This is a genomic window from Aquamicrobium ahrensii (genome assembly GCF_040545755.1).
Lineage (GTDB): Bacteria > Pseudomonadota > Alphaproteobacteria > Rhizobiales > Rhizobiaceae > Mesorhizobium > Mesorhizobium ahrensii.
This window is the reverse complement of record NZ_JBEPMN010000014.1, coordinates 1-56,780: the sequence shown is the minus strand read 5'-3', so window position 1 is coordinate 56,780 and position 56,780 is coordinate 1. Positions and strand designations below refer to the sequence as shown.

54 protein-coding genes and 1 tRNA gene (1 of these 55 running past the window's edge) are annotated in these 56,780 nt (G+C 63.3%); 20 read left to right on the top strand and 35 right to left on the bottom strand.

Translation table 11 applies throughout. From position 1 onward, the window contains the following. The 4 genes from ABID44_RS15250 to xylF all read right to left on the bottom strand — a co-directional run. Positions 1–1,273, bottom strand: partial view of a CHASE domain-containing protein gene (locus tag ABID44_RS15250; RefSeq protein WP_354152573.1) — the 5' portion only. It extends 341 nt beyond the left edge of the window; only the first 1,273 of its 1,614 coding nucleotides appear in the window; the start codon lies at positions 1,271–1,273; its stop codon lies off the left edge, out of view. Positions 1,274–1,358: 85 nt separating this feature from the next. Then, complete coding sequence (locus tag ABID44_RS15245; protein ID WP_354152572.1) at positions 1,359–2,159, bottom strand: ATP-binding cassette domain-containing protein; 801 nt, start codon at positions 2,157–2,159, stop codon at positions 1,359–1,361. Positions 2,160–2,170: 11 nt separating this feature from the next. After that, complete coding sequence (locus ABID44_RS15240) at positions 2,171–3,487, bottom strand: sugar ABC transporter permease (RefSeq protein ID WP_354152571.1); 1,317 nt, start codon at positions 3,485–3,487, stop codon at positions 2,171–2,173. Positions 3,488–3,714: 227 nt separating this feature from the next. After that, entirely contained in the window at positions 3,715–4,755 is a 1,041-nt protein-coding gene (gene xylF / locus ABID44_RS15235) for a D-xylose ABC transporter substrate-binding protein (RefSeq protein ID WP_354152570.1), read from the bottom strand. A 233-nt stretch (positions 4,756–4,988) separates the two neighbouring features. On the opposite strand from xylF, the gene ABID44_RS15230 reads away from it, so the two are divergent. Then, a complete protein-coding gene (locus ABID44_RS15230) occupies positions 4,989–6,242 on the top strand; it encodes an ROK family protein (protein ID WP_354152569.1) in 1,254 nt (417 codons plus the stop codon). Here the strand turns inward: ABID44_RS15230 and phoB are convergent. From phoB to ABID44_RS15195, 7 genes are all read right to left on the bottom strand, one after another. Further along, on the bottom strand, positions 6,221–6,910 hold the full coding sequence (gene phoB, locus ABID44_RS15225) for a phosphate regulon transcriptional regulator PhoB (RefSeq protein WP_354152568.1): 690 nt from the start codon (positions 6,908–6,910) through the stop codon (positions 6,221–6,223). The two genes, ABID44_RS15230 and phoB, sit on opposite strands and share 22 nt — an antisense overlap. Before the next feature lie 21 nt (positions 6,911–6,931). Next, complete coding sequence (gene phoU / locus ABID44_RS15220; protein ID WP_354152567.1) at positions 6,932–7,639, bottom strand: phosphate signaling complex protein PhoU; 708 nt, start codon at positions 7,637–7,639, stop codon at positions 6,932–6,934. Between the two features lie 38 nt (positions 7,640–7,677). Next, positions 7,678–8,502: a phosphate ABC transporter ATP-binding protein PstB gene (pstB, locus tag ABID44_RS15215; RefSeq protein ID WP_354152566.1), complete on the bottom strand. Its 825-nt coding sequence runs from the start codon at positions 8,500–8,502 to the stop codon at positions 7,678–7,680. 17 nt (positions 8,503–8,519) lie between these two features. Continuing rightward, positions 8,520–9,851 carry a phosphate ABC transporter permease PstA gene (gene pstA, locus ABID44_RS15210; protein ID WP_354152565.1) on the bottom strand — a complete coding sequence of 444 codons (1,332 nt, stop codon included), beginning with the start codon at positions 9,849–9,851 and terminating at the stop codon, positions 8,520–8,522. Next, complete coding sequence (gene pstC, locus ABID44_RS15205) at positions 9,848–11,317, bottom strand: phosphate ABC transporter permease subunit PstC (RefSeq protein ID WP_354152564.1); 1,470 nt, start codon at positions 11,315–11,317, stop codon at positions 9,848–9,850. Before pstC ends, pstA begins: the two co-directional genes overlap by 4 nt. A 93-nt stretch (positions 11,318–11,410) precedes the next feature. Next, a complete protein-coding gene (locus ABID44_RS15200) occupies positions 11,411–12,448 on the bottom strand; it encodes a PstS family phosphate ABC transporter substrate-binding protein (RefSeq protein ID WP_354152563.1) in 1,038 nt (345 codons plus the stop codon). Between the two features lie 248 nt (positions 12,449–12,696). Then, complete coding sequence (locus ABID44_RS15195) at positions 12,697–16,065, bottom strand: response regulator (RefSeq protein ID WP_354152562.1); 3,369 nt, start codon at positions 16,063–16,065, stop codon at positions 12,697–12,699. 167 nt (positions 16,066–16,232) lie between these two features. On the opposite strand from ABID44_RS15195, the gene ABID44_RS15190 reads away from it, so the two are divergent. Further along, entirely contained in the window at positions 16,233–16,580 is a 348-nt protein-coding gene (locus ABID44_RS15190; protein WP_354152561.1) for a hypothetical protein, read from the top strand. A gap of 100 nt (positions 16,581–16,680) precedes the next feature. Here the strand turns inward: ABID44_RS15190 and ABID44_RS15185 are convergent, their stop codons facing one another. The 8 genes from ABID44_RS15185 to ABID44_RS15150 all read right to left on the bottom strand — a co-directional run bounded on the left by ABID44_RS15185 (position 16,681) and on the right by ABID44_RS15150 (position 22,397). Next, positions 16,681–17,286 carry a hypothetical protein gene (locus ABID44_RS15185; protein ID WP_354152560.1) on the bottom strand — a complete coding sequence of 202 codons (606 nt, stop codon included), beginning with the start codon at positions 17,284–17,286 and terminating at the stop codon, positions 16,681–16,683. Positions 17,287–17,516: 230 nt separating this feature from the next. Beyond that, positions 17,517–17,918: a DoxX family protein gene (locus ABID44_RS15180; RefSeq protein WP_354152559.1), complete on the bottom strand. Its 402-nt coding sequence runs from the start codon at positions 17,916–17,918 to the stop codon at positions 17,517–17,519. Positions 17,919–17,995: 77 nt separating this feature from the next. Then, positions 17,996–18,484 carry a hypothetical protein gene (locus tag ABID44_RS15175; RefSeq protein ID WP_354152558.1) on the bottom strand — a complete coding sequence of 163 codons (489 nt, stop codon included), beginning with the start codon at positions 18,482–18,484 and terminating at the stop codon, positions 17,996–17,998. A 249-nt stretch (positions 18,485–18,733) separates the two neighbouring features. Further along, entirely contained in the window at positions 18,734–19,549 is an 816-nt protein-coding gene (locus ABID44_RS15170; RefSeq protein WP_354152557.1) for an amino acid ABC transporter ATP-binding protein, read from the bottom strand. Continuing rightward, positions 19,546–20,226: an amino acid ABC transporter permease gene (locus ABID44_RS15165; protein WP_354152556.1), complete on the bottom strand. Its 681-nt coding sequence runs from the start codon at positions 20,224–20,226 to the stop codon at positions 19,546–19,548. The genes ABID44_RS15170 and ABID44_RS15165 overlap by 4 nt, the downstream gene beginning before the upstream one ends. Beyond that, the gene (locus tag ABID44_RS15160; RefSeq protein WP_354152555.1) at positions 20,223–20,882 is read right to left on the bottom strand and encodes an amino acid ABC transporter permease; all 660 of its coding nucleotides are present in this window, start codon (positions 20,880–20,882) and stop codon (positions 20,223–20,225) included. The genes ABID44_RS15165 and ABID44_RS15160 overlap by 4 nt, the downstream gene beginning before the upstream one ends. Positions 20,883–20,903: 21 nt before the next feature. Then, complete coding sequence (locus ABID44_RS15155) at positions 20,904–21,722, bottom strand: transporter substrate-binding domain-containing protein (protein ID WP_354152554.1); 819 nt, start codon at positions 21,720–21,722, stop codon at positions 20,904–20,906. Between the two features lie 57 nt (positions 21,723–21,779). Beyond that, positions 21,780–22,397 (bottom strand): helix-turn-helix transcriptional regulator, encoded by a 618-nt coding sequence (locus ABID44_RS15150; RefSeq protein ID WP_354152553.1) that lies wholly within the window; start codon positions 22,395–22,397, stop codon positions 21,780–21,782. Positions 22,398–22,531: 134 nt separating this feature from the next. Between ABID44_RS15150 and ABID44_RS15145 the strand changes: the two genes are divergently transcribed. The 3 genes from ABID44_RS15145 (at position 22,532) to ABID44_RS15135 (ending at position 25,675) form a co-directional block, all read left to right on the top strand. Next, a complete protein-coding gene (locus tag ABID44_RS15145; protein WP_354152552.1) occupies positions 22,532–23,650 on the top strand; it encodes a DUF2817 domain-containing protein in 1,119 nt (372 codons plus the stop codon). A gap of 19 nt (positions 23,651–23,669) precedes the next feature. Further along, positions 23,670–24,656: an ornithine cyclodeaminase family protein gene (locus ABID44_RS15140; protein WP_354152551.1), complete on the top strand. Its 987-nt coding sequence runs from the start codon at positions 23,670–23,672 to the stop codon at positions 24,654–24,656. 80 nt (positions 24,657–24,736) lie between these two features. Further along, a complete protein-coding gene (locus ABID44_RS15135; RefSeq protein ID WP_354152550.1) occupies positions 24,737–25,675 on the top strand; it encodes a threonine ammonia-lyase in 939 nt (312 codons plus the stop codon). Positions 25,676–25,859: 184 nt separating this feature from the next. Here the strand turns inward: ABID44_RS15135 and ABID44_RS15130 are convergent, their stop codons facing one another. Further along, positions 25,860–26,282: a VOC family protein gene (locus ABID44_RS15130; protein ID WP_354152549.1), complete on the bottom strand. Its 423-nt coding sequence runs from the start codon at positions 26,280–26,282 to the stop codon at positions 25,860–25,862. Positions 26,283–26,594: 312 nt separating this feature from the next. Here ABID44_RS15130 and ABID44_RS15125 point away from each other — a divergent pair, with 312 nt between their 5' ends. Together ABID44_RS15125 and ABID44_RS15120 are read left to right on the top strand one after the other, a co-directional pair. Further along, entirely contained in the window at positions 26,595–27,521 is a 927-nt protein-coding gene (locus tag ABID44_RS15125) for a manganese catalase family protein (RefSeq protein WP_354152548.1), read from the top strand. Positions 27,522–27,624: 103 nt separating this feature from the next. Beyond that, positions 27,625–28,074 carry a hypothetical protein gene (locus ABID44_RS15120; protein ID WP_354152547.1) on the top strand — a complete coding sequence of 150 codons (450 nt, stop codon included), beginning with the start codon at positions 27,625–27,627 and terminating at the stop codon, positions 28,072–28,074. 445 nt (positions 28,075–28,519) lie between these two features. On the opposite strand, the gene ABID44_RS15115 is transcribed toward ABID44_RS15120, so the two are convergent. Beyond that, positions 28,520–28,594, bottom strand: a tRNA-Thr gene (locus ABID44_RS15115). 132 nt (positions 28,595–28,726) lie between these two features. Here ABID44_RS15115 and ABID44_RS15110 point away from each other — a divergent pair. From ABID44_RS15110 to ABID44_RS15085, 6 genes are all read left to right on the top strand, one after another. Further along, complete coding sequence (locus tag ABID44_RS15110; protein ID WP_354152546.1) at positions 28,727–28,903, top strand: hypothetical protein; 177 nt, start codon at positions 28,727–28,729, stop codon at positions 28,901–28,903. A 163-nt stretch (positions 28,904–29,066) separates the two neighbouring features. Next, the gene (gene murA, locus ABID44_RS15105) at positions 29,067–30,356 is read left to right on the top strand and encodes a UDP-N-acetylglucosamine 1-carboxyvinyltransferase (RefSeq protein WP_354152545.1); all 1,290 of its coding nucleotides are present in this window, start codon (positions 29,067–29,069) and stop codon (positions 30,354–30,356) included. Between the two features lie 91 nt (positions 30,357–30,447). After that, positions 30,448–30,882, top strand: coding sequence for a DUF2948 family protein (locus tag ABID44_RS15100; RefSeq protein ID WP_354152544.1), 435 nt, complete (start codon positions 30,448–30,450; stop codon positions 30,880–30,882). 6 nt (positions 30,883–30,888) lie between these two features. Continuing rightward, a complete protein-coding gene (gene hisD / locus ABID44_RS15095) occupies positions 30,889–32,181 on the top strand; it encodes a histidinol dehydrogenase (RefSeq protein WP_354152543.1) in 1,293 nt (430 codons plus the stop codon). 4 nt (positions 32,182–32,185) lie between these two features. Next, positions 32,186–32,671, top strand: a complete 486-nt coding sequence (locus ABID44_RS15090; RefSeq protein ID WP_354152542.1) for a UPF0262 family protein — start codon at positions 32,186–32,188, stop codon at positions 32,669–32,671. A 40-nt stretch (positions 32,672–32,711) separates the two neighbouring features. Continuing rightward, positions 32,712–33,119, top strand: coding sequence for an arsenate-mycothiol transferase ArsC (locus ABID44_RS15085; RefSeq protein WP_354152541.1), 408 nt, complete (start codon positions 32,712–32,714; stop codon positions 33,117–33,119). Between the two features lie 54 nt (positions 33,120–33,173). On the opposite strand, the gene ABID44_RS15080 is transcribed toward ABID44_RS15085, so the two are convergent. Next, the gene (locus ABID44_RS15080; protein WP_354152540.1) at positions 33,174–34,469 is read right to left on the bottom strand and encodes an NCS2 family permease; all 1,296 of its coding nucleotides are present in this window, start codon (positions 34,467–34,469) and stop codon (positions 33,174–33,176) included. A gap of 429 nt (positions 34,470–34,898) precedes the next feature. Between ABID44_RS15080 and infA the strand changes: the two genes are divergently transcribed. The 3 genes from infA to yacG are packed head-to-tail and all read left to right on the top strand — an operon-like array spanning position 34,899 to position 35,986. Further along, a complete protein-coding gene (gene infA, locus ABID44_RS15075) occupies positions 34,899–35,117 on the top strand; it encodes a translation initiation factor IF-1 (RefSeq protein WP_011579535.1) in 219 nt (72 codons plus the stop codon). Positions 35,118–35,138: 21 nt separating this feature from the next. Continuing rightward, positions 35,139–35,774: a Maf-like protein gene (locus ABID44_RS15070; RefSeq protein ID WP_354152539.1), complete on the top strand. Its 636-nt coding sequence runs from the start codon at positions 35,139–35,141 to the stop codon at positions 35,772–35,774. Next, entirely contained in the window at positions 35,771–35,986 is a 216-nt protein-coding gene (gene yacG / locus ABID44_RS15065; RefSeq protein ID WP_354152538.1) for a DNA gyrase inhibitor YacG, read from the top strand. Before ABID44_RS15070 ends, yacG begins: the two co-directional genes overlap by 4 nt. A gap of 3 nt (positions 35,987–35,989) precedes the next feature. Here the strand turns inward: yacG and ABID44_RS15060 are convergent, their stop codons facing one another. Further along, positions 35,990–38,002 (bottom strand): hydantoinase/oxoprolinase N-terminal domain-containing protein, encoded by a 2,013-nt coding sequence (locus tag ABID44_RS15060; protein WP_354152537.1) that lies wholly within the window; start codon positions 38,000–38,002, stop codon positions 35,990–35,992. A 300-nt stretch (positions 38,003–38,302) separates the two neighbouring features. On the opposite strand from ABID44_RS15060, the gene ABID44_RS15055 reads away from it, so the two are divergent. Both ABID44_RS15055 and ABID44_RS15050 read left to right on the top strand, forming a co-directional pair. Beyond that, a complete protein-coding gene (locus ABID44_RS15055) occupies positions 38,303–39,724 on the top strand; it encodes a glutamine synthetase family protein (protein ID WP_354152536.1) in 1,422 nt (473 codons plus the stop codon). A 65-nt stretch (positions 39,725–39,789) separates the two neighbouring features. Beyond that, the gene (locus ABID44_RS15050; RefSeq protein ID WP_354152535.1) at positions 39,790–41,076 is read left to right on the top strand and encodes an NAD(P)/FAD-dependent oxidoreductase; all 1,287 of its coding nucleotides are present in this window, start codon (positions 39,790–39,792) and stop codon (positions 41,074–41,076) included. A 259-nt stretch (positions 41,077–41,335) separates the two neighbouring features. Here the strand turns inward: ABID44_RS15050 and ABID44_RS15045 are convergent, their stop codons facing one another. The 9 genes from ABID44_RS15045 to ABID44_RS15005 all read right to left on the bottom strand — a co-directional run bounded on the left by ABID44_RS15045 (position 41,336) and on the right by ABID44_RS15005 (position 50,228). After that, on the bottom strand, positions 41,336–41,743 hold the full coding sequence (locus tag ABID44_RS15045) for a F0F1 ATP synthase subunit epsilon (protein ID WP_354152534.1): 408 nt from the start codon (positions 41,741–41,743) through the stop codon (positions 41,336–41,338). A 5-nt stretch (positions 41,744–41,748) separates the two neighbouring features. Continuing rightward, a complete protein-coding gene (locus ABID44_RS15040) occupies positions 41,749–41,943 on the bottom strand; it encodes a glutathione S-transferase (RefSeq protein ID WP_354152533.1) in 195 nt (64 codons plus the stop codon). Between the two features lie 3 nt (positions 41,944–41,946). Continuing rightward, a complete protein-coding gene (gene atpD, locus ABID44_RS15035) occupies positions 41,947–43,548 on the bottom strand; it encodes a F0F1 ATP synthase subunit beta (protein ID WP_354152532.1) in 1,602 nt (533 codons plus the stop codon). A gap of 71 nt (positions 43,549–43,619) precedes the next feature. Then, positions 43,620–44,498, bottom strand: coding sequence for a F0F1 ATP synthase subunit gamma (locus ABID44_RS15030; protein WP_354152531.1), 879 nt, complete (start codon positions 44,496–44,498; stop codon positions 43,620–43,622). A gap of 31 nt (positions 44,499–44,529) precedes the next feature. Next, positions 44,530–46,059, bottom strand: a complete 1,530-nt coding sequence (gene atpA, locus ABID44_RS15025) for a F0F1 ATP synthase subunit alpha (protein WP_354152530.1) — start codon at positions 46,057–46,059, stop codon at positions 44,530–44,532. Further along, positions 46,059–46,619: a F0F1 ATP synthase subunit delta gene (locus ABID44_RS15020; RefSeq protein ID WP_354152529.1), complete on the bottom strand. Its 561-nt coding sequence runs from the start codon at positions 46,617–46,619 to the stop codon at positions 46,059–46,061. The genes atpA and ABID44_RS15020 overlap by 1 nt, the downstream gene beginning before the upstream one ends. 234 nt (positions 46,620–46,853) lie before the next feature. Beyond that, positions 46,854–47,249: an AGROH133_08824 family phage infection protein gene (locus ABID44_RS15015; RefSeq protein ID WP_354152528.1), complete on the bottom strand. Its 396-nt coding sequence runs from the start codon at positions 47,247–47,249 to the stop codon at positions 46,854–46,856. A gap of 68 nt (positions 47,250–47,317) precedes the next feature. After that, positions 47,318–48,019, bottom strand: a complete 702-nt coding sequence (locus ABID44_RS15010) for an aspartate/glutamate racemase family protein (RefSeq protein ID WP_354152527.1) — start codon at positions 48,017–48,019, stop codon at positions 47,318–47,320. A gap of 25 nt (positions 48,020–48,044) precedes the next feature. After that, a complete protein-coding gene (locus ABID44_RS15005; protein WP_354152526.1) occupies positions 48,045–50,228 on the bottom strand; it encodes a primosomal protein N' in 2,184 nt (727 codons plus the stop codon). Positions 50,229–50,318: 90 nt separating this feature from the next. Between ABID44_RS15005 and fsa the strand changes: the two genes are divergently transcribed. After that, positions 50,319–50,972, top strand: a complete 654-nt coding sequence (gene fsa / locus ABID44_RS15000) for a fructose-6-phosphate aldolase (RefSeq protein ID WP_354152525.1) — start codon at positions 50,319–50,321, stop codon at positions 50,970–50,972. Between the two features lie 112 nt (positions 50,973–51,084). Here fsa and lptE read toward each other — a convergent pair whose 3' ends face one another. Both lptE and leuS read right to left on the bottom strand, forming a co-directional pair. Continuing rightward, positions 51,085–51,666 carry an LPS assembly lipoprotein LptE gene (gene lptE, locus ABID44_RS14995; protein ID WP_354152524.1) on the bottom strand — a complete coding sequence of 194 codons (582 nt, stop codon included), beginning with the start codon at positions 51,664–51,666 and terminating at the stop codon, positions 51,085–51,087. After that, the gene (gene leuS, locus ABID44_RS14990) at positions 51,653–54,280 is read right to left on the bottom strand and encodes a leucine--tRNA ligase (RefSeq protein ID WP_354152523.1); all 2,628 of its coding nucleotides are present in this window, start codon (positions 54,278–54,280) and stop codon (positions 51,653–51,655) included. Before leuS ends, lptE begins: the two co-directional genes overlap by 14 nt. A gap of 154 nt (positions 54,281–54,434) precedes the next feature. Here leuS and ABID44_RS14985 point away from each other — a divergent pair, with 154 nt between their 5' ends. Further along, positions 54,435–55,097, top strand: a complete 663-nt coding sequence (locus tag ABID44_RS14985; RefSeq protein WP_354152522.1) for a YggS family pyridoxal phosphate-dependent enzyme — start codon at positions 54,435–54,437, stop codon at positions 55,095–55,097. A 92-nt stretch (positions 55,098–55,189) separates the two neighbouring features. On the opposite strand, the gene ABID44_RS14980 is transcribed toward ABID44_RS14985, so the two are convergent. Next, the gene (locus ABID44_RS14980) at positions 55,190–56,296 is read right to left on the bottom strand and encodes a branched-chain amino acid ABC transporter substrate-binding protein (protein WP_354152521.1); all 1,107 of its coding nucleotides are present in this window, start codon (positions 56,294–56,296) and stop codon (positions 55,190–55,192) included. Positions 56,297–56,780: the final 484 nt, after the last annotated feature.

The window sequence follows — 56,780 nt, the reverse complement described above, 5'->3', positions numbered from 1 at the left end:
CCGGCAGATCGTTGCCGAACACCTGTCCAAGCTCGATGCGCAGCAACTCGCTCAGATCAGCCTTCTGCCAGCGCGAACGTGTCAGCATGTCCTGTGAAGCGGCCATCGCCTGAAGGCGGGCGGAGAAGGACTCAGAGAACTCCCTCACATCCGTCGAGCGCGAAGCCGTCTGTCTGGCGATCGCCAGAATGCGGGTGATGAGGTTCTTGATGCGATGCTTCATTTCCTGAAGCATCAGGTCCTTTTCCAGAAGGCTCTTTTCGGCGGTTTCGTGCAGCTGTTCGGCGGCGTCGTAGGCACGCTCCTTGTAGCGGGCCACCAGCGCGATGGCGACGGCCGACAACAGACCGAACAGGCCCAGCATGACGGGGATGACCCGTGACGACGGCGGCGAAAATGCGGTTGTCGGCTGGAACCGCAAAATCCACTGGCGGCCGGCGACGTTCGTACGGCGCGTGTCCACGATACGTCCAATTCCCGTTACGGCAGGCGTGGCGGAACTGAATATGAGATTCCGTTCATCGATTGAACTGTCATAGATATCCACATGAACGGGAAGCAGCGGCATGCGACGCAGCGCCGACTGGAACAGCTCGTTGGCGCGGAAGGCGGCATAAAGAAAGCCCTGTGTGACGGGCGTGCTGACTTCGACCGTTCCGGGGGCCGCGTCGAGCTTCAGCCGTGCGAAGACGATGAAACCCGGATAGGGATCGACCCCGCTGTTGTCGCCGAGCATGATCGGGGCCGTGGCATGGTGTGCATCGTCCCGCATGGCCGCTTCGATCGCCTCGCGCCGCAGCGGGTCGGTGAACATGTCGAAACCTATGTACCTGTCGCTTGAAGGCTTGAGCGGCTCGAAAAGAAGGACGGGAGCGCGCCATTTCTGTTCCGACTGCGGGTAGACCTGACGTTCCAGCCCCTGCTCCTGCCGGATGGCGCGCTCTGCAAGCGCCTCGTCACCGGCCCGCACGAGTTGGAGAACGCCGATGCCGCGCAGGCCGGGGAAGTCCACGCCCACGTCAAGCGCCGACATGAAGGCCTGAAAGTCCGGCCGGGTGACATGATTGCCGTGAGCGTCGAAGAATGCCTGAGTGGCCCTCAGCAGCGTAAGATGCAGGTCAAGCCGCGTTTCGATGCGCGAAATGGCGTCATCCACAGTCGCCTCGAATTTGATCCGCGTCGCTTCCTGCGTGGCGAAATAGGCGAAACCCGCCATCACCATGCTGATGAGCGCAACGGCCAGAAATGTCAGAAGCGGAAAAAGTTTCTTCAACTGGCTACGCGATCCCCGGGCAGAAACTGCATTTCTAGCAAGTCCGCGCGCCTTGACAAGCATGGTGCGCAGATACTCCGCGCATTCAGGCTGCGATCTTGAGCGCTCCCGGCCCCGGAATCGCCCCCGGCGGACATTTTCCGAGAATGATCATGCCCAGCACCTCGTCCTGGGTGACGTCCTGCGTGCTGGCTGTTCCCACCACCTGCCCGTTCTTCATCACGCAGACCCGGTCGGCGAGATCGAACACGTCGTGGATATCGTGGCTGATGAGAAAAATGCCGATGCCATCCGCCTTGAGCTGGCGCACAAGCTCGCCGACCTGCGCCGTCTCCTGCGGGCCAAGAGCCGCGGTCGGCTCGTCCATGATGAGGATGCGGGCATTGAAGTGGATGGCGCGGGCGATCGCCACCGACTGGCGCTGGCCGCCTGAAAGCTTGATGACCGGCTCCTTGAAGCGCTGGAATCGCGGGTTGAGGCGCCCCATCACCTTGCGCGCCTCCGCCTCCATCGCCACGTCGTCCAGGGTTCCCCAGCGCGTCATCAATTCGCGCCCGAGGAAAAGGTTGGCGGCGGCGTCGACATTATCGGCGAGGGCCAGCGTCTGATAGATCGTCTCGATGCCGTATTTCTTGGCGTCGCGCGGGTTGTTGATCACCGCTTCCTCGCCATTGACGAAAATCTGGCCGGCGTCGCGCTTGTAGGCTCCCGACAGGATCTTGATCAGCGTCGACTTGCCGGCGCCATTATGGCCGAGCAGCGCCACCACCTCGCCCGCATGGAGGTCGACGGAAGCGTCGTCGACCGCGCGGATGCCACCGAAGGCTATGGAGATGTTGCGCATGTCGATGAGCGGCGCGGCGCTGCTGTCTGCGGCTTCCGCCATGATCGTTCCTCCTACACCCGCTTGCGATAGACGGTGTCGAGCCACACCGCGATGACAAGAACCGCGCCGACGACGATGTTCTGTAACGGCGAGTCGACGCCGAGCAGCACCATGCCCGATTGCAGCGACTGCATCAGCAGCGCGCCGAGCATGGCCCCGATGATCGTGCCCGAACCACCCGCCAGAGACGTGCCGCCGATGACGGCGGCGGCGATCACCAGCAACTCGTCCAGCGTCCCCAGCGCATTGGTCGCCGCATTGAGACGGGCCGAAGATATCGACGCGCTGATCGCCACCAGCCCGCCCATGATCATGAACACTTTCATGGTCACCCAGCGGGTGTTGATGCCGGCGAGGTTCGCCGCTTCCGGGTTTCCGCCGATGGCGAAGACATAGCGCCCGAAGCGGGTGCGGTTGGCCACGAAGGTCATGACGATACCTGTCGCGACCGCCATCAGGACGGGGATGGCGATACCATGGGCGATGAAGAGGCCGCCTTCCGGAACCTCGATCCCGCGCGCCTGCGCATAGCGGCGCACGATGCCGATCGGCCAGGGATAGGAGTTCGCCACCCAGACGGCGCCGAGGATCGCCGCGCAGGCGACGCCGCCGAGAAGCAGCTCCGCCCAGACCGGACGGAGCGGAAAGCGGAAGCGCTTGCGCTGCCGGCGTCCATTGATCATCAGGAAGGTCACGCCGATGCAGCCGGCCAGGGCGACAGCCCAGCTCCAGCCCGCGCCGATGGAGCCCATCGGCCCGCCGCCCATGAGCTGGAAAGTGGCGTCAAGCGGCGCGACCGTCTGGCCGCTGGTCACCCACCAGGCGGCCCCGCGCCAGATCAGCAGCCCGCCAAGCGTGACGATGAAGGCCGGGACTTCGAGATAGGCGATGATGAACCCCTGCAAGGCGCCGATGAGCAACCCGGTGAGAATGCCGCATGCCAGCGCGATCACCCATATCCATGGATCTCCAAGAGGAAAACCGAACATGCGGATGAGGATCTGCGCCTGCAGCACACCCATGACCATGCCGACGACGCCCTCCATGGAGCCCACCGACAGGTCGATATTGCGCAGCACGATGACCAGCACCATGCCCGTCGCCATGATCGCCACGGACGAGGTCTGGACCGACAGGTTCCACAGATTGCGCGGCGTCAGGAACAGCCCGCCGGAAAGGAAATGAAGCACGATCCAGATCAGCACCAGAGCTCCCAGCATGCCAAGCATGCGGGTATCCAGTTCGGTCGCCTTGAGGAAGCGCCCCAGGGGGCCAAGTTCGGCTTCCCGCGCCCGGTCGGCCATCGTCGCTGAGGTCGCATCACTCATGGTTTCCTCCCGCCGGCCGGAGCTGGCCGCCAAATGCGCCACGCCGATATGCTAGAGCAATTCCAGCAAAAGTGCACAGCGGTTTTGCAATCCGGGCCACACGGCGGCCTGGCTTCTGTTACCAATTGCAAGTTTGGGGAATGTCGCGCCGGGCGCGCCATGGCGGACCGCCGCATCGGCCGGAAGCGCCGGAATCCCGGCGCTTCCGAATGCGATGCCGATGCAGCCTAGTCGCAAGCGGCGACGCTGCCTGCCGCAACGCCGGTGCAAACCGCGTCCTTGGTGATCCACCCGGCGTCGATGACCACGTTCAGATTGTCCTTTGTGATGGCGATGGGCGTCAGGAACACCGACTTGACCGTATTGCCGCCCGGCGTGGTGAAGTCCTGCACATTGGCGATGTCGGTCATCGCCTTGCCGTCAGCGAACTGCGCGGCGATCTCGGCCGCGTTCTTGCCGAGCTCGCGCGCGTCCTTCCATACCGACACGGTCTGGGTGCCGAGCGCGATGCGGTTCAGTGCGGCATGGTCGCCGTCCTGACCCGAGACCGGCACCGAGCCGGCAAGCCCCTGCGCCTGCAAGGCGGCGATCGCGCCGCCGGCGGTGCCGTCATTGGAAGCCACCACCGCATCGACATTGTTGTCGTTGGCGGTCAGGAACTGCTCCATGTTCTTCTGGGCGTTGGCCGGCAGCCAGCCGTCCGTATAGGCCTCGCCGACATTCTTGATCGCGCCGGAATCGATGGCTTCCTTCAGCACTTCCATCTGGCCGGAGAACAGGAAGTCGGCGTTCGGGTCCGCACCGGAGCCCTTGATGAAGACATAATTGCCTTCCGGCTTCAGCTTGAACACCTCGCGCGCCTGCATGCGGCCCACTTCCTTGTTGTCGAAGGTGAGGTAGAAGACGTCGCTGTTCTCGATCAGGCGATCATATCCGACCACCGGAATGCCTTCGTCCAGCGCCTTCTGCACCGCCGGTCCGATGGCCGAGGCGTCCTGCGCCAGAATGATCAGCGCATTGGCGCCCTGACTGATCAGGCTTTCGACATCGGTAAGCTGCTTGGAGGCGGACGACTGGGCGTCGGCCGAAATGTATTTGTCACCTGCGGCTTCGATGGCGGCCTTCATCGCCGCCTCATCTGTTTTCCAGCGCTCTTCCTGAAAGTTGGACCAGGAGACGCCGATGATCTTGTCCTTGGCCTGCGCCGAAGCGGAAAGCGCCAGTGACAGGGCGGCGCCTGCCAGAATGGCGGTCGTGAACTTCCTCATGATTTCCTCCCTGCGCCCTGACGGACGCCAATGAACTGACCCGTTAGGCCGGCTGGAGACTTTTTTCGAGCCTCGAAAAAAGTGTGGCGTAATGCCCCGCCCGAGTCAACGGATTTCGCGTGCCCCCACCTATTTATTTCGAATTTCGAAATAAATAATGACAGCGATTGAAGCTTCTGACACACTTTGCTGGCTGCTATGCACGCATCGCAGCACGGGAGATTGAGGAAGCCATGACCGTTGGAATGCGGCACGACGATCTGCGCCGGCGCAACCGCGCCATGGTGATCGCCGCCACACGGCGAGGCGGCCAGGCTTCGCGCACGGAAATCGCCGCCATCACCGGTCTCAGCCACTCCACCATATCGGCCATTTCGTCAGACCTGATCGCAGAACGCATATTGACGCAAACCCGGCAGGACGCGCCGGCGCTCAAGCGCGGCAGGCCACAGGTCGGGCTTGCGCTCAACCCACAAGCGGCCTGCGTGGTCACGCTGATGCTGTCGCTCAACAGCCTGTCCGCCGTCAGCCTCGACTATGCGGGCAATGTGCTGGATGAAGAGCATCGCCGTCTCGACACGCGCGCCCTGCCCCGCGACAAGCTGATCGACGAATGCCTGACCATGCTTGGCCGGCGGTTGCGTCATCCGGCACGACAGGCAAGGCCGGTTCTGCGCGTCGTTCTGGCTACGCAGGGCATCACGGACGCCGAAGCGCGCTCGATGCTGTGGTCTCCGATCACCCCGCACACCGACATTGCGTTCGCAGACCTGCTCGAAGCGGAATTCTCCATTCCGGTCACGGTGGAGAACGACTGCAACATGATGGCCGAAGCGCTGCGCTGGCGCGATCCCGAGCGCTATCGCGACGATTTCATCGCCATCCTGCTTTCCCACGGCATCGGCATGGGGCTGGTGCTGAAAGGATCGATGTTCACCGGCACCCATTCTTCCGGTGTCGAGTTCGGACACATGGTGCATCGCCCCGATGGCGCGCTCTGCCGCTGCGGCCGGCGCGGCTGCATCGAGGCCTATGCCGGCAGCTACGCCATCTGGCGCAACGCCGCCGGCCACGACGGGAACGAGGAGCCGCGCGGCGATATAGACGAGGCGGAAATGCAGGCGCTGGCCGAAGCTGCCCGCAGCCATGACGGCCCCGAACGGAGAGCGTTTCGCATCGCCGGCGAAGCGCTGGGCTTCGGCCTCGGCAGCCTGTTCGCGCTGATCGACCCGGCCCCCGTGGCCATGGTGGGCCTCAACGCCGCCGCCTTCGACCTGATCGAACCAGCGCTGCGCGAGGCGATAGCCAGAACCGCGGGCGGGCACCATTCGGGATCGATCACCTTCGACACCGAGCCGGACCAGATCGCGCTGCTGCGCGAAGGGTGCGCCATGCGGGCGCTGACCTTCGTCGATCACCGGATCTTCGCCGGCGGCCGTCCTTCACAGGACGACCCCGCCGCGCTTCACTCTTCCCTGATCGCGTAGCCCGAACCGCGCACGGTGCGGATCACATCGGGCATGCGGCCAGTGTTGACCGCCTTGCGCAGCCGCCCGACATGCACGTCCACCGTGCGTTCGTCGATATAGATTGTCTCGCCCCAGACATTGTCCAGCAACTGCCCGCGCGAAAAGACGCGGCCGGGGTGCTGCATCATGAATTCGAGCAGGCGGAACTCGGTCGGGCCGAGCTTGATCTCGCTCTTCTTGCGGTAGACGCGATGCTGCTCGCGGTCGAGCACGATGTCACCGACCTTCAGCACCGAGGACAGGACCTCGGGCTTGGCGCGACGCAGCAGCGCCTTCACCCGCGCCACCAGTTCAGGCATGGAGAACGGCTTGACCAGATAGTCGTCGGAGCCCGTGGAAAGACCCCGCACCCGGTCGCTTTCCTCGCCGCGCGCGGTCAGCATGATGATCGGCAGACGCTCGGTCTGCTCGCGCATCCGCAGCCGCCGGCACAGTTCGATGCCCGAAACCGCCGGCACCATCCAGTCGAGCACCAGAAGATCGGGCACGTTTTCCTGCAAGCGCAACTCGGCTTCGTCGCCGCGCGTGACGATCTCGACCTGATAACCTTCTGCTTCGAGATTGTAGCGCAGGAGCACGCCCAGCGGCTCCTCGTCCTCGACCACCATGATGCGGGGTGCGATCATGTCCTGCTCCTGAAAATGCGCTCAGACCGCGGGCGCCGGCGCGCCGGTTTCGTCCTGTTTCGGACGATGAACGGGCAATTGCTCGCCGGTCAGCACATAATAGGCATTTTCCGCGATATTGGTCACGTGGTCGCCGATCCGCTCCAGGTTCTTGGCGCAGAACAGCAGGTGCGTGCAGGCGGTGATATTGCGCGCATCCTCCATCATGTAGGTCAGCAATTCGCGAAACACAGAGGTGTAGCGCACGTCGATCAATTCGTCCTCGTCGCGCAGGCGCACAAGTCCCTCCGGATTGCGCGTGCCATACTCTTCAATGACGCCCTGCACCTGCTCCAGGACCAGCTCGGCCATGTCCTCGATCGACCGGGCGAGTTCGCGCGGCATGACCGACTTGCCGACGGCGTCGACGCGCTTGGCGATGTTCTTGGCGAGGTCGCCGATCCGCTCCAGATCTCCCGCCATGCGGATGGCGCCGACGATGGCGCGCAGATCCTGCGCCATGGGCTGGCGCTTGCCGATCAGGATGATGGCGCGATCGTCCAGCCGGCGCTGGAGGCTGTCCATGACAGCATCTTCGGAAATGACACGCTGCGCCAGCGCGCTGTCGGGGACGATCAGGCTCTGCGTGGCCTCGTCCACCATCGACCGCGCCAGACTGACCATGTCCCGCACCAGCCCCTCGATCTCTTGCAGATCGTCGTCAAAGGCGGTCACCGTATGGGCACCCATTATCCGTTCCTCGTCTGTTGGAATGGCAGCGGAACCACTCAGCCGAAGCGGCCGGTGATGTAGTCCTGCGTGCGCTTGTCGTCGGGGTTGGTGAACATCTTCTCCGTCGGCCCCTCCTCGACAAGATTGCCGAGATGGAACATGGCCGTGCGCTGGGAGACGCGCGCCGCCTGCTGCATGGAGTGGGTGACGATGACGATGGTGTAGTTCTCCCGCAACTCATCGATCAGTTCCTCGACGCGGGCGGTGGCGATCGGATCGAGCGCCGAGCAGGGCTCGTCCATCAGGATCACCTCCGGCGAGACGGCGATGGCGCGGGCGATGCACAGGCGCTGCTGCTGGCCGCCGGAAAGGCCGGTGCCCGGCTCGTTGAGGCGGTCCTTCACCTCGTTGAACAGGCCGGCGCGCTTGAGGCTGGATTCGACGACTTCATCCATGTCGGTCTTGCTGCGGGCGAGGCCGTGGATGCGCGGGCCGTAGGCGACGTTCTCGTAAATCGACTTCGGGAACGGGTTCGGCTTCTGGAACACCATGCCCACGCGCGAGCGCAGCTCGACCACATCGATGTCGCGGTCATAGATGTCCTCGCCGTCCAGTGTGATCTGACCGACCACGCGGGCATTGTCGATCGTGTCGTTCATGCGGTTGAGGCAGCGCAGGAAGGTGGACTTGCCGCAGCCGGACGGACCGATCAGCGCCGTCACCTGATTCTGGCGCACCAGAAGATCCACATCGAACAGCGCCTGCTTGTCGCCATAGAAGACGCCCACCTTCTCGCCGCGCATCTTGATGCGCTCGTTCGTGGCGGCGGCCACCTTCTCGTTCACGGCATTTTCCAAAGTTGCTTCGCTCATGATGTTCATGGGTCTTGGTTCCTTATCTACCAGCGCCGTTCGAAGCGCCGGCGCAGCAGGATAGCCGCCAGGTTCATTGCGGCGAGGAAAAGCAGAAGGATGATGATGGCGCCCGAGGTGCGCTCCACGAAGGCGCGCTCGGCCTCGTTGGCCCACATGTAGATCTGCACGGGCAGTGCGGTGGCCGGGTCCAGCGGCGTTGCCGGATAGTCGGCGACGAAGGCGACCATGCCGATCAGCAGAAGGGGCGCGGTCTCGCCGAGAGCCTGCGCCAGACCGATGATGGTGCCGGTCAGGACGCCGGGCGCGGCCAGCGGCAGAACGTGATGGAATACGGTCTGCATCCGGGAAGCGCCGATCCCCAGCGCGCCGGAGCGGATCGAGGGGGGAACCGCCTTCAGCGCCGCGCGGGTGGCGATGATGATCGTCGGCAGCGTCATCAGCGTCAGCACCAGACCGCCGACCAGCGAGGCCGAACGCGGCAGGCCGGCGAAATTGACGAACACGGCGAGACCCAGAAGTCCGAACACGATCGACGGCACGGCCGCCAGATTGTTGATGTTGACCTCGATCAGATCGGTCCAGCGATTCTTCGGCGCGAACTCCTCCAGATAGATGGAGGCGGCGACGCCGATCGGCAGCGCCAGCACCAGCACGATCAGCATCATGTAGAGCGAGCCGATCAGCGCCACGCCCATGCCAGCCATTTCCGGACGGCTCGACGCGCCGAGGGTGAACAGGCCGCTATTGAACCGCTCGACCATCGCGCCATCGGCGGTCAGCGTCTTCATCCAGCCAACCTGCTTGTCCTTGACCTTGCGCCGCGATTCCGGAACCGACAGGTCGATCTGGCCCTTGTGGGCGGAGTCGACATCGGCATTGGACAGCACCCACACATTCCGCGTGGCGCCGATAATCGCGGGATCAGCCATCACCATGTCACGCAGCTGCGTGCGCACGCCCTGCGAGATCATACCCGACAGGAGACGCAGGTCCGCACGGCTTTCCTCGGCTTCGACATCGATGCCAAGCCTGGTGGCGAGGGCATTTCGCGCCAGCAGCGGATAATTGGCCGTGGCCAGAACGTTGGGATCGCTGTCACGTTTCCCGTCGGGATCGATGACGCTGGCGTCGAAGGTTACGGCCAGATTGATCGAGGTCTGCCAGAACGCGGTGTAGCCGCCCCTGATCACCGTGAACAACAGCGCCGCCAGGAAGAAGATGCCGATGCCGATGGCGACAAGGCCATAGAGGCGGAACCGGCGTTCGGCGCGGTAGCGGCGCTTGATGCCAATGTCGCGGCGAGGTGGCGCCGCAGCATCCGTGGCCCCGGCCGGATCGAACGGAATGTCGGTCATTCGTACTGTTCCCGATATTTGCGTACGATATAGAGCGCCAGCACATTCATGCCGAGCGTGATGACGAAAAGGGTGATGCCGAGCGCGAAGGCGACCAGTGTTTGCGGCGAGGTGAATTCGAGATCGCCGGTGAGCTGGTTCACGATCTTGACCGTGATGGTGGTCATCGCCTCGCCCGGATTGAACGTAAGCCTGGCCGCGACGCCCGCCGCCAGCACGACGATCATGGTTTCGCCGATGGCCCGCGAAGCGGTCAGCAGAAGCGCGCCGACGATGCCCGGCAGCGCCGCCGGCAGGATGACGTTGCGCACCGTTTCCGAGCGCGTGGCGCCGAGCCCCAGCGAACCGTCATGGAGGGCGCGCGGCACCGCGCTGATGATGTCGTCGGAAAGCGACGACACGAATGGTATCAGCATGATGCCCATGACCAGGCCCGCGGTGAGCACGCTCTGGGCCATGATGAAGGGCTGGCCGCCGGCAAGCGCAGCCGAAATGTCGCGCAGCAGCGGGCCAACCGTCACCAGCGCGAAGATACCGTAGACGATGGTCGGAATGCCCGCGAGCACTTCAAGCACCGGCTTGACCACCGAGCGCACCTTTCGCGAAGCGTATTCGGACATGTAGATCGCCGCGAACAGGCCGACCGGCACTGCGAAGAGCATAGCCACCAGCGCGATGTAGAGCGTGCCGGCAAGCAGCGGGATAAGGCCGAACTGGCCGGTCGCGCCACCTGAGCCCGCCGCCGCGAAGCGCGGATCCCACACGGTTCCGAAGAAGAAGTTGGACAGCGGCACCGACTGGAAGAAGGTCAAGGTCTGGAACAGCATCGACAGGACGATGCCGACCGTGGTGAGGATGGCGACGGTGGAGGCCGCGATCAGCCCCCACAGCATGACGCGCTCGACATTGTTGCGGGCGCGGCGGCGCAGCGTGATGCCGGACAGGCCGAGCCATGCGCCAGCCAGCGACAGGAGGATCGCGCCGATGGCCGAGGAGAGCGAGGACGAATCGCTCAGGGAACGATAGGTTTCGGCGGCGGGGATCATGTAGGCTTCGCCGCTGGAAGCCAGCGCCACCCCCTTCGAGGCGAACAGCGCCTTGAGATCGGCCTGACCGGAGCGCACCTGATCCAGCTCTGCGGGAGCGAGGTGGCGCATGCCGTCACCGATCGTATAGATCGTGCCCATGGTGAGCGAACGGTTCACATCGGAGGCGGAGCGCACCTGCTCGGGCAGGCTGCGCCACACGGCCGAGTCGACATAGATCGGGCTCACGGCCTTCCAGACGCCGAAGAAGATGATGGCGGGAAAGATCGCCAGAATGAGCGCATAGGAGCCGTGATAGCCGGGCAGCGAATGCTGTTTGACGCCGGCTTGCGGTTCAAGCCGCGCCGCGCGCATGCGCGCCACCATAAAAGCTGCCACGCCGATGACGAGGATGATGGCGAGGACCCAGGAAACGCTCATGAAGTGTATCCGGTTGGCTTCAGGGTCAGGCCCTGGATTGCATCACGCGAAAGATGGTCCGGGACGCGACAGGCGCGTCCCGGACCCTGGTATTTACATGGTCTTGCCGGACTCGAAAGCCGAGCGCTGCTCGTCGCGCTCGCCATCGGGAGCCGCGACCAGACCGTATTCGGCCAGCGGGCTGTCGGGACCCACCATGTCGTCGGAAAGGAAGAAGTCCACATACTCCTTCAGGCCCGGCACAACGTCGAGATGCGCCTTCTTCACGTAGAAGAACAGCGGGCGCGACACCGGATACTCGCCCTTGGCGATGGTCTCGACCGACGGGCTCACACCTTCCACGGTGGCGACTTTCAGCTTGTCGGCGTTGTTTTCGTAGAATGCGAGACCGAACACGCCGACGCCGGTCTTGTTGGAGTCGATGCGGGCCAGCGTCTCTGTGTAGTCGCCATCGATGTCGACGGCCTTGCCGTCCTTGCGCACGGCGATGCAGGCGGCGGCAGCGGCCTTTTCATCGGCGCCGGTGGCCGCGATGGCCTCAAGAGCGCCGGACGCCTTGCAGCCTTCGGTCATCAGCTTCTCTTCGAAGACTTCGCGGGTGCCGTGCTTTTCGCCGGGGATGTAGGCGGCGATATCCCAGTCCGGCAGCGCGGAATTCACTTCGTTCCACTTGGCGACCGTATTGTCGACCAGCTTGCCGTCGACGACGACCTGGGCGGCGAGCGCCTTGTAGAGGTCCTGCGCGGTCAGGGTCCAGTCCGGACCGTTGATGTCGGTGGCGAAGACGATGCCGTCATAGCCGATGCGCACTTCCTGGATTTCGGTGACGCCGGCGTCGGCGCAGGCCTTCACTTCCGATTCCTTGATCGGACGCGAGGAATTGGCGATGTCGATGGTGTTTTCGCCGACGCCCTTGCAGAATTCCTTGAGGCCGCCCGACGAACCGCCCGACTCCACGACCGGGGTCTTGAAGTTGGAATAAGCCTCGGAAAAGTTCTCGGCGACGATCTTGGCGTAGGGAAGAACGGTCGATGAGCCGGCGATCTGGATCTGGTCGCGCGCCGAGGCGAAGCCGGCCGTCGCGGCCAGCGCGAGCGCCGCAACCGACGCGGTGAGAACGTATCTTTTCATGTGGCCTGCTCCTGTTAGCAAGGTGGTCTGGAAGCGCTCTTTCAGCGCCCGGTGTGGCCAATAGACCCCGTTTATTACAGTCGCATGACAGTTTCGTGTCGGTCCGGTAAAGCTTGACAGGAAAGGCTTTGGCGGCATCCGCACGACTTGAAAGCCCCGCCGGCCGCAAGGCAAGCTGCCGCCTGCGCTATCTGCTTGTTATTGCCAACCTTGTGGGGTTTCGCGCGCCTCGTGCAGCACGCCGCCGGTCAGCCCCGCCCGGTTTCCTGCTCTTCATATTCGGCGGAGGAAGATTGTCCGAGCCAGCGCTCCAGCTTGGCCATCAGCGCCCGCGGGCTGACGGGCTTTGGCAGATAATCGTCCATGCCGCTCTCCAGACAGTGCTCGCGATCACCCTTGAGCGCATGAGCCGTCACCCCGACGATCGGCACATGCGACACGCCGGCCGCCTCGCTTTCGCGAATACGGGCGGTGGCCTCGTAACCGTTCATCTGCGGCATCGAAACGTCCATCAGGATCATGCGCGGGCGCAGGGCCGGGAACGCCTCGACCGCAAGCTTGCCGTTGGCGACGATCTCGAAGCTGTATCCGCTCTCGGAGAGGATCTGCGTGAAGACAAGCTGGTTCACCTCATTGTCTTCGGCGACCAGTATGTCGAGCCGCCCGGCCTGCGTGCGATCGGCGCGACCAGGACCCGGGACGCCGGCGGATTCGGCAGCCCCGGCAGGATCGGGCGACAAATGCGCCTGAGACGGCTCGCCGCCCTCCTGCGGAACCTCGTCTGCGGGAAGCCCCCGGCGTCGCTGGATCGCGTCGACCAGCACATCAAGCAGGGCCGAAGAGCGCACGGGCTTCGTGAGGTGGGCATGAACATCCAGATCCCGGCACGATGGGTCGGCCACGGAATGATCGACCGAGGTGAGGAGCAGGACGGGGATGTCGTGGAATGCGGATGACGCCCGCACCACCCTCGCGACGTCGGGTCCGCTCATGCCGGGCATCTGGTAGTCGAGCACGATGCATTCGACACCCATGTCCCGCGCGGCGGCGGCCTCCAGAACTTTCAGGCCTTCGACGCCGTTGGCGGCGGCGCAGGAATCGAAACCCCAGGATTGCATCTGCTCGGTCAGGATGGCGCGATTCACGGCGTTGTCGTCGATGATCAGCACCCTCGCCCCGCTCACATCGACGGGAGGCGCGGGCTTCGCAACGATGCGGCTGCCCTTTTCGAGAGCTATTTCGAACCAGAAGGTCGAGCCCCGGCCCGGCTCGCTTTCCACGCCGATCTCACCATCCATCAACGCAACCAGCCGCGATGAGATGGCAAGCCCCAGCCCCGTGCCTTCATGCCGGCGCGTCGATGAACCGTCGACCTGGCTGAACTTGTCGAACACCGACGCCAGCTTGCCGGCCGGGATGCCGATGCCCGTATCGGTCACGGAGAAATGCAGTTTCGTCCTGTCGCCCTGATCTTCCCCCGCCACATCGACCAGCACATGGCCGTGGTCGGTGAACTTCACCGCATTGCCAAGCAGGTTAAGCAGTATCTGGCGGATGCGCGCGGCGTCACCGATAAAGCAACCTTCCAGGCCGGGTTCGACACGCACGACCAGTTCCACATCCTTTTCGCGCGCGCGGGCGACGACCAGCGCCAGGGCGTCGTCGACGATCTCGCCCAGCTGGAATGGCGCGGGATCGAGAACCATCTGACCGGCGTCGATCTTCGAAAAGTCGAGAATGTCATTGATGATGGCGAGCAGGGCATTGCCGGATTTCGTAATGATATCCGTGAAGGTGCGTTGCTTCTGGTCGAGTTCCGTCTTCGACAAAAGCTCCGCCATGCCGAGAACGCCATTCATGGGCGTGCGGATCTCATGGCTCATATTGGCCAGAAATTCCGACTTGGCGCGATCCGCCAGCTCGGCCCGGCGGCGCGCCTCCTCAAGCTCCGCCTCCCTCTGCTTCAACTCGGTGATGTCGGTGGTCGAGCCGATGAGGTAGAGCGATCCGTCGGAAGCCGTCATCGCGCTTTTTCGCGCGAACTGATGTCGAACGGCGCCGTCGGCCGCTATCACGGTCTCCTCGCCTTCCTGCGTCTGTCCCGTACGCAGCACGGCCAGATCGCTTTCCGTCATTTCACGGCCATGGACGCCGAACAGCTCCATGTCGGTCCTGCCCAGCGCATCCTCGCGGCTGATTCCGGTCAGCTCGCTCCAGCCGCGATTGACATAGAACTGTCTCAGATCCGCATGCTTTGCGTAGATCGATACAGGCACATTGTCGATCAGGCTGCGAAAAAGCTCATTCTCGCGCGTGCTTTCGCCCAGCGCCCGCTCGCGCTCCTTCAGCGCCGTGACGTCGTAATAGGAAATGAGCCGCCGGCCACCCGAAAGGGCGGTGACGGAATAGATCATGGTGCGGCCGTCGCCTCGGCGGAACTCGCGTGGCGCCACCCCTCCGGCGCGGATTTCGCTCAGCCGGCGCGAGACATAGTCCTCCCACGCGTCGTCGTCGCCACAGACGGCCGTATGCCGGTCAGCCTCGAGCAGCGTACGGAATGCGCAACCCGTCTCGGCCTGATCCCGCGACAGGTTCCACAGCTTCCGGAAAGCCCGGTTGATCAGTTCGGTATTGAGCGCCTCATCGACGATGACGATAGCCATGTCCAGCAGATCGACGGTTCGTTCCAGATCGAGCCGGAGCTGATGGGTCCGCGCCTTGCTGCTTTCCAGTTCGGTCACATCGGAGCATGTCGAGATCAGCATTCCGGTATCGGTGCGGATGGATCGCTGCAGCACCATGCGGCCGCTGGCGAAGCGGATGAGAACGGGATCGCCGTTCGAATTCCGGCGTGCTTCCAGTATCGCCGCGCGCCAGCCTTCATCCGACAGGCCGCCCTTGTCCCACAGGCCGCGCGACAGCCCGGCGTCGAGTATCTGGCTGAATGAAATGCCTGCCCTGAACACATCGCCGAGCCCGCAATAAATCTGGAGCAGAGCCTCATTATACAGGATCAGCACGTCGTTCTCGTCATAAAGGCACAGCGCATCGCTGATGGCGTTGAGCGCGGTCATGGCCTGCCGCGCTTCACGCACCGCGGCCTGCGAGGCCGGCATGAAATCCTGAACCTGCGCCACCATCGCGGTGATGTTGCGCGCGACGCCGCGATAGCCGGTAAAATCGCCCTGCGCATCGAACTGCGGCTCACCGCTGGTCGAGACCCAGCGGCAGAAGGCGGGACCATCCTTCAGCTCGTAGACGAAATCTCGAAAGGGACGGCGCTGCTGCAAATCATGCAGATGGGCCAGCACATTGTGATTGCCGTGGCGGGCCTGCTCCATGAAATCGAAGCGGAAGCGGCCGATGACGGTTTCAGGCGGCATTCCGGTGGCTGCCAGATAATTGCCCGAAAGCCGGGAGAACCGCAGGTCGGGACCTGTTTCCCAAAGCCAGCACGCTTCGTCACCGCCCTGAGGGGGAGGAAACAAGCCATCCGCCGGGCCATCAGCCGGCATGGAGGGAAAACCAGCCAGCAAAGCCGGAGCTTCATCGGGGTGAGCGTCATCGGCACTCCCACCGCCGCCGCCATGCCCGATCGGCCCCTGCGCTTTCTTCATATGACCCAGCCCCGATCCCCGCCGGACACCCCTTATGCGCGCCATAGAAGTGCTGATGACAAGGCTTAACTGTCTGCTAATCATAACGCAAGCTGGCTTCATTCGCTCGGCCGGCCGTTCGCAGGCGCATTGTCAACACCTGCATCTCGCGCTATCGGATTGAGGACATGTTGAAACCTGCTCGCGTTGGTCCAATTCTTCTCTGCGGCCTCTTGCTTTCGGGCGCTGGCTGCGCGCGCACCGACGACGGCACGGTGGTTATCCCAAGGCCGGTCGACGCAAGGCGCATATGGGACAAGGGGCCGGCCGGCACACAGACACCGCCGGTGGAAAGCGGCTCCAACGTTTTCCCCCTCAACTCCCCCGCCTACAGACGCCCGGCCCCGCCTGCGGGCGCAAGCACCCGGCGCGCCGCCGCCGGCCCCGCAACGGTGGCTCCGGCCGAGCCCACCGCCCCGATCTCCTGCGGCCCCGCAACCGACGCCGGCGGGCGCGTGCGGATGGTGTGTGAATAGGTCCGGCTTCAGCCGGTCCGACACAGTTCTTGAAAGCGTTGGCTACCCGACGATGAACCCGCACCGCGCGGATGCAGGTTCATCTTCCGATCGTGACGCCTCAGCGCGCCGCCACCTGCAATATCCGGCACAGTTGGGCGAGTTGCGCATCATAAGCGCCCGGATTGCCGAGGATATCGATGCACCTCTTGCGCAGCATCCTGACCTCGCCTGTCGACATGTTCGCAACCACGCCCGGCAGATTGGCGTTCACGCCCGGATTTCCAGGTGTTGCGGGGTTGCCCGGCGTACCAGGCTTTCCTGGCGTGACACCCACACCGACCCCCACACCGGCCGATATGCCGCTTCCCACGCCGAGTCCAACTCCGGCGTTGACGCCGCCAACCGAAGCGCCCACGCCCGCCGACACCGCGTTCCTTCCACCGATATTCGCACCCAGACCGGCGTTAACGCCGCTCCTGCCGCCCACCGAAGCCCCGGCTCCTACACCGACGCCTCTGCTCGCTCCAACGCCGACACCGGCATTGACGCCGCGAGACCCGCCAACCGATACGCCCACGCCAAGGCCGCCATCCCGGCCACCGGCGCTGACGCCCAGCCCTTTACCCCCGATGTCCAGCGCCTGCGCAGGCAAAGCCAGCGCCATCGCAAACACGGATGCGCAGACCAGCTTGGCGAGCATCCCCGTCTTTTCCGATACGGACATGAAACTTCCTCCTCGCTTCATTCGGCAAAGCCTCCGGCAGGCCGGGACTTCCGTTGCAGGGGGAATTGTTCGCGTCAAAAATCAACGAACCGGTAATAAACATGAATCAACTTTAACGGTTGCAATCTGAGGGTCGGGAATCAGGCCGTAGCGGGAACCGCCCTGCGACGACGACATGCGTAAAGACAAGGACTTGAAGCCCAGGGAGCGGGTGACAAGGCTGGCGCGGCTCAGGATTTTCGCACGGAAGCACAGGCGACTACCATCATCGCTCCGATTACCGTGATATGCTCCATGACGACATGGAATTCGATCGTCCTGAAAGGCTCTTCCATCGCCCAGAAATTATGGGCGAGCGGAATTGTAAGCGCGGTGAAGACTGCAAGCGCTCCGGCGCCAAGCCACGTCCAGCGATTGAAGATGATCAGCAACGACGCGCCGATCTGGACGATGATCGTCGCGATATTGAACAGCCAGCCGGGCTCCAGTCCGAAATGCGCCATTTCGCCGACGCCAGTATTGAAATCGATCAGCTTGGCAAGCCCGCTCGACCAGAACATGAACGTAAGCACGATGCGGGCGAGATATCCGAACCAGCCGGAACCCAATATCGCATTGATGATCTGCGGCATCGTAAGTTCCCCCGCCTCCCTCGCGGCCTCCATACCTGTATAAGATCACCGGCCTTGAGCCTGCACAAGCCCCGCTTTCAGGCGAGACGGAAATTCCAGAACAGGCATGCGAGCGTCAGCGCCGCAAATCCGGCAAAGGCCAGACTGCGCAGCAACACATTGCGCCGCAATGCATTCAGCCCGAGATGACAGCCGACGATCGCCAGGGGAAATATGAAGCGCCAGTCCAGCAGGCTGCGCAGAATGCTCGACTGCCCAAAAGCCCATCGCGCCAGCACGCATCCCACAATCGCCGCAAGAAGCGCGATGGCCGCCCACATCAACGCATCCGCCGCATTGACCAGAACGAAACCGGCCGCCTTCAGCGGCAGGATCATCATCAGCATGGCGCTGAAGAAATAAATGGCCGCGAGCGGGAGGAAGTTCTGTGCGGAGGCTATGCCATCCAGCCGCCGCACGCCCATCATGCCGAACGGATAGCCATGGCGCGCGACGGCTAGGCTGAGCGCCATCAGAACGCCGCCCAGCGCCGCAATCAGAAGGAACGAAGTGACGGCCTTGTTCATGGGGTCCCCGTGCAAACGAATCTTCGCCGGTCTACCACGCATGCCCGGTTAGCCAAAACAGCGACTGCAAGCGACAGGTTTGCGGCTCTCGAATTATCGCCGGTCGAAAATACCGACACAGATGAGTTCGCGACAGACTGCGGCGCCTGAGCGGTTCTGGTTTTCATGGAACCGGCAGAACCGCTCTATCTCATTGTCCTGGCCGCATTCCGGGCGCAAAAACCGTTTCACGCTTTTGCTGGGAACACTTTAAGCCAGTGCGGCCTCAACCGAGGCGGGACGTATGGTGTTACGCTCGAAATAGTTGGCGAGAAACGCCTGGACCCGGGGATTGTCGGGATTTCCGAAGATTTCACCGGGTGAGCCCTTGGCCGGGATCACGCCCTTGTCGGTGAAGACGACCAGATCGGCGACCTGGCTGGCGAAACCCATTTCGTGGGTCACTATGACCATTGTCATGCCCTCGTCGGCGAGATCGCGCATGACCTGCAAAACCTCTCCCACCAGCTCGGGATCGAGCGCGGAGGTCGGCTCGTCGAACAGAATGATGTGCGGGTCCTGTGCGAGCGCGCGGGCGATGCCGACACGTTGCTGCTGCCCGCCGGAAAGGAAGGAGGGATATTTCAGCACGTGATCGGCCAGTCCAACCTTGACCAGCGCCTTTCGCGCCTTTTCGGCAGCCTCGGTTTTCGACAGCTTGTTCACCAGCCTGAGCGGCATGGCGACATTTTCGAGAACGCTCAGATGTGGCCACAGGTTGAACTGCTGGAAAACGAAGCCGACCTTTTCGCGCGCTGCGTTGATTTCCCGGGCTGTGCAGGCGCGGCGGGTTTGCCCCTCGCGGGCATATCCCAGAGCCTGCCCCTCGATCAGGATCGAGCCCTCCTCAAAATCGGTCAGGAACGCCATGCAGCGCAGAAGCGTCGACTTTCCCGAACCTGAAGGGCCGATAATGCAGGTCACCGCCGAACGGGGAATGTCCAGATCGATATTGTCGAGAACGGTGACGTTGCCGAAGCTTTTGCGCAAGCCGCGAATCTCGATGGCGGTGTCCCGGTTCTTCATGCTGTTTTTCCGTTTGCAGTCAGGAGATGTCGTTGCATGCGCCGTTCGACCCGACCTCCGATCCAGGTCGTAACGCCCACCAGCACCCAGTAGCAAAGAACCAGCACCAGCAATGTTTCGACATAGGTGAAGGTGGCCGATCCGATGCCGGAAAGAACAGCCGTGATTTCCGGGACGGTCATGACCGAAAGAATCGCGGTTTCCTTGCTCATCACGATGAACATGCCGACGAGGGCGGGGGTGATTGTCACCATCATCTGGGGAAGCTGTATGTGTCGAAGGATCTGAAATTTGCTCAAGCCGCAAATCTGTCCGGCCTCCGCCTGTCCGACATTGACCGCCCCGAAGCCGGCGCGGAAAATCTCGGTGAAATAGGCTGCGGAATAAAGGGTAAGGCCCAGCACACCGGCAGTTTCGGCGCTCAGCATGAGGCCCACAAGCGGGCCGCCATAATAGAGCAGGAAAATCTGCACCAGAAATGGCGTGCCCCGGAATATCGACTGATAAACCGCCACCAGCAAACGCACGGGCCAGAGGCGGGAGGTCTGGAAAACGGCAAGCACGAAGCCCAGGGCCATACCGGCGACGGTGCCAGCCAGCCACAAAAGGATCGTCAGGCGCAATCCGGCCAGAATCTGCGGCAAATTGTCGGTGATGATGGCGGGATTGAAGCTCACGACTGTTTCTCGCGTGCATAGCGGCTGATCAGCAGATCGCCGGCAAGGGTCATCGCCGTGGTCATCAGCCAGTAGAGGACGGCGGCGATCAGCAAGGCTTCGAGCGGGCGAAAATGGGAATTGCCCACATTCTGCGCCACGCGCGTCAGCTCCAGAATGCCGACGGTGGAGATCAGGGACGTGCCCTTGATCATGATCGTCGCCTCGTTGACCAGAGCGGGAAGCGTCAGGCGAAACGCCTGCGGCAGCTTGATGTGGAGGAATATCTGCCGTTCGCTCATCCCCGTGACGCGCCCGGCCTCGACCTGCCCTTCAGCTACGCCGGCGAAACCGCCGCGCAAGATTTCGGCCTGATATCCCGCCGTGCAGACTGTCAGGGACAGCAAGGCCGACACCTGCGGGGAAAGCTCCAGCCCGATGAAGGGCAGGATATTGAACACGATCAACAGCACCACGAGAAGCGGCGTGGCGCGCACCATGTTGATGTAGAGCCTTGCGGGAAGAGAGGCGAGACGGCTTGGGGATATCCGGGCCCTGCAGATGATGACGGCCAGCGCAAACCCCAGGATCAGGCAGCCTGCGGCGTACACGACCGAAGCCCATGCACCTCGAAGGAACAGGGGAAATTCATTCAGGGCGCCGGAAAAATCGAGCATCGCGCTTCCCTTCCCAGAAGATCAGATGCTGGGATCGGGCAAGGTTTCAGGAAGATCCAGCGTCATGCCGAACCATTTGCGCTGGAATTCGGCCATGCGCCCGTCGCGGCTCATGCCAAGGATGGCCTCGTCGACCGCCTTCATCAATGACAGCGAATTCTCGTCCTTGCGGCCGAGATAGCTGAACCATGCCATGGGGCCGATCGCCGGCTCGAGAACCTCGAACATGCCGTCGCGCAGTTTCGCCGCATGATAAAGATTGGTCGATTGCGCGACCACTCCGTCAAGGCGGCCTGCAACCAGATCGGCATAGGCCTGATTGTTGTCGCCGTAGTCGCGAACGGTCACGTTCCTGCCTTCGCCCACTTCACGAATTTTGGCGGCGGACACGGTCTCGCGCTGCGCGCCGAAGCTGCGGCTCTCGATATCTTCCGCAGAGGTGAAGTCGGTGTTTTTGGCCAGTTTCATGATGGAGATCGCGCCACCCGAAATCGGCAGGTTGAAGTAGTATTTCTCAAGGCGTGCAGCGGTCAGCGTGTTGGGCCCTGCAACCATGTCGAACTTGCCGGCTTCGAGGCCAGGCAGCACGTTGGTCCAGGGAAGGTCGATGAACTTGACCTTGACCCCCAGATGCTTGCCGATCTCGGCGAACACGTCGGCGTTGAAACCGGTCTGCTTGCCGTTCTCGATGAAGTCGAAGGGCGGGAACTGCATCTCGGTGCCGACGACCAGTTCGCCCCGCTCCTTGACGGTTGCGAGCAGGTCCTTGTCCTGCGCCAGCGCAGGCATCGCCAGGGCGGCGGCGATGGAAATCGCGCCGATCAGTCTTCTAAACAGCATTGGAAACTCCTCTCCTTGTCGGGCACACATGTGCCTTCCCCTTCCCGACCGGCGGGCTCAGGGATTCTTCCTGATTTCGTTCAGCATGTTGTAGATGGTCGAGCGCGACAGGTGGAGCAACTGGGCGACATGGGGCATGACGCCACGCATGTCGAAGATGCCCGCCTCATCGAGAAGGCGCAGGACCGCCAGATGGTCCTCGCGCATCATCGCCGACTGGGTGAGCTTGTTCGCGGCCAGATAGGCGTTCAGAATCGTGCCGCTCACCTCCTTCCATTCCGGCTTGAACAGATCCGAATGGAGGACGGGCGCAGGCGAGAATTCGATGAGCTGGCGAATGAACGCCACCGCTCCCTCGAATGCGGAGATATCGAGATTGATGCAGAGCAGGCCGATCGGCTGACTGGCGTCATTGCGCAAAACCGCCGTCACCGAGCGAAGCTGCCGGCGGTCCCAGTTTGTCTTGCGATATGGCCCAATCATCGAGGCTTCGAGCGATGATGCGACCTCCATCTCCGTCATCGAGCTGGACCCTGCCTGACGACGCGACAACGGGTTGACGATATGATGGATATTGCCCGTCTCAAGGTCGTGGATCACCACCTCGGCATGGGGCCGGAGCAGCGCTGCTATGGCCTCCGCGACAGGAAGGTGCTTATCCAGTTCGTGCAACATATTTGTATAAAAAATCCGAATTGGACATTTTGTCAATTGAAAATTTGCGGCATAGTCATGTAAATAGCGAAATCATATCGACATAACGTCCAAATTGAACAAAACGTATTTTCCAAAGCAAGGGTGATTTCTCCATGAGCGCAAACGAGAATGAGTGCGGCGTCGCGAACGCGTTCTCGAACAATTTCTCAGAAGCGCGCGAGAAGTTCCTCCTTGCCGCAAGAAAGGCCGGAGCTGGCCAAGTCGACAGCTTCGACCACCCGCTTTCCGGCCCGGATGGGAAGCCTCTGGCCTGTGACGTGGCGTTTTTTGGCGATCCCGGCGCACGGCATCTGATCGTCACATTGTCCGGCCTGCATGGGGTGGAGGCCTGGGCGGGCGCGGCTTGTCAGGTGGCCTGGTGCCAGGATGGCCGGGCGGCGAGACTGCCGGCGGACGTGGCCATTGCGCATGTCCACGCGATCAATCCCTGGGGCATGGCCTGGGATCGGCGTCAACAGGAAGACAATATCGACCTGAACAGGCATTTCGTCGATTTCGAGCATCTGCCCGACGACAGCGAATATGGCGAATATGTGGGCGATGTGATGTGCCCGGAAACGGACCCGGACGCGCGCCGCAAGGCGGATACCCGCCTGGCCGATTTTTTGCGGCGGGCCGGCCGGCGTCACTATGGGATGGTGCTTCAGGGCGGACAGTATCGTTATCCCGACGCCCCTTCGTTCGGCGGCGTCAAGCCATCATGGAGCCATGGGGTGCTTGACCGCATTCTCGCCGCGCACTGCGCACGGGCGAAGCGGATTGTGGTGTGCGACTTCCACACGGGTTACGGGCCGTATGGTTATGGCGTTCCACTCTGGCATCTTGGCGAAGGCCCGCAACTGGACAAGGCGCGCATTCTTTTCGGGCCGACGCTGGAAGCGCCCCTCGCCGGCGAAGGGGCCGAGGACGAGTACATTCAGCACGGTCACCTCTACGGCCATGTGATGGCGCGCCTGCCGGATCAGGATGTCGTGGCCATGTGCTTCGAATTTGGCGGTGAGGTGCTTCGCCCCGGCGAACGCGCGCTGCTTGAGCGCGCGGATGCGCTCATGTGGCGGGATCAAGACCGGCTGAGCAAGGAAAGCCGCGCCGCGCGCCGGCGCTGGCGGCATATTCATGTTCCCGACAGGGATGACTGGCGCGAGATGGTTCTGGCCCGTGGTGGACAGGTGTTGCGTGAACTGACGTCGCGCATCGGCCAGCTCGATTGAAGATCAAGGGAAGCGCAAGATGGCACTGCAGATAATCGATCGCGATCTGGTTCGCAAACTCCTGCCGATGGAGACCTGCATCGGACTTATGGAAACGGCCATGTTGCAGACGGCGGCGGGAACCACCTGCCAGCCGCCGCGCTGGATCATCGACCTGCCGGCGGGTGAAGGCAAATGCTTCGGGCTGATGCCGGGCGCCATGGCCGAGCCCGAAATCTTCGGTGCGAAGCTGACAGCGGTGTATCCGCAAAATGGCGCAAAGGGTTTTCAGTCGCATCAGGGAACCATCGTGCTTTTCGAAGCTGAAATCGGCGCGCCTGTGGCCATTGTCCATGGCGGTGAAGTCACGGCCATCCGTACGGCGGCGGCGTCCGGACTGGCGACGCGTGTCCTTTCCAATCCCGGGGCTGGCGATCTGGCGATATTGGGTTGCGGCGAACAGGCGCGAGAGCATCTCGTTTCCATGTCCTGCGTGCGGACGCTACAGCGCGTTCGGGTCTGGGGGCGCAATCCGGCGCGCGCACAGGCTTTCGCCCGTGAAAACGCATCCAGTTCCCCCGTTCCGATCGAGGTCTGCGCCAGCGTGGAGGAGACGGTGCGCGATGCCGACCTGATTTGCACGGTGTCCGCCGCCGCCGAACCGATTTTGGAAAGCGCTCATGTCGCCGATGGCGCGCATCTCAATGTCGTGGGATCTTCGGTCGCCGCCGCGGCCGAAATCGGCAATGAACTGGTCAGGCGCGCACGCTTTTTCGTCGATTACCGGCCTTCCGCGCTGTTGCAGGCAGGGGAATTTCTGGCGGCGAAGCGGGCCGGGATGGTCGATGACGCCCACATTCTGGCCGAGGTGGGTGAAGTGCTGGCCGGATCAAATCCGGGGCGGCAAAATGGCGAAGAAGTGACGATCTACAAGTCGCTGGGCATCCCGGCGGAAGATCTGGTCTGCGCCAACTATCTGCTACAGACTGCGCAGGCCCGAAATCTTGGCGACCGCATCGCCTTCTAGAGCATTTTCCGCGGGGGACGAACCGGGTTCCCCTTCTGGCTGCGCCTTAACCTTTCGTGAAAGAAACGACGATGATTTCCATGAATGACCTGAATGCGGTGCGCGAAGCCATTTCCCCCTATCTTCATCGTACTCCGCTGTGGCGTTCGCGCTATCTTTCCAGCCTTCTCGGCCGCGACACCTGGGTCAAGGCGGAACTGTTCCAGCGCACCGGCTCGTACAAGCCGCGCGGCATGCTGTGGGCCATGATGCAGCTTTCCCCCGAGGCGCGGGCGCGCGGAACCATCACCTTTTCGGCTGGCAACGCCGCGCAGGGCCTGGCCTACGCCGGACAGGTACTTGGGGTGTCGAGCACCGTCGTCATGTCGGCCAGCGCCAACCCGACCAAGGTGGCGGCCACAAGGGACTATGGAGCAAAGGTCATCCAGCACGGCACACCGCAGGAGGCGGCGCAGTTCTGTCTCGATCTCGCGGCCAGCGAGGGGTTGACCTACATTTCCAGTTATGACGACGACGACCTGATGACCGGTCACGCTTCGCTTGGACAGGAAATTCTAGAGAGCCTGCCGGGCACGGCGGATATCGTTCTGGGCATTGGCGGCGGCGGCATGGCCGGCGGCGTGGCCAAGGCGGCCATGGCGATGGATCACAAGGTGCGCCTGTGGGGGGTCGAACCCGAAGGAGCCGCGGCCATGACGCAAAGCCTTGAAGCCGGAAAGGCCGTGCGGCTTCCCGTCGTCGCCACCGTCGCGGATGGCCTTGCCGCGCCGTCCGCCGGTGAATTGTGCTACGCTTTGGTGAAAGAGCGTTTCGAGGGCGTGTCGGTGGTAAGCGACGACAGGATTATCGAAGCCATGAAAATCCTGATGAGCCGTTTGAAGATCATGCCCGAGCCCGCAGCCTGCGCAGGGCTGGCGGCAGCTCTCCAGGGTTGTGGCGGCCAGAGCGGCCAAGGCCCGCTTGTGCTGGTGATCTCGGGAGGCAATGTCGATCTCGCCAGCCTGAAAAACTGGATCTGAACCTTCAAAGCGCGGTTGCCGCCTGCAGGTACACCCTGTTGTATCGCTCGACGGACCGCTTCTGCACGCCATGGCGCTCCCATGGTGAACCTGTCCGATAGCGCATCCCTCCATTCCGGGGAATGACGCACAGTCAAAACCCCGGGATCAAACAGTTTGCCGCCTTCGGGTTGCTGCTCGCTACTCAGACGCCAAACGTCACCATGCCGCGATCATCGATCGGCCAGGCAGGGTTCCAGGCGATCTCCCATGCATGCCCGTCAGGATCAGCGACATAACCTCGAAAGCCGCCGTGGGGCGGCGCATCTGCTTCTCTGATCACGCTTCCGCCTGCCTGAACCAAACGATCCATGACAACGTTAACGTCATCCCGGGCGGGAACGTTGTGCGCCAGCGAGAACGCACCGGGAACCGGCAGCCCCGTTCGGCCCATATCCTGCTCAAGAGCTGCTTTTTCGAACGTTCCCAGCACAAAGCCGTTCATCTGATAGAAGATGATCTCGCGGTTCTCGAAGACCGGGCTCCAGCCAAATCCATCCGCGTAAAATCTGCGGGAGCGCGGCAGGTCGGTCGTGCCGAGTGTAATGACAGAAATTTGCTGTTGCATGTCCCAGTCCCTGGTTCGCGACGCACGATTGCGTGGCGTTCGAGGTCTTGGGCCGTCGCACAAAGACGGAAGGACTCGCATATTGCGAGGGCCGGGCCAACCGCACCGACCTAACCTGTTTCAGACAGCCGTCATTATGCGAATTTTTGAGTGTCGCGCAATACCACCCACGCTCGGGCGCTGCGGCTGCCGAAAATCATCCTGACCATCTCGCCGCGAAGGCGGCGTTTCATTTCGTGATCGTCATGTCAGCAACCACATAGGAACACACTTCGTTGTCCGAAGGGAATTCTCCCCTGAAGGAATACGGTTATGTTCTTGCGAATAGATAGATTGCAGATCGAATTGCCGGCCCCGTTGAAACAGGATGCAAACGCCGCCGCCGCGCTACAGGAGCTCCTTGGGGGCAAATATGGAGAAATGTCCACCCTCGGGAACTACATGTTCCAGAGCTTCAATTTCAGAAGCAAAAGCAAGCTTCGTCCGTTCTATAGCCTCGTCGCCGCCATTACCGCTGAAGAATTGGGCCACGTCGAGCTGGTCAGCAACGGAGTGGCCATGCTCGCCAACGGCCCGGATACCGGGGGCGGCGATACGGGCGATGGCGGCGATATATCGGGCGCTCCTTTTGAAAACATGAAGGACGTGCGGTTAGCGGGCGCATTCTTCTCCAATGGCGGCGGCGCCATGCCCGTTAATAGCAACGCCCAATCATGGAACGCCGACATGGTGACCACCACTGGCAACGTCGTGGTCGACCTCCTTCATAACTTCCATCTCGAATGCGGCGCACGCCTTCACAAGCTCCGGGTCTACGAAACCCTCACCGATCCGACGGGGCGGGAGGTGTGCGGCTATCTGCTGGTGCGTGGATCGGTGCACGCCCATGCCTATGCGCTGGCGCTCAAGAAAATCACAGGGGTCGAGCTTGAGAAATTCCTGCCTACACCAAACATACCGCTGGACAAGATACCGGAGTGCCAGAAGTATTTGGCGGAGGGATCACACCGTCGTCTCTACACTTTCAGTCCCGACGACTATGGCGAGATGGCCGGCATCTGGGGCAACGGGGAAGTAGCTCTTCCAAACGATCCCCCGGGCGAGTTGGAAATCGTGGATGGAATGCCCGAAGGGGGAAAAATCCACCAGCTGACGGGCGTGCCCTCCGCTTTCACCCCGGACTACGCGCCCGAAGAAATGTTCGAAATCGCGGAAAAACTCTACAAAAAATCACGATAGCGAAAGGCGACCCTGGAGAATTCTTTTTGATGGCGGATTGGCGTCGACCCAACCAGAGCATGTTGGTCGACACCCTGAAGCTGGACAGCGAAGGAGACCGATCATGACCGACACCAAGCGTTTCGAACGAGATTTAGCCGGAGAATCGCGATCCGCCAAAGATACCGATTTGTCCGACGCCAGCGAGAACAAACCTTCCCAAAATGGAGGGGTGCCGGCTGACACATTCCCCCGGTTCGAGGGTCCCGCATTTTCGTCAAAGCCCGCCGAACCCGCAGTCAAGCCCCATGCTCCATATGTCAAACAGCCGCCCAGGGACACCGAATACGCCGGGCATCCGGACTTCTCCCAAGATGCCGCCACGAACAAGCTTCCTCCTGGTGGCTTCGGGAACAGCGAACCACTGGATGACGCCAACGAGAAGACGCGCCATTCTGACGGACAAAGACCACGTGAGGCAATCGATCCGGAAGCCGACAGCCGCCCGGCTCATGAAACCTGCCGGGCTCCAAGGCTGGATATAACCCCGCAGGAAGCAAAACGTGATTTCTGATTTCCGAAGAGTCAGGCTACTTTTTTCGTTCCACGCAGCAGGAGAACGACGATGAAGACATTCCTCGCATTCGCCGCAGCATTTGGGCTCTCCGTATCCGCCGCCTCCGCAGAATGCGCATGGCATTCAAACGTATCGGCTTCGGTAGACACTCAGACAACGACCGCCAGCGTGACGAACACTGAAGGGACGACGTCCGCGGAAGCCACGACAATAAAGAAAGAACTGCCCGAAAAGACTGAATAATCCGACCTTTTCGGCTACACGGCTTCCTTCCTCCGTTGGGCGCCATTGGCGCCGGCGGATTTCGGCAATGAAAGGGCGATCAGCCGTTTCATTTCTGCGAGCGCTTGCGCATTTGCTTCCCGGCCGCATCGATATCGAAGCGCCGCCCTATAACCAGGGGGATGCTGGAAGCGCAAACACTTGAAAAATTGGAAGAAAATGGTGCTGCCACAGAGACTCGAACTCTGGACCTCTCCCTTACCAAGGGAGTGCTCTACCACTGAGCTACGGCAGCGACCGGATGCGGCGGTCTTCTGCCACATCGTTTGGCCGAGCGCAAGGCAATAAACAGCCCTCTGCAAAGACGTTGTTTCGGACACGCCCATGCCATATTCATGAGGCTGCTCCAGCTGTCGGGAAAGCAGGCATGACGAACCGGAAGGGAACCGCATCCAAGACCGAGGATTTGCGCAAGGCGCGTCTGGCCGAAGCGTTGCGGGCCAATCTCATGAAGCGCAAGGCCCAGACCCGTGCGAGACGCGCCGGCGAAGCCGATCAGCGCCCGCAGGGCATCGGCGCTGCGCAAGTGAAGCCGGAAAGCTGACCCGTGTGATTCTTTGCGGACCGTCCCGTCTGCGCATTTTCTTGAACAGCGGCCGCCTATGGTTTAGACGGACCGCTTCAACCGATTGAAGCGCGCCAAAAAGTCTACCGGCGAAAGGCGCGGCACATCCCAGACCGGCAATTTGCCGGGGAGAGGCATCTTCATGGACCGCATCAGGATCGTCGGGGGCAACAGGCTCTCAGGCAACATTCCAATTTCCGGCGCCAAAAACGCCGCCCTGCCCCTGATGATCGCTTCGCTGCTGACGCGCGAAACGCTGACGCTGGAGAATGTGCCGCATCTGGCCGATGTGGAGCAGCTCATCCGCATCCTTGGCAATCATGGCGTCGACTATTCCGTCAACGGACGCCGCCACAGCCAGACCGAAGGCTATTCGCGCACCATCAACTTCACCGCCGCCAACATCGTCGACACCACCGCGCCTTATGACCTCGTCTCGAAGATGCGGGCGTCGTTCTGGGTCGTCGGCCCGCTGCTGGCCCGCATGGGCGAGGCGAAGGTCTCGCTGCCCGGCGGCTGCGCCATCGGCACGCGGCCGGTCGACCTGTTCATCGACGGCCTTCAGGCGCTGGGGGCGAAGATCGACGTCGAAAGCGGCTATGTGCTGGCCAGGACGGCCAAGGGCCTGCGCGGCAATCGCTATCGCTTCGCCAAGATTTCCGTCGGCGCCACCCATGTGCTGATGATGGCGGCGGCGCTCGCCCGTGGCGAGACCGTGCTGGAAAACGCCGCGCGCGAGCCGGAAGTCGTCAACCTCGCCGAATGCCTCAACGCCATGGGCGCGAAGATTTCCGGGGCCGGGACCGGCGTCATCACCATCGAAGGCGTCGATGAGTTGCATGGCGCAAGCGTGCGCGTCATTCCCGACCGCATCGAGACCGGCACCTACGCCATGGCCGTGGCCATGACCGGCGGCGACGTGCTTCTGGAAGGCGCGCGCGCCGACCTGCTGGAAAACGCGCTGGAGACCATTGCGCGCACCGGGACCGAGATCACCACCACCAACGAAGGCATCCGCGTCTATCGCAATGGCGCGGGCATCGAGCCGGTGGACATCACCACCGAGCCCTTCCCCGGCTTCCCCACCGACCTGCAGGCGCAGTTCATGGGCCTGATGACCATGGCCCGGGGCCGTTCGCACATCACCGAGACGATCTTCGAGAACCGCTTCATGCATGTGCAGGAACTGGCGCGTCTCGGCGCTCATATCACCCTGTCGGGCCAGACGGCCATCGTCGACGGCGTGGCGAAGCTGAAGGGCGCTCCGGTGATGGCCACGGACCTGCGTGCTTCCGTGTCGCTGGTGATCGCCGGGCTCGCCGCCGAGGGCGAAACCGTCGTCAACCGCGTCTACCACCTTGACCGCGGGTTTGAGCGGCTGGAGGAAAAGCTCTCCGGTTGCGGCGCGACCATAGAGCGCATTTCGGGTTGAGGGCCGCTCCGGCCCGCATCGCGGTTGCACAGGTTCGCAAGACAGCCTAACAAAAGGGTTCACGACAACCCTTCGCAGGTGCGAAACCGGCATGGATCAACTCAGGCTCATCGCGCTCGACGAGCAGGATCTCAACGTCATTTCCGCGCATGTCCAGGACGCGGTGATGAAGGTGCGCGATCTGCAATATCTGCCGGACGAGCGGCGCTTCGTGCTGGCCATGAACCGTTTCGCCTGGGAGAGGAAGTCCGGCTTTCTGCGCAAGAAAAATGAACGCCGGCAAAGCGTGCTGCATTTTGATCGGGTGCTCGGCGCCAAGGCGGCCGGCATCGCGCGCGACAAGCCCGACGAGGTGCTCTCCCTTCTGGCCGTAAGCTTTGTGGCGACGGACAAGCCCGCCGGCATCGTCGAGCTCGTTTTCTCCGGCGGCGGCGCCATCATGCTGGATGTCGAATGCGTCGAGGCGCGCCTGGCCGACACCGGCGGCGTCTGGCAGGCCTCTTCCCGACCCGCACACAGGATCTGATTGCGCATGGCCATCACACTCAGACAATCCGACGCGGATTTCGAGCAGCGTTTCGCCGCATTCCTGTTGACGAAGCGCGAAGTCTCCGCCGATGTCGAGGCCGTGGCGCGCGAGATCATCGCCCGCGTTCGCTCCGAGGGCGACGCCGCGCTCATCGACTACACAAGGCGCTTTGATCGCGCCGATCTCGAAACGCTCGGCATCGCCGTTGCGCGTGCCGATATCGACGCGGCCTACACGCAGGCGGACCCCGCCACTGTCGAGGCGCTCAAGCTGGCGCGCGACCGTATCCGTTCGCACCACCAGCGCCAGATGCCGCAGGACGACCGCTACACCGACGCCATCGGCGTGGAACTTGGCTCGCGCTGGACGGCGGTGGAATCGGTCGGCCTCTATGTGCCGGGCGGCACCGCCAGCTATCCAAGCTCGGTGCTGATGAACGCCGTGCCCGCCGCCGTGGCCGGCGTTGAGCGGATCGTCATGGTCGTGCCGGCATCCGGCGGAACCATCAACCCGCTGGTGCTGGTGGCCGCCGATCTTGCCGGCGTCTCCGAAATCTACCGCATCGGCGGCGCGCAGGCGGTGGCCGCGCTCGCCTACGGAACCGAAACTGTCCGCCCGGTCGTCAAGATCGTCGGGCCGGGCAATGCCTATGTCGCCGCCGCCAAGCGGCAGGTATTCGGCACGGTCGGCATCGACATGATCGCCGGGCCCTCGGAGGTTCTTGTGGTGGCCGACGCCTCCAACGATCCGGAATGGGTGGCCGCCGACCTTCTGGCGCAGGCGGAGCATGACGCCTCGGCCCAGTCGATCCTGATGACCGACGACGCCGGCTTCGGCAAGGCGGTGGAAGAGGCCGTCGAACGCCAGTTGCGCAGCCTCTCGCGCTCGCAAACCGCTGCGCAGAGCTGGCGCGACTTCGGCTCCGTCATCCTTGTCGAGAGTTTCGAGGCTGCGATACCGCTCATCGACCGCATCGCGGCCGAACATCTGGAACTGGCGGTGGACGATGCCGAAGCCCTGCTCGGGCGCATTCGCAACGCCGGATCGGTGTTCATCGGCCGCCACACGCCGGAGGTGATCGGCGACTATGTCGGCGGTTGCAACCATGTGTTGCCCACCGCGCGCTCGGCCCGCTTCTCGTCCGGACTTTCGGTGCTCGATTTCGTCAAGCGCACCTCGATCCTCAAGCTCGGCGCTGAACAGTTGCGCACGCTGGGACCCGCCGCCATCGCGCTGGCCAGGGCGGAAGGCCTCGATGCCCATGCCCGTTCCGTCGCCATCAGGTTGAATATGTAGCGGCATGTCGGAGTTCGATCCCCAGCGCGACAGACTGGTCGACGTCGAGCTTGACGAAACGATCGGACGCTCGACGCCGGACGTCGAGCACGAACGTGCCGTGGCGATCTTCGATCTGATCGAGGAAAACATCTTTCGTCCGGTCAATGACGGTGGCGAGGGTCCCTATCGGCTGAAGCTGTCGCTGGTGGATTCGCGGCTGGTCTTCGCCATCGCCCGCGAGGATGGGGCCGACGTCGTCACGCATATCCTGTCGCTGACGCCGTTCCGGCGCATCGTCAAGGATTACTACATGATCTGCGAGAGCTATTACGACGCCATCCGCTCCGCCTCGCCGAGCCACATCGAGGCCATCGACATGGGCCGCCGCGGCTTGCATAACGAGGGCTCGCAAACGCTGAAGGATCGCCTCGGCGGCAAGATCGACATCGATTTCGCCACGGCGCGCCGCCTGTTCACCCTTGTTTGCGTGTTGCACTGGCGAGGCTGACCTGAGCGGGCAACCCAGCAAACCACGCTCGATCCTGTTCATGTGCGGCATGAACGCCGTGCGCTCTCCCATGGCGGAACTGCTGGCTCGCCGGATGCTGCCCTCCGACATCTTCATATCCTCGGCCGGCGTTCATGCCGGGGAGCGCGACCCCTTCGTCGATGTCGTTCTGGAGGAAGAGGGCCTGTCGCTGGGCGAACACGAGCCACGATCGGTGGACGACATCGAGGACGCCTATTTCGACCTCATCATCACCCTTTCGCCGCAGGCCCATCACATGGCCATGGAGTTCACGCGCACAATGGCGGTGGACGTGGAATACTGGCCGACCTTCGATCCGACCGCCATCACCGGCACCCGCGAGCAGCGTCTGACCGCCTATCGCGAGGTGCGCGAACATCTGAAAGAGCGCATCGCGAAACGGTTTCCAGCCCGGAGCACGCCATGATGAAAAAAGGCCCGGAACTTCCGGACCTTTTTTCGTCGAGAATGATTTCCCCCCTTATTCGCCGCCGACCATAACGAAGCGGATGACGAACAGGATGGCGACCAGCCAGGTGGCCGGGTGGACCTCCTTGAAACGTCCGGTCAGCGTCTTCAGCACCGCATAGGAGATGAAGCCGAAGGCGAGACCATTGGCGATCGAATAGGTGAACGGCATCATCAGCGCAGTCAGCGCCGCGGGCGCCGCTTCGGTGATCTCGTCCCACTCGACTTCCAGCAGTTCGCGCATCATCAGGCACGCCACGTAGAGCAGCGCGGGAGCCGTCGCATAGACAGGCACGGAACCGGCCAGCGGCGCGAAGAACAGGGCCGCGAGGAAGAGCAACGCAACCACCAGCGCCGTGAGGCCCGTGCGGCCGCCGGCCTGTACGCCGGAAGCGCTTTCGACATAGGCGGTGGTGCTGGAGGTGCCGAGCATCGAACCGGCGACGATGGCCGTGCTGTCGGCCAGCAGCGCCTTGCCGAGGCGGTTCGGCTTGCCTTCGGGCATCAGCCCGGCCCGCTTGGCCACGCCGATCAGCGTGCCGGTGGCGTCAAACACCTCGACCAGAACGAGAACGAGAATGACGTGGAACAGGCCTGCATGAAGCGCGCCGACAATGTCGAGTTGCAGGAATGTCGGCGCGATGGAAGGCGGCATCGACACAATGCCGCCGAACTGGCTGACGCCGAGAATCATGGACAGCACTGTGATGACCAGGATGCCGATCAGGATCGCGCCGCGAACCTTCAGCGCGTCCAGCGCCGCGATGATGAAGAAACCCGCAATCGCCAGCAGCGGACCGGCCTGGGTGAGATCGCCAAGGCTGACCAGCGTGGCCGGATTGGCGACGACGATCTTGGAGCTGGTGAGCGCGATGATGGCCAGGAACAGGCCGATACCGGCGGCGATGGCGCTGCGCATCGACCGCGGAATGCCGGAAATGAGCCAGGCGCGCACCCCGGTCAGCGTCAGGATCAGGAAGATGACGCCGGAGATGAAGACCGCGCCCAGCGCCTGCTGCCAGGTGAAGCCCATGGCGCCGACGACGGTGAAGGCGAAGAAGGCGTTGAGACCCATGCCGGGCGCCATGCCGATCGGCCAGCGCGGCAGCAGGGCCATTATGGCGGAACCCAGCGCAGCCGCCAGACAAGTCGCCACGAACACGGCGTTGCGGTCCATGCCGGTGGAGGACAGAATCTCCGGATTGACGAAGATGATGTAGGCCATCGTCAGGAAGGTAGTGACGCCGGCGATCACCTCCGTGCGGACCGACGACCCCTCTTCCTTGATCTTGAAAAATGATTCGAGCACTTATGCTCCTCCCTCTCCTGATGGGAATGAAGGCGACGTTTGAGTTTGCTGTCAAACCGGAAGCGTTTGCGGGCCGGACCCCTCCTGCCCATTCATCGATTGCGGTTGCGACAACTCTGGCAACCTCGCCAGATCGGCGCACATTCGACCCGTTGGCTTACCCGTTCAAGTGGCAACGGCGACAATTCCGCTGGAAGTTGTTGATCATTTTTGCAGATTCACAGTAGAGCGCAGTCAAAATGCTTGGGCGACCCCCGTTTCCGGGCGACGCGACAGGCGGCCGGATCACGGTTTCACCGCGGCGACCACGGCACAATCCGGCATTTGCGGCCTGCGCGGATTAGCGTGTTCACAAAGCCGGCTTTATCATATAGGTTCCGCGCAAATTCCGGGGGTCGCCCCGGATCATCACCCGAGAAAAGGTATCGTATGCCGAAGGAAGAAGTCCTCGAGTTTCCGGGCGTGGTGACGGAATTGCTGCCGAACGCCATGTTCCGGGTGAAGCTCGAAAACGATCATGAAATCATTGCCCACACGGCCGGCCGCATGCGCAAGAACCGCATCCGCGTGCTGACTGGCGACAAGGTCCTGGTCGAGATGACCCCCTACGACCTGACCAAGGGCCGTATCACCTACCGTTTCAAGTAAGCGTCGTTCGGGCAGGCAGGCATGGCTGGAAGCAAACCGCAGACGCTGGTGCTTGCCTCGGCCTCGCCGCGCAGGATCCAGCTCCTGCAACAGGCGGGCATCGAGACCGACCGCGTCCTGCCCACAGACATCGACGAGACGCCGCAGCGCGCGGAACATCCGCGCTCGCTGGCCAAGCGCCTGTCGAAGGAAAAAGCCGAAAAGGCGCTTGGCGAACTGAAATCGGAGCCGGATGCGCGGCCTGCCTTCGTGCTGGCCGCCGACACGGTGGTGGCCGTCGGCCGCCGCATCCTGCCCAAGGCGGAAACCATCGAAGACGCCGTCTATTGCCTGCAATTGCTGTCCGGCCGCTCGCATCGCGTCTATTCCGGAATCTGTCTCGCCACACCATCCGGCAAGCTGCGCCAGCGTCTGGTCGAGACGCGCCTGCGCTTCCGGCGCCTGTCGCGTGACGACATCGACCGCTACGTCGCCTCCGGCGAATGGCGCGGCAAGGCCGGCGCATATGCCGTGCAGGGCCTGGCCGGCGCTTTCGTGGTCAAGCTGATCGGCTCCTACACCAGCGTGGTCGGACTGCCGCTTTACGAAACCGTTGCGTTGCTTTCCGGTGAAGGCTTCGACACCCGCGCCGGCTGGCCGGCAACGGGTCTGTCATGACCGGCGACGGCAAGGCGCAGGTGACGCCGCTGCGGCCCAAACGCCCCTGCCCCGAATGCGGCAAACCCTCGGCGCGCGACACCTATCCCTTCTGCTCCAAGCGCTGCAAGGATATCGACCTCAATCGCTGGCTGAAGGGCGCCTACGCCATCCCGGTGCGCGACGACGAGGAAGACGTCCCCGATCTGCCGGACGCCGCAAAACCGGACTGATCCTCAGCTCGCCACCCGCGGACGCCCGGCTGCTGTGGCGACGATGAAGGCTTCGACCAGACTGCGCTCGCCCTCGATTGTCGCATCCCTGATATCACGGCTGATCCCGATGCGGGCATGATCGGCGCCGGCGCGCTCCGCCAGTTCTGTCGCCATGGCGCGCGCCGCCTGCTCCGCCGCCGCCATCGCCTCTTCTTCCGTCTCGAAATCTTCCAGCCATTCGCCGGCGTTGATGCGGTAGACGCCAGGCTCCGGCTGGCTGACGCGCGCCTCGGCCGACATCTGCACTTGTCCCACCACCGCCCCCAGCGCATTGGCGACATCGGCATCGGGCGCGGCCTCGCACACGTTGCCGACCAGCGGCGGCAAGCCGGCATAGTGGAGATGGGCGGAAGCGCCAAGGCCAATCACCGGCCGGTCCAACGAGATCGAGAAGCGGGCCATGCCGCCATCGCCGTCCAACGCCCGTTGAACCAGCGCGTGCGAAACCGACGCCTCCTCCTCCAGACCGTCGGCGGCGAACACGGTTTCGAACATCATTTCGGCCGATCGCCGGGTGACGGCGGCGAGCACCAGTTCGCTGAAAGCCTCGGCGGTTTCCGCTGCGGGCTGGCCCATGGCGTTGCGCCGACGCGCCATCAGTTGCGCGCCAAGCCTTGCCATGGCCGGATCCCAGTTCGACTGCCGGCCGAGCACATGGGCGGCGTCGGACGGCGTGAAGCCGACGATATGGACCAGTCCCCGCGCCACCAGCCGGTTAAGCGTGGCGATCTGCGAGGTGGAGACCAAAAGGCGGTCGAGCGCTTCCGGCACATATCCGACCTGCCCGTAAAGCCGCGTCTCGGTCGCCGACAGGCCCGAGGCCGCGCTTTCCGGCACGCCGGTGCGTATGGCGAAACGCCCATCCAGCCGGCTGGCGGTGGGGCTGAGCAATTGCCGCGATAGCGCCTTATCCATCACGTCGGCGTGATGGACGGCCGTCAGTGACAACGGTGCCAGCCGGCGTGGCCCAAGCCTGATCCGCGTCACCAGCGAATGGTCCTGCAGCGTCACCTCCGAATCGCCGCCAAGGCCGAAAGTGCGCATGGCGACGGCCTCGACCATGGTGCGCATTCCACCGACCGTCGCGCCTTCGGGATCGAGCCGCAGCCTCCCCTGATCGAGCACCGCTATGTCGGTGGTGGTGCCGCCGATGTCGGACACGACAGCATCGTCCAGCCCGGTCAGATGGCGGGCCCCCACGAGGCTGGCGGCGGGGCCGGACAGGATGGTTTCGACGGGACGCGTGCGGGCGAACGCCGCCGTGACCAGCGCGCCATCGCCGCGCACCACCATCAGCGGCGCCTCGATTCCGCGGCGGGAAAGAAAGCCCTCGGTGGCGTCGATCAGCCGGTCGATCATGGAAATGAGGCGGGCATTGAGCAGCGTGGTGAGCGCACGGCGCGGCCCGCCCAGCTTCGATGTCAGCTCATGCGAGCAGGTGACCGGCAACCGCGTTCTGGCCCGGATGAGGTCGCGAACCGCGATCTCATGGGCGGGATTGCGGACCGCGAAATAGGCGGCCACCGCGATGCCCGTGACCGACTTCTCCAGTTCCGGCAACGCCGCTTCCAGCGCCTCCAGCGACAGTTCGGCGGCGTTGCCATGAACATCATGGCCGCCGGGACAAAAAATCACGGGGTCGGTTCCCAGGGCGTCGGAAAGCCCGCTGCGGCCGAGATCTTCCGCTCCGAAGCCGACCATCACCAGCGCCACGCGCCCGCCCTGCCCCTCCACCAGCGCATTGGTGGCGAGCGTCGTCGACATGGAGACGAGCTTGATGGCGGCAGGCGCGGCGCCCGCCGCTCCCAGCACCGCATCGGCCGCGCCCGCAATGCCTTCGGCCAGATCGTGCCGCGTGGTGAGCGACTTGGCTTTGGCGACGATGCCTGCGGCCTCCGACCACAGAACGGCGTCGGTATAAGTGCCGCCGGTGTCGATGCCCAGATAGAGCGCGTCTGCGGGCGGGGCGGTCATGCCGGCCTCGACGGGAGAAATCTGTGCAGCGGAGGGATGGGCAAATTGGAACGCACGGCAAACCTGCATCTATCGACATGCGGAATACGCCGCAACGGGAATCGCCCCCGAAGATCGGGCAGGCGGCCACCCGCAGCAAGCGAATTTAGGCTGGAGGCTCGCTGGACGGTTCCCGGTTCGCGACATGCGCGTCGCAAAGTGGCTGTAATATCCGGGCATGACGTGTGACGAGGAAGGCCCCCCTTCCCTTCCGCGCGCCGAAACGGCATAGTCGGTCGATATTGTTCCATTTGGTGATTGATGCCTCCCGTCAAGAAGGAAGTTCGCTCGAAACGCGCCCGCCCCCCTGCTTTCGTGAAAAATCAGCGTGGGGTGAAGAACTGGAAGGAAGCCAGCGCCTGGCTCGAGTGGCGCGGCATCGAAGACATAGAATGCATTACGCCGGACCAGGCCGGCGTCGCGCGCGGCAAGATGATGCCGTCGAGCAAGTTCACCTCCAATACGTCGCTGGCGCTGCCCTCGGCCGTGTTCATGGCCACCATATCCGGCGGCTATCCTGAAGACGGCAACGGCTTCGTCTATCCCGAGGATGACGGCGACCTGAAGATGGCGCCGGATCTCACGACGCTGACCGTGGTGCCGTGGGAGGACGACCCCACGGCTGCGGTGATCTGCGATCTCGTGCATCAGGACGGACGCACGGTCGAATTCACGCCTCGCAACGTGCTCAAGAATGTCGTCGCCGCTTATGACAGGATCGGCCTGAAGCCGGTGGTCGCGCCGGAAATCGAATTCTATCTGGTTCACAAGAACCCTGATCCCGACTATCCGCTCACCCCGCCGGTCGGTCGCTCGGGCCGCGCCATCGGCGGGGGCGCGGGATATTCTATCGCCGGTGTCAACGAGTTCGACGAGCTGATCGACGACATCTATCATTTCTCGGAGAGTCAGGGTCTGGAGATCGACACGCTGATTCACGAGGAAGGCGCTGGACAGCTCGAGATCAACCTGCGCCATGGCGACCCGGTGGAACTGGCGGATCAGGTGTTCATGTTCAAGCGCACGATCCGTGAAGCCGCGCTGAAACACAATATCTACGCAACCTTCATGGCCAAGCCGATCCAGGGGCAACCGGGCTCGGCCATGCACATCCATCAGTCGATCATCGACAAGAAAACCGGCCGCAACATATTTACGGCGGAAGACGGCTCCGAGACGGAAGCCTTCTTCCACTTCATCGGCGGCATGCAGCAGCATGTGCCGAACGCGCTGGCGATGCTCGCTCCCTATGTGAACTCCTATCGCCGTTTGACGCAGGCGGCTTCCGCGCCGGTCAACAACAAGTGGGGTTATGACAACCGCACCACCGCTTTCCGCGTGCCCCGCTCCGATCCTGCGGCACGACGTGTCGAAAACCGGATTCCCTCCTCCGACGCCAACCCCTATCTGGCGCTCGCTGCGTCGCTTGCCTGCGGCCTCATCGGGCTGAACAACCGGCTGCAAGCCGACCCGCCAGTGGTCAATACGGCCAATGAGGACGAGATCGACCTGCCGCGCGGCTTGCTGGAGGCCGTCGATATGTTCGAGCAGGACGAGGAACTGTCCGCTATTCTCGGCAAGACATTCGCCACCACCTTCGCCGCGATCAAACGTGCCGAATTCGAGACCTTCATGGAGGTCATCAGCCCCTGGGAACGCGAATATCTGCTGTTGAATGTTTGAGGCGCGCAAAAGCAGGGATGGACGCCGTCCCTGCTTCACGACCCTCTCCCGCACCGAAGCAAGCCATGCGCTATCAATCTCCCATTTCCCCCGGCCGTTCCTGGTATGAAGACACCGCAGGCGAACGTCCGGAACATCCACGGCTCGACGGCGACCGCTCCTGCGATGTCGTGATTGTCGGCGGCGGCTTCACAGGCCTGTCCGCCGCAATGCATCTGGCCAAAGCCGGCACAAATGTCGTGCTGATCGAATCGCACCGCCTCGGGGATGGCGCTTCCGGGCGCAATGGCGGACAACTCAACACCGGCCAGCGCGCATGGCCGGAGGAAATGGAAGCCGAATATGGCTTCACCCGCGCCAAGGCGCTGTTCGACGTCGCCGAGGAAGCCAAGGCGCATCTGCTCAGCTTTGCCGAAACCAACGGCGTCGATATCGAATACATGCCCGGCCAGCTCTCGGTGGCGCACAAAAAGCGCTATGTAGATAACTACAAGGCGCACGCCGAGATCATGGCCGACCGCTTCGGCTATCCTCATATTTCCTTCATGGACGCGAAGGAAACATCCGAACGTATCGGCTCGCAGCGCTTCTTTGGCGGTGTGCGCGACACCGGCACAGGCCATATCCACCCGCTCAGGCTGGTCATCGGCACGGCGCGGGTGGCGGTGGCGGCGGGCGCGGATCTTTACGAGAACACGCCCGCAACAGGGATTATCGCCACCGGCGGCAAGGTGCGGGTGACAACCCCTTACGGAACCGTCACCGCCGACAAGTGCCTGATCGCCACCAATGCCTATGGCGGCAAGCTGGAGCCGGTAAGCGCCGCGCACATCATGCCGATCGGCTCCTTCATCGGCGCCACCGTCCCGCTTGGCCCCGGCAGCCCGGTTATTCCCGGCGGGGAATCGGTGGACGATTCGCGCTTCGTGGTGCGCTACTTCCGAAAATCGAAGGATGGGCGACTGCTGTTCGGCGGGCGCGAAATCTACGCAGTCGCCGAACCCGGCGACATCCACATTCATATCCGCAAGCAGATCGCCGAAATCTATCCGGACCTGAAGGACATCGAGATCACGCACGGCTGGGGCGGCTATGTCGGCATCACAATGCCGAGGCAGCCTTTCGTGCGCGAAGTGATGCCGAACGTCATCTCGGCTGGCGGCTATTCCGGCCACGGCGTCATGTTGTCCAACTTTGTCGGCAAGCTCTACGCGGACACGGTAGCCGGCAGTCGCGAAAAGCTGAAACTGTTCGAGGAATTGAAGGTTCCCGCCTTTCCCGGCGGTCGAAAGCTGCGCGCGCCGCTCCTGTTCCTCGCGCTCAACTGGTACGCGCTACGCGACCGGATCTGAGCGGATCAATCCTGCTGGCTTCGGATTCTCCACCGCCTCTTGGGTGGAACATGCGCCGACGGTTAAGCGTGTATTCACCATCGTCCGCCATTCTCGTGTGCCTGCGGCACGAGTATCGCGTACCGCGGTGCGCAAGCGCCAAGGCGACAGCCCGCGTCTCTGCGAGGCGCGGGTTCTTTCCTGCTTCTGTCACGTCATGTTAGGACAACAAAAAAAGCCGGGCAGGCCCGGCTTCTTCGATACCAGTTTTCGGGACTGATCAGGCTGCCTGAAGAGCGCCCTGCAGCGTAGTGAGCTGCGCCAGATACTGCTCCGCACGCGTGCGCGCGGCATCGTCCCTCGCATCGGCGACGTCTTCCCTGGCGTCCTGCACGCGCCGGGCGATATCCTCGCGGTCGAGGTCCTTCACGGCTACGGCGGACTCCGCAAGCAGCGTGCAGCCTGCCGGAAGAATGTCGGCAAAGCCGCCGAACACCACGTAACGTTCCTGCTGCCCGCCAGCGGTCCTGACGGTCACCACGCCGGGCTTGATCGTGGTCATGACCGGCGCGTGGTTCGCCATTACGGTCATCTCGCCTTCCGTTGCCGGAATGACGACCGACTCGATCTTCTCGGAGACCAGCAGCCGCTCCGGCGAGACCAGTTCGAATTGGAAAGCTTCAGCCATGATGCCTATGCCTTTGATTCCTCGGGCAGCGACTTCTCGAAATGAGAAATCGCCGCTGCAAACTTGTCCCGACAACCGGGATTACAGAAACCGACCGTATGGCCTTTGTAAACGGTCAACGAATCCACCGAAATCGGCTTGCCCGACCAGGGGCAGGTTTCATTGACCGCATCCTCCAGCCGAAGGTCGCGATCCGACATGGATCAGGCTGCTTCCGCGGCCAGCTTCTGCGCCTTCTCGACCGCTTCCTCGATGCCGCCGACCATGTAGAAGGCAGCTTCCGGAAGGTGATCGTACTCGCCGGCGACCAGACCCTTGAAGCCCTTGATCGTGTCTTCGAGAGAAACCAGCTTGCCCGGCGAACCGGTGAACACCTCTGCCACGAAGAAAGGCTGCGACAGGAAGCGCTCGATCTTGCGGGCGCGCGCCACGGTCAGCTTGTCCTCTTCCGACAGTTCGTCCATGCCGAGGATGGCGATGATGTCCTGCAGCGACTTGTAGCGCTGCAGCGTCTGCTGCACCTCACGGGCCACCTGATAGTGCTCCTCGCCGACGACCAGCGGGTCGAGCATGCGCGAGGTCGAGTCCAGCGGGTCGACGGCCGGATAGATGCCCTTTTCGGCGATGGCGCGGTTCAGGGTCGTGGTTGCGTCAAGGTGGGCGAAGGAGGTCGCCGGAGCCGGGTCGGTCAGGTCGTCGGCCGGCACGTAAATGGCCTGCACCGAGGTGATCGATCCCTTGGTGGTGGTGGTGATGCGCTCCTGAAGTGCGCCCATGTCTGTGGCCAGCGTCGGCTGATAGCCCACCGCCGAAGGAATGCGGCCGAGCAGCGCCGACACTTCCGAACCCGCCTGGGTGAAGCGGAAGATGTTGTCCACGAAGAACAGAACGTCCTGGCCCTGGTCGCGGAAATATTCTGCGACGGTCAGACCGGTCAGGGCGACGCGGGCGCGGGCTCCCGGCGGTTCGTTCATCTGGCCGTACACGAGAGCAGCCTTGGAGCCTTCGCCGCCGCCCTTCTGGTTGACGCCCGATTCGATGAACTCGTGGTAGAGGTCGTTGCCCTCGCGGGTACGCTCGCCCACGCCGGCGAACACGGAGTAGCCGCCATGCGCCTTGGCGATGTTGTTGATCAGTTCCTGGATCAGAACCGTCTTGCCGACGCCGGCGCCGCCGAACAGGCCGATCTTGCCGCCCTTCGCGTAAGGCGCGAGCAGATCGATGACCTTGATGCCCGTCACCAGAATAGCCGCCTCGGTCGACTGGTCGACATATTCCGGCGCCGGCTGGTGAATGCCGCGATGTTCGGTGGCGTTGATCGGGCCAGCCTCGTCGACGGGCTCGCCAATGACGTTGATGATGCGGCCGAGCATGCCGGGACCGACCGGCACCGAGATCGGCGCGCCGGTGTCGGTGACTTCCTGGCCGCGAACCAGACCTTCGGTCGCGTCCATGGCGATGCAGCGCACGGTGTTCTCGCCAAGGTGCTGAGCGACTTCCAGAACCAGACGGTTGCCGACGTTCTCGGTTTCGAGGGCGTTCAGGATCGCGGGCAGGTTGTCCTCGAACTGGACGTCAACGACAGCGCCGATGACCTGGCGAACCTTGCCGACCGCACCGGTCGCCTTCGCGGCGGCACGCGTGGTTCCGGCGGCGGCTGGAGCCGCAGCCTTCTTTGCCGGAGCTGCCTTTGCGGGCGCTGCCGCCTTCTTGGCCGGAGCGGCCGCCTTGGCAGGAGCAGCCGCCTGAGCGGGAGCTTCTGCAGTCTTAGCGGTCGCCTTTTTCGGGGTCGCTGCTTTCGCCATCGTCTGTAGCCCTTTTTCGTCCGTTTGTTGTCACATGCCCGCGTGAAAGCTCCAGGCCTTCACGCCGCATGCTAGAGCGCCTCGGCGCCCGAAATGATTTCGATGAGTTCCTTGGTGATCTGCGCCTGACGCTGGCGGTTGTACGTGATCGACAGCTTGTTGATCATGTCGCCGGCATTGCGCGTCGCATTGTCCATGGCGCTCATCTTGGCGCCCATCTCGCCGGCCGCGTTTTCCAGCAGGGCGCGGAAGACCTGAACTGAAATGTTGCGCGGGATCAGATCGGAGAGAATCTCGCCCGGCTCCGGTTCGTATTCGTAGACCGCGCTGCCATTGGCCACCTCGGCCTCGGCGGCGGCCGCAGCGGGAATGATCTGCTGCGCCGTCGGAACCTGGCTGATCACCGACTTGAAATTGGAGTAGAACAGCGTGCAGACGTCGAATTCGCCCTGCTCGAACAGCTGGATCACCTTCTTCGCGATCGCGTCGGCGTTGGCGAAGCCGATCGTCTTCACCTCGCGCAGGTCGATACGCTCGATGATGAGCGACGCATAATCCCGGCGCAGGATGTCGAAGCCCTTCTTGCCGACGCAGATGATCTTGACCGTCTTGCCGTCGGACAGAAGCTTGCGGATATGATCGCGCGCATGCCGGGCGATCTGCGAGTTGAAGCCGCCGCACAGACCACGCTCGGCGGTGCAGACGACGAGCAGATGCACGTCGTCCTTGCCGGTGCCGGTCATCAGCGCCGGGGCTTCGCCCCCCGCGCCGATAGCCTGCGTGATGTTGGCGAGGACAGCGCCCATACGCTCCGAATAGGGGCGAGCGGCCTCCGCAGCTTCCTGGGCACGACGCAGCTTCGCCGCGGCGACCATCTGCATCGCCTTGGTGATTTTCTGCGTCGCCTTTACCGAGGCGATGCGGTTACGAAGGTCTTTCAGTGACGCCATGCTTCAAACTCTGTTCCGCGTGCGTTCCGGGTCAGGCGAAAGTCTTGGCGAACGCGTCGACTTCGGCCTTCAGCTTGTTGCGCAGATCGTCCGACAGCGCCTTTTCCTTGCGGATGCCGTCCAGCACTTCCTTGCCGACCGTGCGCAGGTGCGACAGGAGGCCCTGCTCGAAACGGCCGACGTCGGAGACGGCGAGCTTGTCGAGATAGCCGTTGACGCCCGCGAAAATCACAGCGACCTGCTCTTCGGTCTTAAGCGGCGAGAACTGCGGCTGCTTGAGCAGTTCGGTCAGGCGCGCGCCACGATTGAGCAGACGCTGGGTTGCGGCGTCGAGGTCCGAACCGAACTGAGCGAAGGCGGCCATTTCGCGATACTGGGCGAGCTCGCCCTTGATCGAGCCGGCAACCTGCTTCATCGCCTTGATCTGCGCTGCCGAACCGACGCGCGACACCGACAGACCGACGTTCACGGCCGGGCGGATACCCTGGAAGAACAGGTTGGTCTCAAGGAAGATCTGGCCGTCGGTGATCGAAATCACGTTGGTCGGAATGTAGGCCGACACGTCGTTGGCCTGCGTCTCGATGACCGGCAGGGCGGTAAGCGAACCATTGCCATTGTCGTCGTTCAGCTTCGCGGCGCGCTCCAGAAGACGGGAGTGCAGGTAGAACACGTCGCCCGGATAAGCCTCACGCCCCGGCGGACGGCGCAGCAGCAGCGACATCTGGCGGTAGGCGACGGCCTGCTTGGACAGGTCGTCATAGCCGATCAGCGCGTGCTGGCCGCTGTCGCGGAAATATTCGCCCATGGTGCAGCCGGTGAACGGCGCGAGATACTGGAGCGGAGCCGGATCGGAAGCGGTGGCGGCGACGATGATGGAGTACTCCAGCGCGCCGCGCTCTTCCAGAATCTTCACGAACTGCGCGACGGTCGAACGCTTCTGACCGACGGCGACGTAGACGCAGTAAAGCTTTTCCGACTCGGGACCGCTGTCGTGGATGGCCTTCTGGTTGAGGATGGTGTCCAGAATGATGGCGGTCTTGCCGGTCTGGCGATCGCCGATGACCAGCTCGCGCTGGCCGCGACCGACCGGGATGAGGGCGTCGATGGCCTTGAGGCCGGTCGACATCGGCTCGTGAACCGACTTGCGCGGAATGATGCCGGGAGCCTTGACGTCGACGCGGCGACGCTCCTTCGACTTGATCGGGCCCTTGCCGTCGATCGGGTTGCCCAGCGCGTCGACCACGCGGCCAAGCAGCTCGGGACCGACCGGAACGTCAACGATGGCGCCGGTACGCTTGACGGTGTCGCCTTCCTTGATGTCGCGGTCGTTGCCGAAGATAACGACGCCGACATTGTCGGCCTCGAGGTTCAGCGCCATGCCGCGAATGCCGCCGGGGAACTCGACCATCTCGCCGGCCTGGACATTGTCGAGGCCGTAGACACGGGCGATGCCGTCACCGACCGACAGAACCTGGCCGACTTCGGAAACTTCGGCTTCCTTGCCGAAATTCTTGATCTGGTCTTTCAGAATTGCGGAGATTTCCGCGGCGCGGATGTCCATCAGCCGACCTCTTTAAGTGCAAGCTTGAGCGAATTGAGTTTGGTTTTGAGCGATGTATCGATCTGGCGCGAGCCCATCCTGACAACCAGACCACCGAGCAGGCTCGGGTCGACAGTGACGTTGATGACCACGTCCTTGCCGGCGACGCTCTTGAGCGCCGCCTTGAGTTCGTTCTGCTGGGCGGCCGTCAGCGCATGCGCCGCGGTCACATCGGCAGACACTTCACCGCGATGCTCGGCGGCGATGCGGCGGAACGCCTGTATCATGCCGGGAACGGCGAACAGGCGGCGATTGCGGGCGACCACACGCAGGAAATTGCCGGCGAGGCCGTCGATCTTCGCCTTGCCGAGAATGGCGGAGACGGCGCGTTCCTGCTCGTCGGCGGCGAACACCGGGCTTTCGATCAGGCGGCGCAGGTCGGCGCTTCCGGCCAGCATGGCTTCAAAGCTGGCGAGAGCAGCCTCGACCCTGGCGATGGACTTGTCTTCGAGAGCGAGCTCGAAAAGCGAGCTGGCGTAGCGCTCGGCAACGGCGGAGATTGGCGAGGACGTTTGGGCCACGGTCCGTCTTTTCTCATGTCTGACAGGCCGCAGATTGTTGGCGCGAGTGAGAACTCTGGCTAAATCTTTGACCTTGCTTACGTTTCTCAAAGCTAAAGGGTCGGCTTCCGCTTCCCCTAGCTGAAAGTCGGTTGCCGTCTAGCATACGCCTCCCAAGACCGCAATCCATGGAGGGCAGTGGATTCCGGCACTTTTGTCGCATCCGCCTGATGAATGCGCTCGCGGCTCCGCGATTCAGGACCAGAAACCGAAGGCAAAAGCCAGCGGAAGCGCCGCCAGCAAGAGATCGACAACCAGTGCGGCCCAATTGTAGGGCGTGTTGGCGCCATCGCTCATCATGCCCAGCATGCGCCCGAAAGCTGTGAATAGCCATGAAAAACCGAGCGCCATATAGAGCAGAGGCTGCGCCAGCAGCACCGCGGTGAGGCCGAGGCCCAGATAGAAGCCGGCGAACCGGCTGCGGCCTTCGGCGACAGCCTCCGGCTTTTCGGGATGGGGCTGGAGGCGCAGCAGCCGGAAGCCGAATCCCGGCGCAAGGAACAGGACGAGGCCCAGCGCAACGGTGACGACGGCGCTCGTCCATGCCAGCCATTCGCCCTGGCTCATCGGCCACGGAAACGAAAATTCCATCGCGGTTCCCCGTTTTTTGCCGGAAAGGCCGGCGCTTTCACTTCACGTCAAAATGACAGATTCGCAGATTACGCGTCACCCAGCGCAAAGGCTATGGCGGCTTCGGCGTGGATGGCCGTGGTGTCGAACACCGGGATATCGAAATCGGGCTGGCCGATAAGCATGGTGATTTCGGTGCATCCCATGATCACGCCGTCGATCCCTTCTTCGGCCTGCAGGCGTGCGATCTCCGCCAGATAGGCCGCCTTCGAATCCGGTTTCACGATTCCCCGGCACAGTTCACCGTAGATGATTTCATGCACCCTGGCGCGGCCCGCCTCGTCCGGTGTTACAGCTTCTATGCCGTGGCGATCCGCAAGCCGCCGCCTGTAGAAATCCTCTTCCATGGTGAAGCGGGTGGCGAGAAGCGCCGGCCGTTTCACCCCGCTTCGCCGGATGGCTCCGGCCGTCGCATCTGCGATGTGCAGAAGCGGAATGCCGGTGGTCGCCTCTATCTCGCCAGACAGCTTGTGCATGGTGTTGGTGCAGATCACCAGACATTCCGCCCCGGCGGCTTCAAGCTGGCGTGCGGCCTGCGCCAGAAGGCGGCCCGCCCCTTGCCAGTCGCCGGCGTGCTGAAGCTCGGCGACCCCGGCGAAATCCACGGAAACCAGCACCAGCTTTGCGGAATGCAGGCCGCCCAGCCGCGCCCGGACGCCTTCGTTCAGGAGGCGGTAGTAGATCGCCGTGCTTTCCCAGCTCATGCCGCCCAGAAGGCCGATGGTCTTCATTGCCTGTCTCCTCCTGCCGAAGTCCTTACAGGAAACTCTGCGGATCGATATCGACCTGCACCCTGATCTGGCCGCGCACCTTGGGGCCTGCCGCCAGCATCGCCTTGATGAAGCCCTGCATGTCGGAGCGACGCCCCCCATGTATCAGCAGCCGGAAACGATGCCGGCCATTGAGCAGCGAAAGCGGCGCTTCCGCCGGTCCCAGCACGAATATGTCGGAAGCGTTCGGCGCTGCAAGCCGCAAGGCACGCGCATGACCTTCCGCCTCGGCCCGCGTCGGCGCGCTGACGATGAGGCCTGCCAACCGCCCGAAAGGCGGCAGACCGGTGCGCTCGCGCTCGCCGATCTCGCGCTCGTAGAACAGCTCCGAATCGCCCGAGACGATGGCCTGCATCACCGGGTGGTCGGGCTGATAGGTTTGCAGCAGGCCAAGGCTCTTCTTGCCGGTGCGGCCGGCGCGTCCCGTCACCTGGCTGAGAAGCTGGAAGGTGCGCTCGGAGGCGCGCGGATCGCCATTGGCAAGGCCGAGATCGGCGTCCACCACGCCCACCAGCGTCATGTTGGGAAAGTTGTGCCCCTTGGCGACGAGCTGCGTGCCGATCACGATATCGGCGTCGCCATTGGCGATCGCCTCCAGCTCCAGCCGCAGCCGCCGCACGCCGCCCATGATGTCGGAGGAAAGGACGATGGTGCGCGCCTCGGGAAAGTGCGCCACCACCTCCTCCGCGATGCGCTCCACACCCGGCCCGCAGGCGACGAGGTGGTCGAGGGTCCCGCATTCTGGGCAGGCGTCGGGCCGCTTTTGCGTATGCCCGCAATGATGACAGATGAGCTGGCCGCGAAAACGGTGCTCGACCAGCCAGGACGAACAGACCGGGCAGCCGAAGCGGTGGCCGCAGGCGCGGCACAGAGTGAGCGGCGCATAGCCGCGCCGGTTAAGAAACAGCAGCGACTGCTCGCCCTTTTCCAGCGTCGCCGCCATCCTTTGCAAAAGCAGCGGCGACAGGAAGCCGCCGCGCGCCGGCGGCGAACGGCGCATGTCTATGGTGCGCAAATCCGGCAGCGCCGCATCGGCGAAGCGCGACGACAGCACGACGCGGCCATACCGCTCCTGGCTGGCGTTTACACGACTTTCCACGGATGGCGTGGCCGACGCCAGCACCACCGGAAAGCCGCCGATATGGGCGCGCACCACCGCCATGTCGCGGGCATTGTAGAAGACGCGATCTTCCTGCTTGTAGGCAGGGTCGTGCTCCTCGTCGACGACGATCAGCCCAAGCTCGCGGAACGGCAGGAACAGCGCGGAGCGCGCGCCCGCCACCACTTTCACCGCGCCTTCCGCCACCTGCCGCCAGACCCGCTCGCGCATGCGCGGCGGCAGGTCGGAGTGCCATTCGGCCGGTTTGACGCCGAAACGGTTCTGGAAGCGCTCGAGAAACGCGTGCGTCAGCGCAATCTCTGGCAACAGGATCAGCACCTGCCGTCCCTTTTCGAGTGCGGCCGCCACCGCTTCGAAATAGACTTCGGTCTTGCCGGAGCCTGTCACGCCGTCGAGCAGGGTGACGCCGAAACCGTCCGCCTCCACCCCGGCCCTGAGATCATCCGCCGCAGCACGCTGGTCCGGCGTCAGCTCCGCCGCCGCATAGGCCGTGTCGGGCGCGGCGACCACCGGGCGCGGCGGGATCATCACCGCCTCGAACACGCCCTGCTCCCTGAGCCCGTCGACGACGGAGGACGACACGCCGGCGGCATGGGCCAGGCCCGAACGCGTCCATGCAAAACCGTCCGAAGCCGCCGCCAGCACCCGCTCCCGCGCCCCGGTCATCCGGTCGGGCCGCTGGTCGGTGAGCTTGACGCCCTCCGTCCACGGTTCGGGATCGAAGGCTTCAGGCGCGCGCAACAGCATGCGCGCCACCATGCCGGGCGGCGAAAGCGTGTATTGGGACACCCAGTCGACGAAACGACGCATGTCACGACTGATCGGAGGGCAATCGAACACCTGCTCGATCGGCCTCAGCTTTCGGACGTCCACCGGCTCCGCCCCGCCGTCCCAGACCACCCCGGCCACCTGCCTCGGCCCCAGCGGCACGCGCACGATGGACCCCGGCACAACGCGCATTCCTTCGGGAACCGCATAGGTGTAGGGGCGTTCTGCAGGCATGGGCACCAGCACGGGCGCTGCGGATGAAAAGGGCGAATCTTGGCTCATCGCGCGTGACCTTGCATCGTCTTTGGTCTAGAGCAAAGGCCGATAGCGCGTGCGTCCTCCCCGTACGCCGGAATCTTCAAGGAGACCGCAATGAAGTTCTTCGTCGATACCGCTGACATCAAGGAAATCCGTGAACTGAACGATATGGGGCTGGTCGATGGCGTCACCACCAATCCCTCGCTGATCCTGAAATCGGGCGGCAAGATCGATGAGGTGACGCGCGAGATCTGCGACATCGTTTCCGGTCCCGTTTCGGCCGAGGTCACAGCCACCGACTATGACGGCATGATGGCCGAGGCCAAGGTGCTGGCGAAGATCGCGGACAATGTCGCCATCAAGGTGCCGTTGACCCTCGACGGGCTCAAGGCCTGCAAGGCGATCCGCTCCGAGGGCCGCATGGTCAACGTCACGCTCTGCTTCTCGGCCAATCAGGCGCTGCTCGCCGCCAAGGCCGGCGCATCCTTCATCTCGCCCTTCGTCGGCCGTCTGGACGACATCGGCATCGAGGGCATGGACCTGATCTCCGAAATCCACCAGATCTACGACAACTACCACTTCGCGACGGAAATCCTTGTGGCCTCGGTCCGCACCGTGAACCACGTCAAGGACGCCGCGCTGATCGGCGCAGATGTCATCACCGCCCCGCCGGCCGTGCTGCGCTCGCTGGTCAGGCACCCGCTGACCGACAAGGGTCTGGAAGCCTTCCTCGCCGACTGGGCCAAGACCGGCCAGAAAATCGGCTGAGCCAGAGGCGGCGACCCAAAGGGAGCCGCCTTGCGAGGGGAGGCCTCGCCTCCCCCGTCACCCCGGTCTCCTGATTGGCGAATGCAGCTCGCAACGATCCGGCCGGCAGACGCTATTTGCGCTTCAGCAGGTCCTGCGCCAGCGCCAGACGCAGCACCTCCGCCAGTTCGCGCGCAGCGCGGTTTTCCGCGTCGAGCTGCGCCCGATAGGTGGCGAATTCCTGCTTTGGACGGTCAAACGACGACGCGATCGAACGCTTGCCGGCGCCGACCACCTTACCGGTCGCGACTTCCGTCAGGCGATAGTTCGCCGTCAGCGTCACCGTGCCTGCGCTCGGTTCGTCCTGATCCCTGGTCACCTGAATGGAAGCCGCCGACTGAACCAGTTCGGTGACGCCGAGGTCGAGCGAATAGACCGGTGACGCCGGCTCGCCCTTGCCGTGGGTGAGCCCGAAGATCAGGTTGTTGCGCACCTGCTGGGCGTAACGCGTCTTGACCGGCTTGACCGAGATCGAGGCGAGCTCTTCCGTGGCGACCGTCTGGCCTCCTACGGAAAGCGGCTGGCTGGAATAAAGCGGCTGCACCGTGCAGGCGGAGAGAAACGCCGCCGAAAGCAGCGCCGCCCCCGCCATCAACCTGCCGGCGCGCGCGCCGATCCCGTCCATCGTCCGCTTGGCTGTGTCAGGCAACGACATTCACGATCCTCTGCGGCACGACGATGATCTTGCGGGGCGCCTTGCCCTCCAGCGCCTTCTGCACGAAGTCGAGAGCCATGACCGCCTGTTCGACCGCAGCTTGATCCGCGTCGCGGGCAATTGTCAAATCCCCACGCTTCTTTCCGTTCACCTGAACGGGCAGGACGATCTCGTTATCCACCAGCAGGGCGGTGTCGAATGCGGGCCACGGACGCGCCGCGACAAGGCCCTCGCCACCGATGGCTTGCCAGCATTCCTCAGCCAGATGCGGCATCATCGGCGCCAGCATCGCGATCAGGAATTCCAGCCCTTCGCGCACGGCGGGCGCGCGTTCGACTTTGCCCTCGCCGACCGCCGCCACCTGCGGCGACAACAGGTTGGTGAGTTCGTAGAGACGCGCCACAGCACGGTTGAAGTGCAGCCGCTCGATGTCTTCGCCCACCGCCTTGAGGATCTTGTGCGCGCCGCGCGAGACTGTCAGCGCATCGCCTTCGGTTCCTGCCCCGGGCGCAACTTTGCCCAGCACCGGCACGGCGTCAGACACCAGACGCCACACACGCTGGACGAAGCGATGCGCGCCCTCGACGCCGGCCTCGGTCCAGATCACGTCACGCTCGGGCGGCGAGTCCGACAACATGAACCAGCGGGCCGTATCGGCGCCATAGCTGGCGATGATGTCGTCGGGATCGACCACGTTCTTCTTCGACTTCGACATCTTCTCGATCGAGCCGATGGCGATCGGCGCGCCGTCGGAAAGCAGGGTCGCGGTGCGCTTGCCGTCAACTTCCTCGATGCGCAGCTCAGCCGGCGAGACCCAGCCCTGTGGGCCCTTGTAGGTCTCGTGCACCACCATGCCCTGCGTGAACAGCCCCTCGAACGGCTCCTCGGCCACGTTGACGTGGCCGGTCGCCTTCATGGCGCGGGTGAAGAAGCGCGAATAGAGCAGGTGCAGGATCGCGTGCTCGATGCCGCCGATATACTGGTGGACCGGCAGCCAGCCGTTCTCGCCGTCGACATAGGCGAGGTCGGTCGGGGCCTTCTCGTTCTTCGGATCGGTGAAGCGCGCGAAATACCAGGATGAATCGACGAAGGTGTCCATCGTGTCGGTGTCGCGCCGCGCGGCCCCGCCGCAATTCGGGCAGGTCGTGTGCTTCCACGTCGGATGATGGTCGAGCGGATTGCCGGGCTTGTCGAAGGTGACGTCCATCGGCAGCTCCACCGGAAGCTGGTCCCCCGGCACCGGAACCGCGCCGCAGGCGTCGCAATGGATGACAGGGATCGGACAGCCCCAATAGCGCTGGCGCGAGATCAGCCAGTCGCGCAGGCGGAACTGCACCTTGCGCTTCGCCTGGGGACGGCCGTCGAGGTCCGCGCCCTCCAGGCGCTTCGCCACCTCGTCGAAGGCTTCGCTCGGGCTCATGCCGTCGAGGAAGCGCGAGTTGATCATCGTGCCGTCGTCGGAATAGGCCTCTTCGGTGATCTGGAAACTCGCCCCCTCAACGTCTTCCGGCTTCACCACCGGCGTGACCGGCAGACCGTATTTGTTGGCGAAGTCGAGGTCGCGCTGGTCATGCGCCGGACAGCCAAACACAGCCCCGGTGCCGTAATCCATCAGCACGAAGTTCGCCACGTAGACGGGCAGCGTCCACTCCGGATCGAAGGGATGGACGACGCGGATGCCCGTGTCGACGCCCTTCTTCTCGGCCGTCTCCAGCGTCGCCACGGATGTGCCCATGTGGTGCACTTCGTCGATGAAGGCGGCGATCTGGGGGTTGTCCCCGGCCGCCTTTTTCGCCAGCGGATGGTCGGCGGACACAGCCATGAAGGACGCGCCGAAGATGGTGTCGGGCCGGGTGGTGTATACCTCCAGCTCGCTCTCGCCCGCCGGGGCGGTCGCCGCATCCAGCTTCCAGCGCAGCAGCAGGCCCTCGGATCGGCCGATCCAGTTCTGCTGCATGACGCGGACCTTTTCCGGCCAGCGATCGAGCGTATCCAGCCCGTCCAGCAGGTCCTGCGACATGGAGGTGATCTTGAAGAACCACTGCGTCAGGTCGCGCTGCTCGACGGGCGCGCCGGAGCGCCAGCCCTTGCCGTCGATGACCTGCTCATTGGCCAGCACGGTCATGTCGACGGGGTCCCAGTTGACCTTGGCCGCCTTGCGCTCGACCAGCCCGGACTTCCAGAAGTCTAGGAACATTTTCTGCTGATGGCGATAGTAGGACGGATCGCACGTCGCCAGTTCACGCGACCAGTCGAGCGACAGGCCCATGGTCTTGAGCTGGCCCTTCATCGTCTCGATATTGGCGTAGGTCCAGTCGCGCGGATTGACCCTGTTGTCGCGCGCGGCGTTCTCGGCCGGCAGGCCGAAGGCGTCCCAGCCCATCGGGTGCAGCACGTTGAAGCCCCTGGCGCGCTTGTAACGCGCCACCACGTCGCCCATCGTGTAGTTGCGCACATGGCCCATATGGATGCGCCCGGACGGATAGGGAAACATCTCAAGCACATAGTATTTGGGCAGGGGATCGTCGTTCTTCGTCTCGAACAGCTTCCCGGCATCCCATGCCTTCTGCCATTTGGGTTCGGACGCGCGCGGATTGTATCGTTCGGTTGCCATGACCGGTTTTTCTTCTAAAAGCATGCTGGAAGCTGCCGCACGCAGGCGGGCAGCGGGGACATGCCCCGGTCTTCACCATGGTTTGCGGGACCCGTCAACCGTAAGGCGGGCCCGAGGGGCGAAATCGGAATTTCAGGACAGCAGGATTTTCGACATGAGCGATGCGGTTGAGCGGCTTGCACAGGTGAAGGACAGGATCGGCAAGGCCGCGCGCGCGGCTGGCCGCGATACCGGATCGGCCGTGCTGGTGACCGTCTCAAAAACATTCGAGGCGGACGCCATCCGTCCGGTCGTCGAGGCCGGACAGCGCGTGTTCGGCGAGAACCGCGTGCAGGAGGCGCAGGGCAAGTGGCCGGCGCTGAAAGCTGATTTCCCCGACATCGAACTGCGCCTGATCGGTCCGCTGCAATCCAACAAGGCGAAGGAAGCCGTGGCGCTGTTCGACGTCATCGAGACGGTCGACCGGGAAAAGATCGCCGCCGAACTGGCGAAAGAGATCGTGAAACAAGGCCGCGCGCCGCGCCTCTATGTTCAGGTCAACACCGGCTCGGAACCGCAGAAGGCCGGCATCGAGCCGAAGGAAGCCGTCGCGTTCGTCAACCGCTGCCGCGATGTCCATGACCTCGCCATCGAAGGGCTGATGTGCATTCCGCCCGCCGACGAGAACCCCGGCCCGCATTTCGCCCTGCTCGAAAAGCTCGCCGGCGAGGCTGGAGTTCAAAAGCTCTCCATGGGCATGTCGGGCGACTATGAGCTGGCCGTGGCCTTCGGCGCGACGAGCGTGCGCGTCGGCTCGGCCATCTTCGGCAGCCGGTAACAACTTCCCGTACAGACCCCTTACAGAGACGACACCAAAGAAAAAGGCCGGGGCATGACGCTCCGGCCTTTTCTGTTTCAGTCGCGAAAGCCTTACTCGGCGTCGACGATCTTGCCGCCTTCCCACTTGAAGAGCGAGAAGCTCGGCGAGCTCAGATCGCCGTTTTCGCCATAGGTCAGCTTGCCGATGGCGGTCGGAATTTCCGTACCGTCCTTCAGCGCGGCGGCGACGGCGGCGGTGTCGTCGGCCTTGCCGGCCTTTTCGATGCCTGCCTTCAGCACTTCCACGGCGGCAAAGGCGTTGAGCGTGAAGGCTTCCGGCGGAATGCCCTTTTCCTTCAGAACCTCAACAGCAGCAGCCGAATCGCCGCTCTTCAGCGCGTCGGAAGCGTTGGTGAACAGCGTGCCGGCGGCCGCTTCGTTGCCGATCGCCCAGTATTCGGTGTTCGACAGCCCTTCGCCACCGATAATCGTCGCCTTCACGCCGGCGTCGGCGAGCTGGCGGGCGAGCAGGCCACCCTCGGGGTGGTACCCGCCGAAGTAGATGACCTCGGCCCCGTCGGACTTGAGACGCGTGACCAGCGCCGAAAGGTCCTTCTCGCCGGGGTTCAGCGAGTTGTGGCTGACTTCCGTCACGCCGCCGGCGTTGATGCCCGCCTTGAAGGAATCGGCCAGACCCTTGCCATAGGTGCCCTTGTCGTCGACGATGGCGATCTTCTTGTCCTTCAGGTTCTTCACGACATAGGCGGCCGCAACCTCGGCCTGCTGGTCGTCACGGCCGCAGGTGCGCAGCACGTTGGTCAGGCCGCGCGCGGTGAGGTCCGGCGCAGTGGCCGTCGGCGTCACCATCAGCACGCCGTTCTCGGCGAACACGTCGGAAGCCGCCATGGCGACACCGGACGTCACCGGGCCAACCACATAGTGCACGCCCTCGCCCACCAGAAGGTTGGCTGCCGAAACGCCCTGCTTGGGATCGCCGGCATCGTCCGCCAGCTTGATCACCACCTGCTCGCCAAGGATGCCGCCATCCTTGTTGATCTTCTCCACGGCGGCCTCGGCGCCGTTCTTGACCTGCTCGCCATAGGCGGCGACCGGACCCGTCAGCGGAGCGACGACGCCGATGACGATGTCGGCCTGCGCGCCGGATGCGAAAGCCAGCGAGGCGAACAGTGCGACGCCGGCCAAAAGCTTCTTTTTCATGATAGTGCTCCCTGTTACCCGAACCCCGATTTGGCGAACCTCGATCCGCATGATCCGGTTCAACGAAGTCCTGAATTTCAGGCATAACGACTGCGCCACGACTTGGCAATCGCCCACCGGATGGGAGCCTCGGGAATGCCTGCCATATCGCTTGAGCCAGCAAGCGGCGCGCCACAAGCAGCCGCGCTTATGTCGTAATGTCGCGACGATAAATGGCGACAATCGAACGTCTAATATTGCCGTTGCGGCGGCAATGTTAATAATGCGCCCGGATTTCGCGGCGCATGCCGCGCCTCACGCCCGATCCTCGGGCGGATGTCTTTCGCGGGAGGAATGCCTGTAATGTCCGATGATCACATCTACCGTGTTCAGCCTTCGTGGCGATTGGATGCGTCGGTTGACGCTGCGCGGTATCGGGATTGGTACGATGCGAGCTTGCGGGATCCTGATGGGTTCTGGGGGGAGCATGGGCGGCGTCTTGACT

Coding starts and splice junctions, on each gene's coding strand:
- ABID44_RS15245 (WP_354152572.1), bottom strand. CDS start 2,159: ATGGCGGAAGCCGCAGACAGCAGCGCCGCGCCGCTCATCGACATGCGC.
- ABID44_RS15240 (WP_354152571.1), bottom strand. CDS start 3,487: ATGAGTGATGCGACCTCAGCGACGATGGCCGACCGGGCGCGGGAAGCC.
- xylF (WP_354152570.1), bottom strand. CDS start 4,755: ATGAGGAAGTTCACGACCGCCATTCTGGCAGGCGCCGCCCTGTCACTG.
- ABID44_RS15230 (WP_354152569.1), top strand. CDS start 4,989: ATGACCGTTGGAATGCGGCACGACGATCTGCGCCGGCGCAACCGCGCC.
- phoB (WP_354152568.1), bottom strand. CDS start 6,910: ATGATCGCACCCCGCATCATGGTGGTCGAGGACGAGGAGCCGCTGGGC.
- phoU (WP_354152567.1), bottom strand. CDS start 7,639: ATGGGTGCCCATACGGTGACCGCCTTTGACGACGATCTGCAAGAGATC.
- pstB (WP_354152566.1), bottom strand. CDS start 8,502: ATGAACATCATGAGCGAAGCAACTTTGGAAAATGCCGTGAACGAGAAG.
- pstA (WP_354152565.1), bottom strand. CDS start 9,851: ATGACCGACATTCCGTTCGATCCGGCCGGGGCCACGGATGCTGCGGCG.
- pstC (WP_354152564.1), bottom strand. CDS start 11,317: ATGAGCGTTTCCTGGGTCCTCGCCATCATCCTCGTCATCGGCGTGGCA.
- ABID44_RS15200 (WP_354152563.1), bottom strand. CDS start 12,448: ATGAAAAGATACGTTCTCACCGCGTCGGTTGCGGCGCTCGCGCTGGCC.
- ABID44_RS15195 (WP_354152562.1), bottom strand. CDS start 16,065: ATGAAGAAAGCGCAGGGGCCGATCGGGCATGGCGGCGGCGGTGGGAGT.
- ABID44_RS15190 (WP_354152561.1), top strand. CDS start 16,233: ATGTTGAAACCTGCTCGCGTTGGTCCAATTCTTCTCTGCGGCCTCTTG.
- ABID44_RS15185 (WP_354152560.1), bottom strand. CDS start 17,286: ATGTCCGTATCGGAAAAGACGGGGATGCTCGCCAAGCTGGTCTGCGCA.
- ABID44_RS15180 (WP_354152559.1), bottom strand. CDS start 17,918: ATGCCGCAGATCATCAATGCGATATTGGGTTCCGGCTGGTTCGGATAT.
- ABID44_RS15175 (WP_354152558.1), bottom strand. CDS start 18,484: ATGAACAAGGCCGTCACTTCGTTCCTTCTGATTGCGGCGCTGGGCGGC.
- ABID44_RS15170 (WP_354152557.1), bottom strand. CDS start 19,549: ATGAAGAACCGGGACACCGCCATCGAGATTCGCGGCTTGCGCAAAAGC.
- ABID44_RS15160 (WP_354152555.1), bottom strand. CDS start 20,882: ATGCTCGATTTTTCCGGCGCCCTGAATGAATTTCCCCTGTTCCTTCGA.
- ABID44_RS15155 (WP_354152554.1), bottom strand. CDS start 21,722: ATGCTGTTTAGAAGACTGATCGGCGCGATTTCCATCGCCGCCGCCCTG.
- ABID44_RS15150 (WP_354152553.1), bottom strand. CDS start 22,397: ATGTTGCACGAACTGGATAAGCACCTTCCTGTCGCGGAGGCCATAGCA.
- ABID44_RS15145 (WP_354152552.1), top strand. CDS start 22,532: ATGAGCGCAAACGAGAATGAGTGCGGCGTCGCGAACGCGTTCTCGAAC.
- ABID44_RS15140 (WP_354152551.1), top strand. CDS start 23,670: ATGGCACTGCAGATAATCGATCGCGATCTGGTTCGCAAACTCCTGCCG.
- ABID44_RS15135 (WP_354152550.1), top strand. CDS start 24,737: ATGAATGACCTGAATGCGGTGCGCGAAGCCATTTCCCCCTATCTTCAT.
- ABID44_RS15130 (WP_354152549.1), bottom strand. CDS start 26,282: ATGCAACAGCAAATTTCTGTCATTACACTCGGCACGACCGACCTGCCG.
- ABID44_RS15125 (WP_354152548.1), top strand. CDS start 26,595: ATGTTCTTGCGAATAGATAGATTGCAGATCGAATTGCCGGCCCCGTTG.
- ABID44_RS15120 (WP_354152547.1), top strand. CDS start 27,625: ATGACCGACACCAAGCGTTTCGAACGAGATTTAGCCGGAGAATCGCGA.
- ABID44_RS15110 (WP_354152546.1), top strand. CDS start 28,727: ATGACGAACCGGAAGGGAACCGCATCCAAGACCGAGGATTTGCGCAAG.
- murA (WP_354152545.1), top strand. CDS start 29,067: ATGGACCGCATCAGGATCGTCGGGGGCAACAGGCTCTCAGGCAACATT.
- ABID44_RS15100 (WP_354152544.1), top strand. CDS start 30,448: ATGGATCAACTCAGGCTCATCGCGCTCGACGAGCAGGATCTCAACGTC.
- hisD (WP_354152543.1), top strand. CDS start 30,889: ATGGCCATCACACTCAGACAATCCGACGCGGATTTCGAGCAGCGTTTC.
- ABID44_RS15090 (WP_354152542.1), top strand. CDS start 32,186: ATGTCGGAGTTCGATCCCCAGCGCGACAGACTGGTCGACGTCGAGCTT.
- ABID44_RS15085 (WP_354152541.1), top strand. CDS start 32,712: ATGTGCGGCATGAACGCCGTGCGCTCTCCCATGGCGGAACTGCTGGCT.
- infA (WP_011579535.1), top strand. CDS start 34,899: ATGCCGAAGGAAGAAGTCCTCGAGTTTCCGGGCGTGGTGACGGAATTG.
- ABID44_RS15070 (WP_354152539.1), top strand. CDS start 35,139: ATGGCTGGAAGCAAACCGCAGACGCTGGTGCTTGCCTCGGCCTCGCCG.
- yacG (WP_354152538.1), top strand. CDS start 35,771: ATGACCGGCGACGGCAAGGCGCAGGTGACGCCGCTGCGGCCCAAACGC.
- ABID44_RS15060 (WP_354152537.1), bottom strand. CDS start 38,002: ATGACCGCCCCGCCCGCAGACGCGCTCTATCTGGGCATCGACACCGGC.
- ABID44_RS15055 (WP_354152536.1), top strand. CDS start 38,303: ATGCCTCCCGTCAAGAAGGAAGTTCGCTCGAAACGCGCCCGCCCCCCT.
- ABID44_RS15050 (WP_354152535.1), top strand. CDS start 39,790: ATGCGCTATCAATCTCCCATTTCCCCCGGCCGTTCCTGGTATGAAGAC.
- ABID44_RS15045 (WP_354152534.1), bottom strand. CDS start 41,743: ATGGCTGAAGCTTTCCAATTCGAACTGGTCTCGCCGGAGCGGCTGCTG.
- ABID44_RS15040 (WP_354152533.1), bottom strand. CDS start 41,943: ATGTCGGATCGCGACCTTCGGCTGGAGGATGCGGTCAATGAAACCTGC.
- atpD (WP_354152532.1), bottom strand. CDS start 43,548: ATGGCGAAAGCAGCGACCCCGAAAAAGGCGACCGCTAAGACTGCAGAA.
- ABID44_RS15030 (WP_354152531.1), bottom strand. CDS start 44,498: ATGGCGTCACTGAAAGACCTTCGTAACCGCATCGCCTCGGTAAAGGCG.
- atpA (WP_354152530.1), bottom strand. CDS start 46,059: ATGGACATCCGCGCCGCGGAAATCTCCGCAATTCTGAAAGACCAGATC.
- ABID44_RS15015 (WP_354152528.1), bottom strand. CDS start 47,249: ATGGAATTTTCGTTTCCGTGGCCGATGAGCCAGGGCGAATGGCTGGCA.
- ABID44_RS15010 (WP_354152527.1), bottom strand. CDS start 48,019: ATGAAGACCATCGGCCTTCTGGGCGGCATGAGCTGGGAAAGCACGGCG.
- ABID44_RS15005 (WP_354152526.1), bottom strand. CDS start 50,228: ATGAGCCAAGATTCGCCCTTTTCATCCGCAGCGCCCGTGCTGGTGCCC.
- fsa (WP_354152525.1), top strand. CDS start 50,319: ATGAAGTTCTTCGTCGATACCGCTGACATCAAGGAAATCCGTGAACTG.
- lptE (WP_354152524.1), bottom strand. CDS start 51,666: ATGTCGTTGCCTGACACAGCCAAGCGGACGATGGACGGGATCGGCGCG.
- leuS (WP_354152523.1), bottom strand. CDS start 54,280: ATGGCAACCGAACGATACAATCCGCGCGCGTCCGAACCCAAATGGCAG.
- ABID44_RS14985 (WP_354152522.1), top strand. CDS start 54,435: ATGAGCGATGCGGTTGAGCGGCTTGCACAGGTGAAGGACAGGATCGGC.
- ABID44_RS14980 (WP_354152521.1), bottom strand. CDS start 56,296: ATGAAAAAGAAGCTTTTGGCCGGCGTCGCACTGTTCGCCTCGCTGGCT.